At 61.3% G+C, this 57,671-nt stretch carries 47 protein-coding genes and 7 pseudogenes (1 of these 54 running past the window's edge); 26 read left to right on the forward strand and 28 right to left on the reverse strand.

Features of this window, described 5'->3' with window-relative positions; translation table 11 throughout:
* From E5P2_RS37285 to E5P2_RS37315, 7 genes are all read left to right on the forward strand, one after another.
* The coding region (locus E5P2_RS37285; RefSeq protein WP_162572150.1) for a ParA family protein at positions 1-774 on the forward strand (774 nt) is incomplete at its 5' end.
* A complete protein-coding gene (locus tag E5P2_RS37290) occupies positions 771-1,844 on the forward strand; it encodes a transcriptional repressor gene korB (protein ID WP_011171679.1) in 1,074 nt (357 codons plus the stop codon). The genes E5P2_RS37285 and E5P2_RS37290, both read left to right, overlap by 4 nt.
* Positions 1,845-2,038: 194 nt before the next feature.
* On the forward strand, positions 2,039-3,055 hold the full coding sequence (locus E5P2_RS37295; protein ID WP_011171678.1) for a DNA-binding protein: 1,017 nt from the start codon (positions 2,039-2,041) through the stop codon (positions 3,053-3,055).
* Between the two features lie 64 nt (positions 3,056-3,119).
* Entirely contained in the window at positions 3,120-3,308 is a 189-nt protein-coding gene (locus tag E5P2_RS37300) for an antitoxin VbhA family protein (RefSeq protein WP_011171677.1), read from the forward strand.
* Positions 3,305-3,913 carry a Fic/DOC family protein gene (locus tag E5P2_RS37305; RefSeq protein ID WP_011171676.1) on the forward strand — a complete coding sequence of 203 codons (609 nt, stop codon included), beginning with the start codon at positions 3,305-3,307 and terminating at the stop codon, positions 3,911-3,913. The genes E5P2_RS37300 and E5P2_RS37305 overlap by 4 nt, the downstream gene beginning before the upstream one ends.
* 16 nt (positions 3,914-3,929) lie before the next feature.
* Positions 3,930-4,274 carry a KfrB domain-containing protein gene (locus E5P2_RS37310; RefSeq protein WP_015063536.1) on the forward strand — a complete coding sequence of 115 codons (345 nt, stop codon included), beginning with the start codon at positions 3,930-3,932 and terminating at the stop codon, positions 4,272-4,274.
* Between the two features lie 30 nt (positions 4,275-4,304).
* Complete coding sequence (locus E5P2_RS37315) at positions 4,305-4,955, forward strand: IncP plasmid survival protein KfrC family protein (RefSeq protein ID WP_220812009.1); 651 nt, start codon at positions 4,305-4,307, stop codon at positions 4,953-4,955.
* 70 nt (positions 4,956-5,025) lie between these two features.
* Here E5P2_RS37315 and E5P2_RS37320 read toward each other — a convergent pair whose 3' ends face one another.
* From E5P2_RS37320 to E5P2_RS37330, 3 genes are read right to left on the reverse strand one after another with little or no spacing between them, the layout of a single operon-like run.
* Complete coding sequence (locus tag E5P2_RS37320; protein WP_011171734.1) at positions 5,026-5,463, reverse strand: conjugal transfer protein TraM; 438 nt, start codon at positions 5,461-5,463, stop codon at positions 5,026-5,028.
* Positions 5,463-6,188 (reverse strand): nucleotide-binding protein, encoded by a 726-nt coding sequence (locus tag E5P2_RS37325; protein WP_011171733.1) that lies wholly within the window; start codon positions 6,186-6,188, stop codon positions 5,463-5,465. Before E5P2_RS37325 ends, E5P2_RS37320 begins: the two co-directional genes overlap by 1 nt.
* Positions 6,188-6,586, reverse strand: a complete 399-nt coding sequence (locus tag E5P2_RS37330) for a TraK family protein (protein ID WP_011171732.1) — start codon at positions 6,584-6,586, stop codon at positions 6,188-6,190. Before E5P2_RS37330 ends, E5P2_RS37325 begins: the two co-directional genes overlap by 1 nt.
* A gap of 391 nt (positions 6,587-6,977) precedes the next feature.
* Here E5P2_RS37330 and traJ point away from each other — a divergent pair, with 391 nt between their 5' ends.
* From traJ to E5P2_RS37375, 9 genes are all read left to right on the forward strand, one after another.
* A complete protein-coding gene (gene traJ / locus E5P2_RS37335) occupies positions 6,978-7,367 on the forward strand; it encodes a conjugal transfer transcriptional regulator TraJ (protein ID WP_011171731.1) in 390 nt (129 codons plus the stop codon).
* 34 nt (positions 7,368-7,401) lie between these two features.
* On the forward strand, positions 7,402-9,594 hold the full coding sequence (traI, locus tag E5P2_RS37340; protein WP_015063533.1) for a TraI/MobA(P) family conjugative relaxase: 2,193 nt from the start codon (positions 7,402-7,404) through the stop codon (positions 9,592-9,594).
* A complete protein-coding gene (locus E5P2_RS37345; RefSeq protein WP_015063532.1) occupies positions 9,591-11,504 on the forward strand; it encodes a type IV secretory system conjugative DNA transfer family protein in 1,914 nt (637 codons plus the stop codon). The genes traI and E5P2_RS37345 overlap by 4 nt, the downstream gene beginning before the upstream one ends.
* A complete protein-coding gene (traF, locus tag E5P2_RS37350) occupies positions 11,501-12,037 on the forward strand; it encodes a conjugative transfer signal peptidase TraF (RefSeq protein ID WP_011171726.1) in 537 nt (178 codons plus the stop codon). The genes E5P2_RS37345 and traF overlap by 4 nt, the downstream gene beginning before the upstream one ends.
* An 8-nt stretch (positions 12,038-12,045) precedes the next feature.
* Positions 12,046-14,238: a DNA topoisomerase 3 gene (locus E5P2_RS37355; protein WP_011171725.1), complete on the forward strand. Its 2,193-nt coding sequence runs from the start codon at positions 12,046-12,048 to the stop codon at positions 14,236-14,238.
* A 4-nt stretch (positions 14,239-14,242) separates the two neighbouring features.
* Positions 14,243-14,620 carry a hypothetical protein gene (locus E5P2_RS37360; protein ID WP_011171724.1) on the forward strand — a complete coding sequence of 126 codons (378 nt, stop codon included), beginning with the start codon at positions 14,243-14,245 and terminating at the stop codon, positions 14,618-14,620.
* Positions 14,621-14,623: 3 nt separating this feature from the next.
* Entirely contained in the window at positions 14,624-18,802 is a 4,179-nt protein-coding gene (locus tag E5P2_RS37365; RefSeq protein WP_162572151.1) for a zincin-like metallopeptidase domain-containing protein, read from the forward strand.
* A gap of 338 nt (positions 18,803-19,140) precedes the next feature.
* Entirely contained in the window at positions 19,141-19,815 is a 675-nt protein-coding gene (locus E5P2_RS37370) for a recombinase family protein (RefSeq protein ID WP_162572167.1), read from the forward strand.
* Between the two features lie 146 nt (positions 19,816-19,961).
* Complete coding sequence (locus tag E5P2_RS37375; RefSeq protein ID WP_443083313.1) at positions 19,962-22,100, forward strand: AAA family ATPase; 2,139 nt, start codon at positions 19,962-19,964, stop codon at positions 22,098-22,100.
* Positions 22,101-22,211: 111 nt separating this feature from the next.
* On the opposite strand, the gene E5P2_RS38475 is transcribed toward E5P2_RS37375, so the two are convergent.
* Entirely contained in the window at positions 22,212-22,316 is a 105-nt protein-coding gene (locus tag E5P2_RS38475) for an antitoxin VbhA family protein (RefSeq protein WP_197894043.1), read from the reverse strand.
* A gap of 23 nt (positions 22,317-22,339) precedes the next feature.
* Here E5P2_RS38475 and E5P2_RS37385 point away from each other — a divergent pair.
* A pseudogene (locus tag E5P2_RS37385) lies at positions 22,340-22,621 on the forward strand (helix-turn-helix domain-containing protein); the annotation flags it as partial.
* Here E5P2_RS37385 and E5P2_RS37390 read toward each other — a convergent pair.
* From E5P2_RS37390 to E5P2_RS37480, 19 genes are all read right to left on the reverse strand, one after another.
* Entirely contained in the window at positions 22,578-22,985 is a 408-nt protein-coding gene (locus E5P2_RS37390; protein ID WP_031944013.1) for a hypothetical protein, read from the reverse strand. The pseudogene E5P2_RS37385 and the gene E5P2_RS37390 overlap by 44 nt on opposite strands.
* Positions 22,982-23,467, reverse strand: a complete 486-nt coding sequence (locus tag E5P2_RS37395; RefSeq protein ID WP_015063510.1) for a thermonuclease family protein — start codon at positions 23,465-23,467, stop codon at positions 22,982-22,984. Before E5P2_RS37395 ends, E5P2_RS37390 begins: the two co-directional genes overlap by 4 nt.
* Position 23,468: 1 nt before the next feature.
* A complete protein-coding gene (locus E5P2_RS37400; protein ID WP_053057113.1) occupies positions 23,469-23,894 on the reverse strand; it encodes an OmpA family protein in 426 nt (141 codons plus the stop codon).
* Positions 23,895-23,907: 13 nt separating this feature from the next.
* Complete coding sequence (locus tag E5P2_RS37405; protein WP_269474032.1) at positions 23,908-24,606, reverse strand: TraX family protein; 699 nt, start codon at positions 24,604-24,606, stop codon at positions 23,908-23,910.
* A gap of 2 nt (positions 24,607-24,608) precedes the next feature.
* Positions 24,609-24,872 (reverse strand): conjugal transfer protein TrbO, encoded by a 264-nt coding sequence (locus tag E5P2_RS37410; protein WP_162572153.1) that lies wholly within the window; start codon positions 24,870-24,872, stop codon positions 24,609-24,611.
* 25 nt (positions 24,873-24,897) lie between these two features.
* Entirely contained in the window at positions 24,898-25,503 is a 606-nt protein-coding gene (locus E5P2_RS37415) for a transglycosylase SLT domain-containing protein (RefSeq protein ID WP_162572154.1), read from the reverse strand.
* Positions 25,504-25,516: 13 nt separating this feature from the next.
* Positions 25,517-26,110: a TrbM/KikA/MpfK family conjugal transfer protein gene (locus E5P2_RS37420; RefSeq protein WP_015063527.1), complete on the reverse strand. Its 594-nt coding sequence runs from the start codon at positions 26,108-26,110 to the stop codon at positions 25,517-25,519.
* A gap of 19 nt (positions 26,111-26,129) precedes the next feature.
* Positions 26,130-27,863 carry a P-type conjugative transfer protein TrbL gene (trbL, locus tag E5P2_RS37425; RefSeq protein WP_174259956.1) on the reverse strand — a complete coding sequence of 578 codons (1,734 nt, stop codon included), beginning with the start codon at positions 27,861-27,863 and terminating at the stop codon, positions 26,130-26,132.
* Between the two features lie 10 nt (positions 27,864-27,873).
* Positions 27,874-28,113: an entry exclusion lipoprotein TrbK gene (gene trbK / locus E5P2_RS37430; RefSeq protein WP_031944010.1), complete on the reverse strand. Its 240-nt coding sequence runs from the start codon at positions 28,111-28,113 to the stop codon at positions 27,874-27,876.
* 10 nt (positions 28,114-28,123) lie between these two features.
* Entirely contained in the window at positions 28,124-28,897 is a 774-nt protein-coding gene (gene trbJ, locus E5P2_RS37435) for a P-type conjugative transfer protein TrbJ (protein WP_031944011.1), read from the reverse strand.
* 18 nt (positions 28,898-28,915) lie between these two features.
* Positions 28,916-30,310 (reverse strand): TrbI/VirB10 family protein, encoded by a 1,395-nt coding sequence (locus tag E5P2_RS37440; RefSeq protein WP_015063524.1) that lies wholly within the window; start codon positions 30,308-30,310, stop codon positions 28,916-28,918.
* Positions 30,311-30,315: 5 nt separating this feature from the next.
* Positions 30,316-30,783, reverse strand: coding sequence for a TrbH Mating pair formation protein (locus E5P2_RS37445; RefSeq protein ID WP_015063523.1), 468 nt, complete (start codon positions 30,781-30,783; stop codon positions 30,316-30,318).
* Between the two features lie 2 nt (positions 30,784-30,785).
* Positions 30,786-31,691, reverse strand: a complete 906-nt coding sequence (gene trbG, locus E5P2_RS37450) for a P-type conjugative transfer protein TrbG (RefSeq protein ID WP_015063522.1) — start codon at positions 31,689-31,691, stop codon at positions 30,786-30,788.
* A 12-nt stretch (positions 31,692-31,703) separates the two neighbouring features.
* On the reverse strand, positions 31,704-32,480 hold the full coding sequence (locus E5P2_RS37455; protein ID WP_015063521.1) for a conjugal transfer protein TrbF: 777 nt from the start codon (positions 32,478-32,480) through the stop codon (positions 31,704-31,706).
* Positions 32,477-35,014 carry a VirB4 family type IV secretion/conjugal transfer ATPase gene (locus tag E5P2_RS37460; RefSeq protein WP_015063520.1) on the reverse strand — a complete coding sequence of 846 codons (2,538 nt, stop codon included), beginning with the start codon at positions 35,012-35,014 and terminating at the stop codon, positions 32,477-32,479. Before E5P2_RS37460 ends, E5P2_RS37455 begins: the two co-directional genes overlap by 4 nt.
* On the reverse strand, positions 35,011-35,322 hold the full coding sequence (locus tag E5P2_RS37465; protein ID WP_011171720.1) for a conjugal transfer protein TrbD: 312 nt from the start codon (positions 35,320-35,322) through the stop codon (positions 35,011-35,013). Before E5P2_RS37465 ends, E5P2_RS37460 begins: the two co-directional genes overlap by 4 nt.
* Before the next feature lie 2 nt (positions 35,323-35,324).
* Positions 35,325-35,753, reverse strand: a complete 429-nt coding sequence (gene trbC, locus E5P2_RS37470; RefSeq protein WP_011171719.1) for an IncP-type conjugal transfer pilin TrbC — start codon at positions 35,751-35,753, stop codon at positions 35,325-35,327.
* Positions 35,754-35,764: 11 nt separating this feature from the next.
* Positions 35,765-36,727 carry a P-type conjugative transfer ATPase TrbB gene (gene trbB / locus E5P2_RS37475; protein ID WP_011171718.1) on the reverse strand — a complete coding sequence of 321 codons (963 nt, stop codon included), beginning with the start codon at positions 36,725-36,727 and terminating at the stop codon, positions 35,765-35,767.
* A gap of 252 nt (positions 36,728-36,979) precedes the next feature.
* A complete protein-coding gene (locus tag E5P2_RS37480) occupies positions 36,980-37,357 on the reverse strand; it encodes a transcriptional regulator (RefSeq protein ID WP_011171717.1) in 378 nt (125 codons plus the stop codon).
* 320 nt (positions 37,358-37,677) lie between these two features.
* Here E5P2_RS37480 and trfA point away from each other — a divergent pair, with 320 nt between their 5' ends.
* The 5 genes and pseudogenes from trfA to E5P2_RS37505 all read left to right on the forward strand — a co-directional run.
* Positions 37,678-38,547 (forward strand): plasmid replication initiator TrfA, encoded by an 870-nt coding sequence (gene trfA / locus E5P2_RS37485; RefSeq protein WP_015063508.1) that lies wholly within the window; start codon positions 37,678-37,680, stop codon positions 38,545-38,547.
* Between the two features lie 368 nt (positions 38,548-38,915).
* On the forward strand, positions 38,916-40,022 hold the full coding sequence (locus E5P2_RS37490; protein ID WP_162572156.1) for a NotI family restriction endonuclease: 1,107 nt from the start codon (positions 38,916-38,918) through the stop codon (positions 40,020-40,022).
* Positions 40,023-40,121: 99 nt separating this feature from the next.
* A complete protein-coding gene (locus E5P2_RS37495; RefSeq protein ID WP_162572157.1) occupies positions 40,122-41,150 on the forward strand; it encodes a DNA adenine methylase in 1,029 nt (342 codons plus the stop codon).
* Positions 41,151-41,363: 213 nt separating this feature from the next.
* Positions 41,364-44,212: pseudogene (locus tag E5P2_RS37500) on the forward strand (Tn3-like element IS1071 family transposase).
* A gap of 150 nt (positions 44,213-44,362) precedes the next feature.
* A pseudogene (locus E5P2_RS37505) lies at positions 44,363-45,456 on the forward strand (IS91 family transposase); the annotation flags it as partial.
* Positions 45,457-46,307: 851 nt separating this feature from the next.
* Here the strand turns inward: E5P2_RS37505 and E5P2_RS37510 are convergent.
* From E5P2_RS37510 to E5P2_RS37525, 4 genes and pseudogenes are all read right to left on the reverse strand, one after another.
* Positions 46,308-47,735: an amidase gene (locus E5P2_RS37510; RefSeq protein WP_162572158.1), complete on the reverse strand. Its 1,428-nt coding sequence runs from the start codon at positions 47,733-47,735 to the stop codon at positions 46,308-46,310.
* An 86-nt stretch (positions 47,736-47,821) separates the two neighbouring features.
* Positions 47,822-48,760, reverse strand: a complete 939-nt coding sequence (locus tag E5P2_RS37515; protein WP_162572159.1) for a helix-turn-helix transcriptional regulator — start codon at positions 48,758-48,760, stop codon at positions 47,822-47,824.
* Between the two features lie 866 nt (positions 48,761-49,626).
* Positions 49,627-50,706 (reverse strand): annotated as a pseudogene (locus E5P2_RS37520) (IS91 family transposase); the annotation flags it as partial.
* 150 nt (positions 50,707-50,856) lie between these two features.
* Positions 50,857-53,772: a Tn3-like element IS1071 family transposase gene (locus E5P2_RS37525; RefSeq protein ID WP_003158660.1), complete on the reverse strand. Its 2,916-nt coding sequence runs from the start codon at positions 53,770-53,772 to the stop codon at positions 50,857-50,859.
* A 151-nt stretch (positions 53,773-53,923) separates the two neighbouring features.
* On the opposite strand from E5P2_RS37525, the pseudogene istB reads away from it, so the two are divergent.
* A pseudogene (gene istB / locus E5P2_RS37530) lies at positions 53,924-54,436 on the forward strand (IS21-like element helper ATPase IstB); the annotation flags it as partial.
* A gap of 193 nt (positions 54,437-54,629) precedes the next feature.
* On the opposite strand, the pseudogene E5P2_RS37535 reads toward istB, so the two are convergent.
* Positions 54,630-54,914 (reverse strand): annotated as a pseudogene (locus tag E5P2_RS37535) (phage integrase N-terminal SAM-like domain-containing protein); the annotation flags it as partial.
* 217 nt (positions 54,915-55,131) lie between these two features.
* On the opposite strand from E5P2_RS37535, the gene qacG2 reads away from it, so the two are divergent.
* From qacG2 to E5P2_RS37550, 3 genes and pseudogenes are all read left to right on the forward strand, one after another.
* The gene (gene qacG2, locus E5P2_RS37540; protein ID WP_162572169.1) at positions 55,132-55,464 is read left to right on the forward strand and encodes a quaternary ammonium compound efflux SMR transporter QacG2; all 333 of its coding nucleotides are present in this window, start codon (positions 55,132-55,134) and stop codon (positions 55,462-55,464) included.
* A gap of 309 nt (positions 55,465-55,773) precedes the next feature.
* Positions 55,774-56,334: a recombinase family protein gene (locus E5P2_RS37545; RefSeq protein WP_108499742.1), complete on the forward strand. Its 561-nt coding sequence runs from the start codon at positions 55,774-55,776 to the stop codon at positions 56,332-56,334.
* A gap of 2 nt (positions 56,335-56,336) precedes the next feature.
* A pseudogene (locus E5P2_RS37550) lies at positions 56,337-57,671 on the forward strand (Tn3 family transposase) (it continues 1,635 nt past the right edge of the window).

The following is a 57,671-nucleotide window of genomic DNA, read 5'->3' on the forward strand; positions in this document are numbered from 1 at the left end:
ATGAAAACCCTGGTCGTCGCTCAACAGAAAGGCGGAGTCGGGAAGACTTCGAGTGTTGTTCACCTGGCGTTCGACTTCCTGGAGCGTGGCCTTCGCGTTGCCGTAATCGACCTGGACACGCAAGCCAATGCCTCCTTCACCCTGGCGCAGTACAAGATCGAGGCTCGGGCGAGCGGTTTCTTTGGTCCGGTGCCGGCCGATGGCTGGCGAGGCGCAGCCGCGGCCGATAGCGACGGCGCACGCCTGGCCCTGATCGAAGCAGATCCCGAGCTGGCCAATGCCGTTTTTCTGCCGCTGGACAAGGCCAAGCAGAACCTGAAAGCCAACCTCAAGGCGCTGGCTGGCCAAGGGTTCGACGTGTGCCTGATCGACACGGCACCCGGCCTTGGCGTTGCCCTGGTGGCCGCGCTCTACGCAGCCGATTGCGTGCTGTCCCCTATCGAGCTGGAGGCGTACAGCATTCAGGGCATCAAGATGATGCTGACCACGATCATGAACGTCCGCAAGGAGAACGCCGGCCTGCAGTTCCTGGGCATGGTGCCGTCCAAGGTAGACGCGAGGAACCCGCGCCATGTGCGCCACCAGGTCGAGCTACAGGCGGCCTATCCGAAGCTGATGGCGCCGGCCAGCATCGGCCTGCGCAGCAGCATTGCCGACGCCCTGGCGTCCGGGGTGCCCGTCTGGAAGATCAGGAAGACCGCCGCCCGCAAGGCCACGCACGAAGTTCGCGCTTTGGCCGCCTATGTTTTTGAAAAGATGGAGATCGCGCAATGAGCACCGCCGCAAACAAGAAGATTGCCCCCAAGTCGAAGACGCCTGCAAAGGCCGCTCCCGAGGCCGAGGCGAAGCCGCAAGCCGGTGGGCTGGGCCTGGAGGGCATGGGCGACCTGTCGGCGCTCCTGGCCGGCCCTACGGCCGCCGCGAACGGTGGCGGGCCGCTGGACCTGGACATGGGCCTGATTGATGAAGACCCGCACCAGCCGCGCACAGAGGACAACCCCGGTTTCTCCGACGAGAGCCTGGACGAGCTGGCCGCCTCGATCCGCCTCCGTGGCGTCAAGACCCCCATTTCCGTGCGCGACAACCCGGATGCGCCTGGTCGCTACCTCATCAACCACGGCGCGCGTCGCTTCCGTGGCTCGAAGCGAGCCGACAAGGCCACGATCCCCGGCTTCATCGACAACGACTACAACGAGGCCGACCAGGTGGTGGAGAACCTGCAGCGCAATGAACTGACGGCCCGCGAGATTGCCGACTACATCGGCCGCGAGCTGGCGAAGGGAGTCAAGAAGGGCGAGATTGCCAAGGCCATCAGCAAGTCGCCCGCCTTCGTGACGCAGCATGCCGCGCTGCTGGACTTGCCTGATCCCATTGCCGAGGCGTTCAACTCGGGCCGCGTCAAGGACGTTACCGTGGTCAACGAGCTGGTGACGGCGTTCAAGAAGAAGCCGCAGGAGGTCACGGACTGGCTGGAAGATGAGAACCAGGAAATCACGCGGGGTTCGGTCAAGCTGCTGCGCGAGTTTCTGGACGACAAGCGCAAGCACGAGGACGACGACCGCGATCCGAATACGGTAGACGTACTCACCGGAAAGACGGACGCCGAAGCTGGCGACGGCGAGCAGGGTTCAGGTTCTGACTCCAAGAAGGAAGAGAAGGAGCCCGACCCCGACAAGCTGAAAAAGGCCATCGTCCAGGTGCAGCACAACGAACGCCCTGCCCGGCTGATCCTCAACCGTCGCCCACCGGCCGAGGGCTTCGCCTGGTTGAAGTACGAGGATGACGGCCAAGAGTTTGAAGCCAACTTGAGCAGCGTCACTCTGGTGGCCCTGCTGGAAGGCTAAACCAAGCCCTGATTCCCCCGCAGGGCCGCGCCCAGGCCCACGCCGCACCCCACAAGCCCGCCCGCTCCCGGCGGGTTTTTTTTCGTCCCACGGTTTTAGCCGCTAAAAAAAGTTTAGCTAAACGCTTGACAGGTAAGAATAATAATAATAATATAACTCTTATTATCGTATTACTCAACCCGGAGCCGCGCACCATGGAACTTGCCAAAGACACCCGCGACCGCATCTTTGCCGCCGCTGATTCGCTCTACGAGCAGGCCGGCCGGGCCGCCTTTCCCACGGTCGATGCCGTGCGGAAGGTCGCCCGCGTCAACATGAACGACGCCAGCGCTGGCATGAAGGAATGGCGGCGTGCGCAGACCGCCCAGGCGGCCCCGGTGGCCGTCCAGGTGCCCGAGGCCGTTCAGCAGGCCAGCAGCGCCGCGCTGGCGTCCTTGTGGAAGGAGGCCCAGGAGCTGGCGAACGAGTCCCTTCGGGCTGCGCAAGCGGGCTGGGACGCGGAGCGCATCGAGGCCGAGACGCTGAACAAACAGATGGCCGACGCCTACGAGTCGCAGGCGGCCGAGCTGGAGGCGGCGCAGGGCCGCATTGCCGAGCTGGAGGCGGCGGCTCGCCAGGCGGCCGAGCTGGCCGAGGCGAGCCGGCAGCAGATCGAGGAAGGGCATACCGCCCTGCTGGGCATGCAGCAGCGGGCCGCCGTGGCCGAGGGCCGGGCCGAAGAAATTGAGCGTCGGGCGGGTGAGCTGCGCGCCGAACTCGATCACGCGCACGCCGAGGCCGAGACTGCCGCCGCCCAGGCCAAGGCCACGGCCGATAGCCTGCGCACCGAACGCGACAAGGTGCAGCAGCGCCAGGAGCTGGCCGAGGCCGAAGGCGTCAAGCTGGCCGACCAACTACGCCAGGCTCAGGTCCAGGTCGAGGCGTTGCGGAGCGAGCTGGCCGGCGTCAAGGCCCGTGCGGAGTCCCAGGCAGAGGCGCACCAGGAGCAGCGCAAGACGGCCGCCCAGGAAGCGGCGCGCATGGTCGAGCGCTTCACTGGTGCCCAGGCCGAGCGCGACCAGGCGCAGCGGGACGCGGCTGCGGCGCGGGAAGAGGCGGCAGGGCTGCGCGGCCAGCTCGAAGCCTTCAAGGAGCAGCACACGCAATTGATGGCCGCATTCCGAGACTCGGAAAAAGCCGATAAGGCCGTTTCACGTACCAAAAAGGACTGATATTTCGGGGGTTTTGCGCTAAAATGGCATGTTGTTTGGCAGCTACATCCGAGGGGCAAAAATCATGATCGCAGAGCAGGAACAGACCGAGCGCCGCGCCGTGGTGCAAAGCGCCCTTGCGAGCCAGCGCATCGAGGGCTTAGAGCCCGATGCGCAGGCCGTGGCCGACGCCGAGCGCTGGGCGCGTGGCGAGATGACCATCGGTGCCGCCGTGGACCAGTACAAGGCGCGCATGCGGCTAGAAATGGCATGAAATACGCCGGGGATCGCGGCGATCCTTACCTGGACAGCGAAACGGGTGTTCTCCGCAATCTCCTTGGAATCAAGGAACAGGGTGGACTCGATAAAGCCGAATCCACCCTTTCCTTTTTGCGGGCCAGCGAATTGCGCGAGCAGCCCGTTAAAGGCAAATTCGATTTAGCGCACCTGCAGCGAATTCACAAGCGCCTTTTTGGCGACGTGTACGACTGGGCGGGCCAAATCCGCCAGGTCGAAATCTCGAAAGGCAGCACCATGTTTGCCCGGCAGGTTGCGATCCAGAGCGCGGCGCAGCAGCTCTTTGGGCAGCTTGCCAAGGAACAGCTCTTGCGCGGCCTCGATGCCGACGAGTTCAGCAAGCGGGCCGGCCACTATCTCGGGGAAATCAACGTGCTTCATCCCTTCCGTGAAGGGAACGGCAGGACGCAGCGTGAGTTCATCGGGCAACTGGCCCAGCAGGCGGGCCACAGGATCGACTGGAGCGGGGTCAGTCAGGCCAGCATGACCCAGGCGTCAATCGAGGCCTACAACGGCGACTCAAGCGGTATGGCTGGCCTTATTCGCGCTGGCATGCCAGACCAGCTTTTTTTTAACCCATGAGTCTAGGAGTATTGGAATGAAACAGCGCCTTCTTGTGATGAACGGGCAGAGGCTCGTTCAGAGCGAGCAGGGAGGACAGTGGGCCACGGATAAGGTCGAAAAAGCCGGCCCGATCAAGCCGGGGATTTACAACATCCACCTATCCACCAAGGCCGACAAGAGCCAGAGCCACGATGGAGTGATCGTCCATGCCGACAAAGATCATGTGTATCAACAGGTCGGCAAACAGTTCGTCCAGCATGACCGGACGAATTTCGATAAAGTACCTGAAATCGGGAGCAATTCCAGCATCAAATACGATGGTGACAAGGCGCAAGTCGCCCCGTCATCCATCAAGCTGGGGCGAGGGTTGTCCCGATGAAGCTTTAGCCGCTAAAAAGGAGCCAAGGCCATGAGCATTCCCAGGGAGCGACTGCAGCAGCAGACGCAGCAAACCGCCCGCGCCACGCTTGCCGGTGCCCGCCAGGCCGGCGCAGACGCAGAGGTTCAAGCCGACGCCCTGCAGGATCGCGCCCTGGAGGCCCAGGCCGAGCAAGCGGCCTTGCTTGAAGCCTCCCCCTTGGAGTCTCAATACAGCGCCGCTTTCGCGGCGCAGGTCGAGGCGAAGCACGACCAGGCGGAAAGGATCGAGGACCGGCTTGAAGACCTGATCGAGCGGCAAGAATCCCGGATGCAGCAGGCGCAGGCCAAGCAGCCGGGCATGCTTGCTTTGCCCTCGACCCGTGCCAAGTGGCAACAGCAGATGCAGCAGCAGCAAGCCACCTTGCAGCGCCTGCATGGACGGCTAGAAACCGTCCGTGAAATCAAGGAGGGCATGGGCATCCATTCCCCCCGCATCGAAGAGCTTGCCGCTCGAAAGCTGCGTGCTCAAGAGCCAGAGCTTGCCAGCGAATGGGCCGACATGCGCGAAGCGCAGCGCCGGCACGAAGCCCTGCAGCGCAAGGAAGAGCAGGAGAAAAAGCAGGCTCAGGACCGCGAGCGTCGAGAGCAGATCGAACGAACCGGCCGAGGCGTGCGGCTAGGGCTTTCGCAGGCGCGCTAGCTGCGCCGCATCCCCAAAAAAAGAAGCCCGGCGATGCCGGGCTTTTTTATGCGCGCCTGCAGGCGCTGCGCTATCGCAGCGCTACCCACAACGCAACCGCCGCCGCCGCGAGCGTGATGCACGATGCAAGCACGTTCAGCAGGCCGATCCGCCGCGCATCCTTGACCTGGCCAGCGACACGGCCCAAGGCTGCATCGACCTCGGCGCGCACCGTGGCTGCCGTGCTCTTGGCGTTCTCCTGCATGGCCTTGTCCATCGCCCCTTTGCTTGCGGTCAGTGCCGCATTCAGGATGCGCTCGGCCTTGTCTTTGGCGTCCGTCCCCCAGCGGAGCGCCAGGGCCTCCAGCTCTTCCTTGTACTGATCGAGCTGGGCCTGTTGCGCCTTGGAGCTGTCCTGCATCAGCCGGTTGTTGATCGTCTGCAGGACCAGGATCGGATCATCACGCGAGACGGCTATGCCGTGCTTCGCGGCAATCTCCTTGATGAGTTCCTCTACCTGGTCGGCCATCACAGCACCGCTGCGCTATCGAGCTGGCCGAAGAGCTGGCCCTTCACGATCTTGAGCCGCTGCCTGGTCATGATCGTGAGGGAGTCCATCGCCAGGGCTTCATCGAACGTCAAACGTTCCTGCAGCATGTCGCTCAGATCGCGGCCGTAGGTTTCTTCCTTGAGGGCTGGAATCGACACGATGGCCGAAACGCGGGCCTTGTTGGCCGTGTATGCCTTCAACTGTTCAAAGCCCTTACCTTCGTGCTCAATCGGCCCCCAATACGGATTCAGCCACACCACGAAAATTGCTTCCGTGGGGAACTGGCTCACGAGCTGCGAAAAGCCGCTCACGGTGTCAAGAAGAGCCTGGCCGCCCGTGATGACCGTATGCACGACCAGTTCATGCCCCATGTCTGCCAGGAGTGCCGGCACCTGGTTGCTGATGAGGTAGTGCGAAAGCGGCACGAACGAGCTGGCCCCGTTGTCGATGATTACGTCATCCTTCGACGGCGCAACTAATTCGACCAAGGTATCGAAGTTGCGCGGGTTGATTTCGTCGCCTTCCATGATCTGGAGGCGCTTCACCCCGAGGGCTTTGTAGCCGGCGAACGTGGCGTTCACCGGGTCCGTGTCGATGCAGAGTGGCTTCTGACCCTTGCTTGCCTTGTACTGTGCCAAGGTGGCCGCGATGAACGACTTGCCCACCCCGCCCTTGCCTTGCAGAACCATGTGAATTTTCGCCATTACAGTAAATCCTCTTTTTTCGGTTGAGAGTCAAATTTGAAGCCGGCCGGAGCTGGCGCTGACTTCGTTGGTTGTTGCGGCCGTGGTGCAGCGGTCTTGCCTGCAGCGGGTGGACGTGGCGGGTCTGGTGGCGTCGATGGCTGGCCGTCTACCACCGCAGGAGGCCGGCCCTTGATGTGCCGGCGTACATGCTTCAAGAAGGTTTCGTAGCGATACGGGATCTTCCCCTTCTCGTGCAGATGCTCCCAGATCGTTAGAAGCGAATAGCCGGCCGCGATTGCGTCCTGCACGTCGCTCTTGAGGGCCAAGAACGCCACCACGTTCTTGTCCTGTCTCGGCCTGGTTGCTTCGCGTTTTTTCACCCATTCGGCCAGCTCTTCGGGGTAGCTCTTCGGCATCGTTCGTTTTCCATGTCGTTCCTATTGCGTACAACTCTAGCACTGCGTTAGATCGCAAAAAGATCGCTGTTACAGCGCTGTCAATGTGCTGACAGTGCGCTGAAACAAGGCGATTGAGGCTGATTATAGGCATCCTATGCGCTTTTTCGCTATATCGGTTAGCTTTCAGCGCAATAACAGCGGTTAAATGCGGCGCGGTGGTGTATGCTTTCCTTGGTGTTCATACCGCCGAAAGGCGGGCAGGATAGGTGAAGTTAGCTAACCGGAAAGCCGGTTATCTATCTTCACTATCCCCTTATTCGCACTTCGTGCTCAACGGGGAATCCTGCTCTGCGAGGCTGACGGCTACCGCCGTCTGAGGTGCGCGGCTTTAGCCGCTAAAGAGAGGCCAATGGCAAAGACAAGAAACAGCGACGATCCGCGAATGCCGACCCGCAAAGCGGGCCGGCATTTGCGCGTCCCCGTGCTTCCCGACGAGGAAGCCGAAATCAAACGACTGGCGGCTTCGGTCGGGCTTCCCGTGGCGGCGTACCTGCGGAACGTGGGTCTTGGCTACCAGGTGCCCGGCATCCTGGACAACAAGCGAGTTGAAGAACTTGCTCGCATCAATGGCGACCTTGGGCGGCTGGGTGGGCTGCTGAAGCTGTGGCTCACCGATGACGTGAGGACGCTCCAGTTTGGAGAGACGACCATCCTCGCCCTGTTGTCGAGGATCGAATCCACGCAGGACCGCATGCACGAGGTCATGCAGGAGGTTGTCACTCCAAGGGTGAAGCGATGAGCCCTTTAGCCGCTAAAAATTGCGGGGGGTGGCCGTGATCGCAAAGCACGTTTCCATGAAGACGGTGCAGAAGAGTGACTTCGCCGGTCTGGTGAAGTACATCACCGACGAACAGGCGAAGAACGAGCGCGTGGGCTACGTGGCTGTCACGAACTGCCACACAGACCGGCCCGAAGTGGCGATCACCGAAGTCCTCAACACCCAGGCGCAAAACACCCGGTCGGGGGCCGACAAGACGTATCACCTGATCGTCAGCTTCCGGCCAGGCGAGCAACCCGACGACGCGACCTTGAAGGCCATCGAGGCGCGGATATGCGAAGGGCTGGGGTTTGGCGAGCATCAGCGCGTCAGTGCCGTTCACCACGACACCGACAACCTGCACATTCACATCGCCATCAACAAGATTCACCCAACGCGCTACACGATCCTGGAGCCATTCAACGCTTATCACACGCTCGGGCAGCTCTGCGAAAAGCTCGAACGCGAATACGGCCTGGAGCGCGACAACCACCAGGGGAACAAGCTGGTATCGGAGGGCCGCGCCCAAGACATGGAGCGGCATGCAGGCGTCGAAAGCCTGCAGGGCTGGGTCAAGCGCGAATGCGCCGCAGACATGCAGGCCGCGCAGTCGTGGGAGGCTCTGCACCAGGTCATGCGGGACAACGGCCTGGAGCTGCGCGAGCGCGGCAATGGGTTCGTGATCCAAGCCGCTGACGGCCTTGCCGTCAAGGCCAGTTCCATCGGCCGCGAATTCTCCAAGGCCAAGCTGGAAGAAAGGCTGGGCACCTTCGAGCCATCGGCCGAGCACTTGGAGCGCGCAGCGCAGAAGCCGCGCAAACAGTACGACAAGAAGCCGGTGCGGTCCCGTGTCAACACGGTAGAGCTGCACGCGAAGTACAAGGCCGATCAACTCACCATCAGCGGATCGCGCACGGCCGAATGGGAGAAGGCGAGGGCGAAGAAAGACCGCCTCATTGAAGCCGCGAAGCGTAGCGGGCGGCTCAAGCGTTCGACCATCAAGCTGATTTCAGGGGCCGGCGTGGGCAAGAAGCTGATGTATTCGGCCACCAGCAAGACCATGAAATCCGAGATCGAGAAGATCAACAAGCAGTACCTCAAGGAACGGCAAGAGATACATGAGAAGTACCAGCGCCGTGCGTGGGCCGATTGGCTGCGCGCCAAGGCCGCAGAGGGCGACCAGGAGGCGCTAGGGGCGCTGCGCGCCCGCGATGCTGCCCAGGGCCTCAAGGGCAACACCGTGGCCGGCACGGGGCCGCTGCGGCCCCAGGCGGCCGCTGCAGAGCAGGACAGCGTGACGAAGAAGGGCACGATCATCTATCGCGTCGGCCCTACCGCCGTCCGCGACGATGGCGACCGCCTGAAAGTCTCGCGCGGGGCCGACCAGGACGGCATGCAGGCCGCGTTGCGCATGGCAATGGATCGCTACGGCGACCGCATCAGCGTCGGCGGCACGCCGGCATTCAAAGAGCAGATCGCCCAAGCGGCGGCGGCCTCGAAATTACCCATCACCTTTGACGACGACGCCCTGGAGCGCCGCCGTCAAGAACTATTGACCCAAGCAACCACGAAGGAGAACGACCATGACCGAACCGACCGAGGACGAGCTGCTGGAGGCGGCATTAGCGGCAGTGGACCAGCCATTGCCGCAATCCCCGGAGCCGCCCGAGCCGGACAGCCACGAGCCGCCGCAGCCGGACGGACCACCAAGCCCAACGTTGGCCGCGTTGGACGAAAGCCGCCGCCCCAAAGCCAAAACCGTCTGCGAAGACTGTCCCAACTCGGTGTGGTTCAGCTCGCCAGCGGAAGTGAAGTGCTATTGCCGCGTCATGTTCCTGGTGACGTGGAGCAACAAGGAGCCAAACCAGTTGACGGCCTGCGACGGGATATTTTTGGGCCAGGAAGACTAAGCCCGCAGGTTGCCGCTGCCGCCGACAAATACATAGCGGAGCGGGAGGGCAAGCGCCTTAAAGGATTCGATATACCGAAGCACTCCCGCTATACTGACGGGCAGGACGGGGCCGCGACTTTCGCCGGCATCCGCCAGGTCGAGGGGCAATCACTGGCCCTTCTGACACGCGGCGAGGAAGTCATGGTGCTGCCAGTTGATGAGCCGACCGCACGACGCCTCAAGCGCCTTGCCGTTGGTGATGCCATCACCGTGACCCCCCAGGGTTCCATCAAAACGACGAAAGGACGTAGCAGATGACAAAAGACAGGTTCAACAACGCGGTAGGGCCGCAGGTACGCGCCGAGAAGGAGGGGCCTGGCAAGGTCATCCCGGCGCTGGCCGTGCTGTCCCTTGGCGGCGGATTGCAGGCTGCTACGCAGTTCTTCGCCCATGACTTCAAGTACCAGGCCGCGCTTGGCGCGCACATCAACCACATTTACCCGCCGTGGGGAATCGTCCAGTGGGCCGGCAAGTGGTACGGCCAGTACCCCGACGCCTTCATGCGCGCCGGAAGCATCGGCGTCACGATTACCGGCGTTGGCCTCATCAGCCTGGTTGTCGCCAAGATGGTGCTGGCGAATTCATCGAAGGTGAACGAGTACCTGCACGGCTCGGCCCGCTGGGCGAACGTCAGGGACATTCAGGCGGCCGGCCTCATCCCGCGTGCGCGGTCGTTCTGGCAAACCATCACCGGCAAGGATGCGGCGGCCAGCTCAGGCGTCTACGTGGGCGCGTGGATCGACAAGAAGGGCAAGCAGCACTACTTGCGCCACAACGGGCCGGAGCATGTGCTTTGCTATGCGCCGACCCGTTCCGGCAAGGGCGTCGGCCTGGTGGTTCCTACGCTGCTGTCCTGGGGCCATAGCGCAGTCATCACCGACCTGAAAGGCGAGCTGTGGGCGCTGACGGCCGGATGGCGGCAGAAGCATGCGAAGAACAAGGTTCTGCGTTTCGAGCCGGCGACGGCCAGCGGTAGCGTTTGCTGGAACCCACTCGATGAAATCCGCCTTGGCACGGAAAACGAAGTGGGCGACGTGCAGAACCTCGCAACGCTGATCGTTGACCCGGACGGCAAGGGCCTCGAATCGCACTGGCAAAAGACCAGCCAGGCGCTGCTTGTCGGCGTGATCCTGCATGCGCTCTACAAGGCCAAGGCCGAAGGCACGCCGGCCACGCTGCCCGGCGTCGATGCCATGCTGGCCGACCCCAACCGCGACATTGGCGAGCTGTGGATGGAAATGACCACCTACAGCCACGTAGACGGCCAGGTCCACCCGGTTGTCGGCTCTGCCGCCCGCGACATGATGGACCGGCCCGACGAGGAAGCAGGATCGGTGCTGTCCACCGCCAAGTCCTACTTGGCCCTGTACCGCGATCCCATCGTGGCCCGCAACGTGAGCAAGTCCGAATTCAAGATCAAGGACTTGATGCACCACGACAACGCGGTGAGTCTCTACATCGTCACGCAGCCAAACGACAAGGCCCGCCTGCGGCCGTTGGTGCGGGTCATGGTGAACATGATCGTTCGCCTGCTGGCCGACAAGATGGACTTCGAGAACGGCCGTCCGGTGGCGCACTACAAGCACCGCATGCTGATGATGCTTGACGAGTTTCCCAGCCTGGGGAAGCTCGAAATCATGCAGGAGTCGCTGGCATTCGTGGCCGGCTACGGCATCAAGTGCTACCTGATTTGCCAGGACATTAACCAGCTCAAGAGCCGCGAAACCGGCTACGGCCACGACGAGAGCATCACGTCGAACTGCCACGTCCAGAACGCCTACCCACCGAACCGCGTTGAGACGGCCGAGCATCTTTCCAAGCTCACCGGCCAGACCACCGTAGCGAAGGAGCAGATCACCACCAGCGGCCGGCGCACGAGCGCTTTGCTGGGCCAGGTGTCGCGCACGATCCAGGAAGTTCAGCGCCCCTTGCTCACGCCCGATGAGTGCCTGCGCATGCCCGGCCCGGTGAAGACCGAGGGCGGCGACATTGCAAAGGCCGGCGACATGGTGGTGTACGTCGCGGGCTATCCCGCGATCTACGGCAAGCAGCCACTGTATTTCCAAGACCCGACCTTTCAGGCGCGGGCGGCGATTCCCGCACCGAAGAACAGCGACAAGCTGCGTAACAGCTTTGTCGCGCCCGCAGGGGAGGGGATCACGATATGAGCCGCTTGCTGAAACGGATCACCATCGGCACCGCCATCGGCGGCGCTGCCGTGCTCGCCTTGGGCGTTGCCTGCTATGCAGCCGGTGCCCGCGTCAACACCACGAAGAGCATTCCCGTCGGCCTCTATTGGGCAAGCAGCGCGCCGGTAGAGAAGGGCGCTTACGTCATGTTTTGCCCGCCGCAAGTCGGCGTGTTCGGTGACGCCAAGGAACGGGGCTACATCGGGGGCGGGTTCTGCCCTGGCGGCTACGGCTACCTCATGAAAAAGGTTTTAGCCGCTAAAGCCGATGCCGTCACCGTGGCCGATGACGGCGTGCGAGTGAATGGCGCACTGCTGCCACTGAGCGCACCGCTCAAGACCGACAAGGCTGGCCGGCCCTTGCCGCGCTACCAGACCAACAGCTACGAGCTGGGCAATTCCGAGGTGCTGCTTATGTCGGACGTGAGCGGCACATCGTTCGACGGCCGCTACTTCGGGCCGGTCAACGTTTCGCAAATCAAGACCGTGATCGTCCCGGTCATCACCTGGTAGGAGGCACCATGCGTTTGTTCATTGCAGAAAAGCCCGACCTGGCGAAAGCCATTGTCGAAGGCTTGGGAGGCGGAAGCCGCAAGGACGGGTACTACGACTGCGGCGGCGACTATGTGGCCTGGTGCTACGGCCACATGCTGCAACTGCTGGACCCCGAGGACTACGACGAGCGATACAGCAAATGGAACATGGACGACCTGCCCATGTCCCATATTCCTTGGAAGAAGAAGCCCAGCGGTGACAAGGGCGCGAAGGACCAGCTCAAGGTCATTCTCGGCCTGTTGAAGAAAGCCAGCAGCGTCGTCAACGCTGGCGACCCCGACGATGAAGGGCAGCTTCTTGTCGATGAAATCCTGGAGTACGCCGGCTGCACTCTTCCGGTGAAGCGGGTTCTCATCAACGACAACAACACCAAGGTTGTGCGCAAGGCGCTGGAGAGCATGCGCGACAACCGCGAGTTCGCCGGCCTGTCGGCCGCCGCCGAGGCCCGCAGCGTGGGCGACCAGCTCTACGGCTACAACATGACCCGCGCCTACACCCTGGCGGCCCGCCAGAAGGGCTACCAGGGCGTCATGAGCGTGGGCCGGGTGCAGACCCCCATCGTCGGCCTTGTCGTGCGCCGCACGCGGGCATTCAAGGCCCACAAGAAGGCGTACTACTACAACGTCACCGGACGGTTTGAGGTCGAAGGCGTTGCCTTCCCTGCGCGGTATCAGATCGTTGAAGCCGATCCAGTGGACGAGAAGGGCCGGCTGATCGAAGAGCAGCATGCCCAGGCCATCGCGGATGCCGTCAAGGGCAAGCCTGCGCGAATCGTCAGCGCCGACACCAAGCAGAAAGAACAGCATCCGCCCTTGCCTTACAACCTGTTGAAGCTGCAAACCGATGCCTCCCGCAAGTTCGGTTTCAAGCCCGACCAGACCAAGGACATAACGCAGTCGCTGCGCGAAAAGCACAAGCTCATCACGTACAACCGCAGCGACTGCGAATACCTCAGCGACGAGCAGCACGGGGACGCGCCGGGCGTGCTGGCGGCGATCACGCAGACCGCGCCCATGTTGGCCGCCGTTGCGCAGCGGGCCGATCCCTCGATCAAGAGCCGGGCCTTCAATTCGTCCAAGGTTTCCGCCCACCACGGGATCATTCCAACAGAGGCGACGGCGAACCTGGCGGCGTTGAGCGAGGGGGAACAGAAGATCTATTTGCTGATCGCCCGCGCCTACATCGCGCAGTTCTGGCCCAAGCACCAATACGACCAGACCGATGTGCTGGTGGAGTCCGAGGGGCACCGCTTCGCCGTGCGCTCCAACGTCACCACGCGCCAAGGCTGGCTTGTTCTCTACAAGAACGACGCGGGCAATGAAGACCTGGAAGGCGACGAGAACGACCTGTCCATCGACATACGCACGCTGCGCGACGGCCAGGCCGGCGTCTGCGTCGATGCCGAGGCCGCCAAGCAGGAAACGAAGCCGCAGCCGCTCTACACGATGGCGACCCTGCTAGGGGACTTGACCCGCGTTGCCAAGTACATCCGCGACGACCGCCTGCGCAAGCTGCTGCTGGAGAAGGACAAGGGCAAGGAAGGCGAGCATGGCGGCATCGGGACGCCGGCCACGCGAGACAGCATCATCGCCACGCTCTTCGAGCGCGCCTACCTGGTCGAGCAAGGCAAGAACATCGTGCCCACACCCACGGCCGAAGAGTTCTACGACGCCCTGCCCGACCAGGCCAAATTCCCCGACATGACCGCGCTCTGGCATGAGCAGCAGAAGGCCATCCAGGCCGGCCAGCGCGACACCGAATCATTCGTGCGCGAGCTGATGGACTACATCGCTGGCGAGGTGGCCGGCGTGAAGGAAAACGGGCTGGCAATCAAGGTTGACACGCACCCTTGCCCGCTCTGCGCCAAGCCGTTGCGCCGCATCAAGAAGAAGGAAAAGAACGAGTTCTTTTGGGGATGCACCGGCTTCGCCGATGGCTGCAAGTTCGTCTGCGAAGACAAGGCCGGCAAGCCCGTGCCGCGAGAGACGCCAAAGGTGTCGGAGCTGCACAAGTGCATGGCTTGCGGCAGCGGCTTGTCTAGGCGGGCCAGCACGAAGAAGAAAGGCATGTTCTGGTGGGGTTGCAGCAACTACCCGACATGCACACAGACCTATCCCGACATCAAGGGCAAGCCCGATTACAGCAAACCGAAGGAGTGATGACATGACCCAGCAAACCAACGACCAGGCCGCCGAAGTGATCCCGGCCATTGACGACGCCGCAGCCAGCGCGGAAGCCTTGCGCGAGAAGCTGACCGATGCACAGACGCCCGGCTACCAGGCCGAATTCGATCCCGACGAGGCCGACCGTGCCGGCGCGTTCGCAGAAGACGCCTTGAGCGAAGGCGATGCCCTCGCCAGCACCGACGACCTGGCCGACCTGGCCGGCGATGGGTCGCTGGAGCCGGCATTCCTTGACGATGACGGCCCGAGCGCAGACCTCCCGCGCATCGTCTCGACCACCAACGCCCGCAAGCTGTACGAGCTGCGCCCCGGCGAGTCGGTCGCCCAGGCCGCCGCACGCAAGGCCAAGGAGGGCTGATCCATGCCCATCACGAAAGCCGAGGCGCAGGAGGTGACGCGGGCCTTTGTCCGCGACTACCCCGGCGCGCTTGAGCTGGCCTACAAATTCCGCGAGGACGCCGCCGAGCTGTACGGGCCGCGAGCCGCCGAAGTGCCCCAGGACATGAAAGGCGGCTACGTCCCGAAGGAGACGCAGCACGCCGGCCGTGCCTACCGTGGCCGCGTGGACGTGCCCCTGGCGAACGTGGAGGATGCCGGCGACCTGCTGCTGACGCTGCGGCACGAGGTGTTGGGCCACTACGGAGCCAACACCTTCGCGCCGGCAGAGAAGCGTGCCTTGCTGGACGGCCTGGTGGCCGCCCGCGAGGAACCCAGCCTCAAACCGCTATGGGACGACATAGACCGGCGTTACGCCGGCTATCCCGTGGACGTGCGCGCCGAGGAAGTCTTTGCCCTGTACTGCGAGGGCATCGAGCCAAGCCATCACCAGGGCGCGGACCTCTTCGCCCAGGGCACAGACCAGGTGCGGCAGAAGGGCCAGCAGTCATTCGCGGAAACCTGCATCGCCCGCGTGCGGCCCATGCAGGCGGACGACTTGCACAACATCGTGTGCGTCGTCGCTCAGGGCCTGCACGACCGATCCAGGACGCAGCAGACCTTTCCGCAGATCAACGAGCTATTCAGAAGGGACGACAAGATGGAGCCGAAAAAGCCATTTCACGAGACAGTGGCCGAGAAGCTGATCGAGCAATTGAAAGAGGGCACCGCTCCATGGCAAAAGCCGTGGGAGCCTGGTCAACCTGGTGCTTTCATTCCGACGAACCCGACCACCGGCAAGCGCTACCGGGGCATCAACGCTATCCAGCTCATGAGCCAGGGCCACAGCGACCAGCGCTGGATGACCTACAAGCAGGCGGCTGCCGTTGGTGCCCAGGTGCGCAAGGGCGAGAAGGGAACGCCGATCCAATACTGGAAGTTCAGCGACGAGCAGATCAAGACCGACGCGGACGGCAAGCCCGTCCTTGATGCACAGGGCGAGCCGGTCAAGCAGTCGGTCAAGCTGGAGCGGCCGAGGGTGTTCTTTGCGACGGTGTTCAACGCCGAGCAGATCGACGGGCTTCCACCGCTGCAACCGCGCAAGCAACAGGATTGGACGGCCGTGGAGCGCGCCGAACACATCCTGCAGGCGTCCGGTGCCGTGATCCGCCACGGCGAGCAGAACCGGGCGTTCTACCGCCCGGCGACGGACAGCATCCACATGCCCGACAAGGGGCAGTTCCCCACGGCCGACAACTACTACGCGACCGCGCTCCACGAGCTGGGCCACTGGACCGGCCACGAGTCGCGCCTTGATCGAGACTTGTCCAATCCATTCGGGTCCGAGGGGTACGCCAAGGAAGAGCTGCGGGCGGAAATCGCCAGCATGATCTTGGGCGACGAGCTGGGCATCGGCCACGATCCCGGCCAGCACGTCGCCTATGTGGGTTCGTGGATCAAGGCGCTGCAGGACGATCCGCTGGAGATTTTCCGGGCCGCTGCAGATGCCGAGAAGATTCAAGACTATGTGCTGGGCCTGGAGCAGCAACAGGTGCAGGAGCAGGACCAGCAGCAGCAGCGCCAGGCGCTGCCGGAGACACAAGCTGAAAGTGTTGTGGCCGCGCTGGAGTCGGCCGGCTGGGTGCGCAGCGATGGCGCTGCCATCGCGTCCAAGTCGTTCGATACGGTGAACGGTAAGAACGATGCACATGCGTTCATCACGGCCGGCGATGGCATCAACCGCACTTTGCAATTCCAGTACCTCAGCGAAGGGCGCAACGTGGTGGCGGCAGATGGCGCGCTCATTCCAGTAGGTGCGACGGCCGAGCAGGCCGCCCGAATTGCGACAGCCGCCGCCGCACGGGCCGATAAGTCGATTCAGGATTCCTACGGCGTCCGCGTTGCCGCCATGTTGGACGAAGGGAAGCAGCAGGAGGCGAACATGCAAGCACAACAAGCCAAGCGGGCCGAGGCGGCCTACATCGAGCGCGTACTAGAAGCCGTCACGCGGGTGTCCGACCCGGCCGCCCTGCAGACGAGCGAGAAATTCGAGCTGGCCGAGCGGCGCAACGCCATCATCTTGACGGCCGACGCACGCACCATCAGCCCGGCATCGTTCCAGCAGAGCGCGAAGGAAGGCTTCGGCGTGGACATGCCGGCCGATTGGAACGGTCGAATCCATGTGCAGGGCAACGTGACGCAACAGATCGACGGCAAGCCTCACGTCGCCGCAGCACATTCCCTTGGCGTTGAACCGGAGTTCTTCGGGGTCTACGCGCAGCACGAGGACGGCACGCATCAGTGGCTGGCCGACTTCCCATCCGTCACCGAGGCCGACGAGCTGGCCGACCAGCTGCGCATGGTCGATGCCATTACCGAGCAGAACCCGCACGAGCAGGCGGCCAAGCTGGCCCGCGTGCTCGAAAACGCGGTGCGCCGCGACCCGAACAGCACGGACGAGCAAATTTCAGCCGCTAAAGAGGCCCGCAAGGATGCCGAGGGCGCGGCCATGCTCAACGATGCCGACATGCAGCGCCGAATCGCCGAGTTCGAGCGGGAACGGGGCCAGCAGCAGGCCGCAGCGCCGGCAGCGCAGTCCCCGAGCCAGATCAAGGCCGAGGCCCAGGCGCAAAAGACCTTCATCCAAGTGCCCTACCGCGAGAAAGACGAGGCGAAGGCGCTGGGTGCGAAGTGGGACCGGCAGGAACAGTCCTGGTACGTTCCGGCCGGTGTCGCTGCAGGCCCCTTCGCAAAATGGGCGCAGGGGGCCGCTACGGCCGCCGTAGACGCGCCGCAGGCCGTGCAGACGACCGAAGGCCCCACCGTGGGCCGCAAAGCGGCCCAGGAGCGGGAATACCTGGCTGTTCCCTACGGCGAGCGCATCGCGGCCAAGGCGGCCGGCGCCGAGTGGGACAAGGTAGCGAAGTCCTGGTATGCCGGCCCGAAGGCCGACATGGAGAAGCTGGCCCGCTGGAAGCCCGAGAACGTGCCCGACCAGCAGGGGCCGGCCATGACGCCGCAGGAAGAGTTTGCCGATGCGCTGCGCTCCATCGGCTGCGTGGTCAGCGGCGAGCATCCCATCATGGACGGCAAGAAACACCGCATCAGCGTGGAAGGCGAGAAGCCCAGCGAGAAAGCCGGCTCGGGTTTCTATGTCGGCCATCTTGACGGACACCCTGCCGGCTACATGAAGAACAACAAGACCGGCATCGACATGAAATGGAAGTCCAAGGGCTACACCCTCGATCCCGAAGAGAAGGCACGCATGGCGGCCGAGGCCGCCACCAAGCTGCAGGCCCGCGAAGCCGAGCAGGCTCAGGCCCACGAAGCGACCGCGCAACGTGTCGGCCGCCAGATGGCCGACCTGGTGCCGGTCGAGCAGCCGACGCCCTACATGCAGGCCAAGGGCATCGAGCCGCAGGCCGGCGTCTTCACCGACCGCGCAGGCCAGAAGACCTACATCCCCGCAACGGACGTGGACGGCAAGCAGTGGACGATGCAATACATCCAGGAGGACGGCACAAAGCGGTTTGCGAAGGACAGCCGCAAGGAAGGTTGCTTCCATGTCGTCGGCGGCATGGATGCGCTGGCCCAGGCCCCCGCCCTTGTGATCGGTGAAGGCTATGCGACTGCCGGCAGCTTGTCGCAATCGCTGGGCTTCGCCACCGTGGCCGCGTTCGACTCGGGGAACCTGCCGGCCGTTGCGAAGGCGCTGCACGAGAAATTCCCGGACAAGCCCGTCATCATCGCCGGCGACGATGACCGCCACCTGGAGCTGACGCAGGGCGTCAACCCAGGCAAGGCGAAGGCCCAGGAGGCCGCGAAGATCACCGGAGGCAAGGCAATGCTGCCGATCTTTGCGCCGGGCGAGAACAGCTATCCCGCTGGCCTTCCACCCGTCACCCCGGACAAGTTCAGGGAGCATCAGCGCACCGGGACGACACTCAGCGACCAGCAGCTTGCCGCGCTCGATCACATGAAGGGCAAGACCGACTTCAACGACCTGGCGAACAAGAGCGTGCTGGGCAAGGAAGGGATCGACCGCCAGGTGCGGGCCGCCGTCCATGACGTGATCGAGAAGCACCAGGCGCGTATCGAGCAGCAGCAACAGCGCGTGCAACGACAGGACCAACCGTTGCAGCCGCGCCGCGCTGCGAAAATCTGACAACGGATTTAACGAACCGCCCGCATAATGGCTGCACTGTGTGAGCGGGTTCCTCCCTCCCTCCCTACCGCTCCGCAGCCTCCCTTGCCGCCTCGCACCCCGAGGCGGCTTTTTTTTGCCCCTGCCGCGCATCGAGCATGCACGCGGCGGCCGTGGCCAACACCGAGTTGGCCAGGCTGGCCAACCTGGTCGAGATCTACTGCAGCAGATCCCGAACGAGATCCACGCCGGCCAATTTGGGTAGCCAAAATCGACCCGGCCAATTTGACCCGTGGCGCGAGTTCTTGGCCCCCTGTAGCATGACCAGCTCATTTGCGTATACCCTAAAAGGCCATGCCATGACGACAAAGAGGAAGACGACCAGCTCGGCCGCGCCGGTCAAGGTTGCCCGCATCTACATGCGAGTAAGCACCGAAGCGCAGGATTTGGAGCGACAGGAAGGTATCGCGCAGGCCGCAAGGGCGGCCGGGTACTACGTCGCCGGCATTTATCGGGAAAAGGCATCAGGGGCACGCGCTGACCGTCCCGAGCTGCTGCGCATGATTGACGATCTGCAACCCGGTGAAATCGTGGTGGCTGAGAAGATCGACCGCATCAGCCGCCTACCCTTGGCCGAAGCCGAAAGGCTTGTGGCCTCGATACGCGCCAAGGGTGCCCGGCTATCGGTGCCCGGCATCATCGACTTGGACGAACTGGCGGCCGAAGCACAGGGCGTGCCCCGCATCGTCTTGGAGTCCGTGCAGGACATGCTTTTGAAACTGGCCCTGCAAATGGCCCACGAGGACTACGAGGACAGGCGCGAACGCCAGCGCCAAGGCATTGAGCTGGCGAAGGCTGCGGGCCGCTATGCTGGCCGCACGCCCGATACCGCCACACATGCCCGCATCGTGGCCCTGCGCGAAGGCGGTAAGAGCATCGCGGAAACGGCAAGGCTGGCCGGATGCAGTCAAAGCCAAGTGAAGCGCATATGCGCGATGGCGTTACCAGCGGTTGGCGACATGAAGGAGCCCTAGGTCATAAACCTGTCACTATATAGGAAGGCTAAGCCCAACCGGACTGCGAAGCGGTACTAAACTCATTCTCGCATTTAAAGCATCAATTACTCTACTCGGCAGTGTTATTAATTCGGTGCACGGTTCACGCCCTCCTATAGGAGGGTATGAACAATATCAATATTTTGGCAAGTAACTTTCTGGGGTTGCAAGTGAATCAATTTAATATTTCTATTAGCAACTGCAACAGCGTTGACCGGGCCGATGTTGTTCTCACGAAAGGCACGCTAAATATAAAGTATGGCCCAAATGGTTTGGGTAAAAGTACCCTAGCAAAGGCAATCGTTAGCCAAATCCGCGGGGATGGCAGTCTCCAAGATCTCGTTCCATTTAAGAACCGTGGCAAAGCGGAAGCCATGCCTCCCCAAGTGGATGGCGTCGATGACTTGAAGTCTACTCTGGTATTTGATGAGGGCTACGTCCAGCAGTTCGTATTCCAAAAAGACGAAGTGCTCAAAAACAGTTTCGACATCTTTATAAAAACCCCGGAATATGTTGCAGCGATGGACGCGATCGATGCCCTGCTGTCGGGTGTAAAGAAGGCGCTCACTAACAACGCCGAAATAGAGAAAACCATTTCCGATTTGAAGGAATTACGTGATGCGTTCGGCAATTCCAAACCCGGCAATATCCCGAAGAATAGCAAAATTCATAAGGCGTTTGGCACTGGCAATAAAATTGAAAACATCCCAGCGGCTCTGAAACCTTTTGAGACGTTCATCAAGGGCCAAGAGCCATCTAAGTGGATCGCTTGGCAAATTAAGGGCAACGATTTTTTGAAGCTTGGCGATACCTGCCCATATTGCTCAACCGCATTGGCAGGCGAGGGCCAGAAAGACACTGCACTTGCTGTTGAGAAAGAGTATGACGCGACTGCGGTGGGTCATCTAAACACGCTTAAGGCCGTTATCGAACGACTCGGCAAGTACTTCAGCGTGAGGTGCCGCGAAAACCTTGAGAAGGTGACGAAAACCAAGGTTGAGCTGACCGCGCAGGAACTGAGCTTCCTGACTGGACTTAAGGCTGAAATAGATGGTTTGATCACGCAACTTGAAGGCCTGCGAGCTATTTCTTTCTTCTCATTGAGGGACGTAGAGCAAATCAACGCGCGGATCACCCCGCTGAAGATCGACCTTGCACTTATGGACAAGCTGGACTCCGGGGAAACCAGGAGCATCACTGATCCGGTCAATGCGCAACTGGAAGAGCTATTGTTGAAGATCGGTGAGCTAACCGGACAGGTCAATAAGCACAAAACAAAAATCAAGAAGGCCATTGAGGCCAATCAGACCAGCATCAATGCATTTCTGAAGTCAGCAGGTTACAAATACACTGTAGAGATCGTACCGGAGATCGAATCCTACAAAATGAAGCTGGTGCACCGCGACCTAATTGGGCACCTGGAAACTGCCTCAAAACACTTAAGCTACGGCGAGAAGAACGCCTTCGCCCTGGTTCTTTTCATGTATCAGGTGTTCAGTGAGAATCCTGACCTTGTGGTGTTGGATGACCCAATATCCTCGTTCGACAAGAATAAAAAATTCGCCATCCTCCACGAGTTGTTCCAAGGTAAAGCCAGTCTCAAGGGGCGAACCACCCTGATGCTCACTCACGACATTGAGCCTGCCATCGATATCATAAAGACAACCAAAGACGTTTTCCAGGCATCTAAGCCTTCAGCATCGTTCCTATCATCGCGTAATGGTGTGGTGAGGGAAGTGCCCATCGCAAAAGAAGACATCCAAACTTTTGCAATGATCTGTCGAGCAAACATTACCACCCTTCACGATCCAATTCTTAAAGCGGTTTATTTACGGCGCGACTATGAGCTGCGAGATGAAGTCGGTCTGGAATACAACCTATTGGCTAGCCTGTTCAAGGGTCGAGTCGTGCCGACGCTGCAATCAGCGACTGAGAATCGGGACATGACATCCGAGGAAAAGCAATCGGCTGAGGCCAATATTCAAACCGAACACTTTCCCGGTTTCAACTACGACTCCCTTGTCGCAGAAGTGAACAATGTGAACTGCATCCGAGTCAAATTTCTAGCGACCGATGTCGGTTACGAGAAAATCCAACTATTCCGAATTTTCAACATTGCGCACGATGACGATGTAATCCGGAAATTTATCAACGAGTCGTACCACATCGAAAACGAGTATGTTATGCAGCTCAACCCCCACAAATTTGAGAGTATCCCCGAGTATGTCATCGAAGAATGCGTGCGAATGTTACCTCTGGCTTAGGTGGCGGGCGAATTAGAAGACAGCTATTTGGCATTCAACCTGCGCTGTCCCTGGCTTTACGCTATTCCCGAAAATATGCGATTCCGGCGTAACCGCCCACGCAAGACAAATTCAGCGTACCGGCTTCACGAACTCGGCAAGGTCGATTTCACCGGCAACAAACCTGGCGGCCCGCTGTTCTTCGGCCTCGGATAGCTTGAACCCTTCAAGGCCCACGGATGCGCGGGCTTAGTTCACTGAAGATCGTGCTGGAGTCGCTGCAGGAGCTGCTATTGCGCCTTGCCCTGCAGATGGCCCGCGACGACTACGAAGACCGGCGCGAGCGGCAGCGCCAGGGCGTGGCGCTTGCAAAGGAAGCGGGACGGTACACCGGCCGCCAGGCCGACACAGCAACTCACGAGAGGATCATTGCGCTGCGCACTGCGGGGCACAGCATCCCCGATACGGCCAGGCTGGCCGGCTGCAGCGAAAGCCAGGTCAAGCGCGTTTGGTCAATGCGGGCGACGGCCTCACCAGCTTGACCGTGACGCCGGCAGGCCGCATGAGAGCCTTAACCACGGCGGCCGACACCTCATTGCGGGACTGCGCTTTCTCTTCGACGCTTTTGCGTGGGAGGTCATCCGTTGAATCTGGAACGCTCACGGTGAGCTGATCCCCGATCAATGAGGCTTCAAACATGCGCTTGCCGGCCGGCGTGATCCACATGCCTATCAGCTCGCGCTTGGAGTCGGCGACCAGGCGCTGCGCCGGCTTGTCCATGTGGGCCTTGATCTTCTCGCACATGGCCGTGGTGGCCGGCACCGAGGGAAGACGCTGCAGGTAGTCGAGAACGTTCTCGAGCACGGCCAGCGTTTCCTTGTGCTTCTGTTCGTCGGTGAATTTCACTTGGCGTCCCATCCCTTTCTTTTTTCTGCGCGCCACTCCCAGGGCGCGACCGCGTGCGGATCGGCCCACAGGCCGACCCGCCCAGCGCGTGCCGCTGCTTCGACGTCGAGCAGCGACCGATCCACCAGGTAGGCCCGATACACCCAGGCCATGCCCTGTTCCACCATCATGCGGTTGACACTGCGGCCGTCCACCAACAGCGTGCCGATCGCGCGGCCGTAGCGATCGACGGACGCCGATCGCACGTAGACCGACTTCTGGAACACCGCCGCAGCAAGCGCCTGCCTTGACCTGGTGCCGAAGGCTTGCGCCTTCTCGGGGGCGTCAATCTCAGCCAGGCGCGTGCGGATCGGCGTGCGATCCACCAACACATCCACCGTATCACCATCGAGAACGCCGACGACGCGGCCCGCGAAATCGGCGTGTGCCTGTCCTGCAGCGATGCACAGGACCAGCGCGACCAGGCGAGCCAAGCGCGCCATGTCAGTTGCCCACGAAGACAAGTTCGACTTCCACGCGCTGGTTCTCAAGCCGGCCTTCTGGCGTCGAGTTGTCCGCGATGAAGTCTGCAGCAGATGCGAAGTTGACGACGATCTTCAACGGCGAAACGCCGCGTGCGATGAGATAGGAGCGCGCCGACAGTGCCCGAGCAAGGGCCAGCGATTCATCCTGCGCGCTCGGCTTGAGTGTGCTGGTCCGTCCCTTGATCGTCACCAGGTCGGCATCCTTCGCGTTGAGCAATTCCGCTTCCTGCCGTGCCGTGGGCCGGAAGGCCGTGCCGCCATGGGGGAACGACACGAAGACACCCGACAGGACCGGCCTGCCGTATTCGGTCATCGGCTGGGCCGATGCGCTTTGCGCGGCCACCAGGAAGGCAGCAGAGAGGGCCAGCAGGCACGGTTTGAACATGAACACGCTCCAATCAGAAAAAGAGGTAGCCGGCCTTGCTCATCGGGATTCGGATGAGCCAAAGCGCGATCAGGTGCAGGGGGTAGTAGGCGTAAAACGCCCACCGCAGCCGGGGCAGGCGCACATCGACGTGCGCAGCCGCGGCGACCACGGGGAGCGCCGCCAACGCCCAAAAATTGCCGTTGATGAACCACAGCGCGGCGCAGGACGCCAGCAGCAGCGCGAGCGCCGGCACCGATGGCTTCCTGCAGTACCACCAGACAGCCAGGCAGATCGAGAGCGCCGGCCACCAGTATTCGACCGAGCTGCCGGCGACGAGGAACACGGCGGCAGCGGCAACCAGGCGCGGACGGCCTCCCTGGTCGATGAGGAAGAGCACGGCCGTTGCGGCCAGCAGCGTGAACATCACGTTCAGCGGCCACCAGCCGGCCCACAGGCCGCCCAAGGCGAGGAATGCAGGGGTGGCGGCAAGGCCGAAGAGGGCCAGGCGCTTCAAGGTGCGGCGATAGACGCCGCGCTGCAGCGTATCCGGCCGAGCCAGGTTGTACGCCAGGACAAAGCAGAAGATCGGCAGCGCCAGGCGACCCGCGTTGAACAGCAGCGGCACCGTGCCATTGAACAGGTACTTGTTGACGTGATCGCCGGTCATGAGCAGCAGCGCGAGCCACTTCAACGCTTCGACCGATCCATCAGCGACGACCAGGCGCGGCAACCTCACTTGCGGCCACCTCGCCGGCTGTAGTGCTGGAGGGCGACGAAGGCGAGATACAGCACAGGCGCGAGCAGGATCAGCGCAATGGTCTTGCCGATCCATGCCGGCAGCGACCAGAGCACCAGGCCGAGCAGGAGCAGCGGTCCGAAGGCAAGCAGCAGTAAATCGCCCTGGCTCTTGGCCTGCGACTCGGCCCAATCGCAATAGCTCTTGATGACACCGAAAAGGCCGAGGGTGTACCGCTTCATGAAGGCGTGAAAGTCCATGTTTTTATCCGCTAAAAAAACGGCCTCACTGGCCGTTGATGATGAGCTTTCGAGGCACGTAGCTGGCAGTGCTCCAAGGCCCTGCAGGCGCTGCCTGCGGGACCGCTGCAGGGGCCGGCTTCGATACCACTGGCGCGGTCTGAGCGACCGCTTGAACGGCTACCGGAGTCGAAGGGATTGCGCCGGGCTTTGTCACGTCGCGGGTGACGAACCGCGCATCGAGCCAGTCGGCCCACTTGACAGCCCTGCGCATCAAGTCGGCGCGATAGACCACGTTGAATTGGGGGGTGCGCGAGTGGTAGTTAGCCGCCCGCGTCCACAAGTCGCCCTTGTCCATGCGGATGTGTTGCCGCAGCCGCCAGGCCGCCAGGTCAAACGAGTAGCAGCCAGCCGCTGCCACGTCGTTTGCCGTAATGCCGTACTTCGCCAGGTCGCCCAGGTACAGGGTGTTGAACTGCATCGGGCCCACGTCATGCGTGCCGTTCGTGTTCTTCACCCACTGGCCCGGCTTGCCGCCTTCTTTCTCCGCGACCGCAAGAACGATGTTCGCCGGCACTTCGTATTTGACGGCGGCCGAAATCGAGCAGATGACGCGCTCTTGAAGCTGGGGCGGGAGATCGATGAAAGGCATGGTTCAGGCTCCCTTAGTTGCCACCGCCGCCCCAACTGGCGCGGCGGCGCTCTTCGTCTTCGGCCTTGATGCGGGCGTTGTATTCGGCCAGGGCGCGGTCATAGTCCCGCGCCTCGACCCAATACCCTCCCCGCTCAGGAATCCCCACATAGCGCGGCACCGTGCCCGAGAAGTCCGTGTAGGCGTGCGTCGTGTAGGCGGTGCAGTAGCTGGGCATCTGGTTGCTGACGTACACCATGCCATCGTCGGAACCCGTCCACGAACGCAGCACGGCATTCAGCGAAGCGGCATCACACCGGCCGGCACCATTGGCCTGCGCATTGACCAGGGCCGACATTTGCGGCGTCTGATTGGCGACGGGGCAGAGGTTCAGGAAGTTGACGCGGCCCCGGATCGTGTCCGACAGCTTGCGGTACGAAATGCTGAAATAGCGGCGCAGCGAAGGCGTGCATTCGCTGGGCTGGGTGCCAGTGGCAAGGCACAAGATCGCTTCGCAGGCCAGGCGGGTATCGCCCGTGAGGATTTCCTGCGCGCTGGCAGTGGCTGGAATCGCACCGAAGGCGGCCACCGCAAGAGCGGCCGAGGCGATGAGGTTTTTGCGTTGCATGGTTGATGCTCCTTTGCAGTTACGAGGTTTTGGAATTGCGATTCATGAAGTCGGCCACTTCGGGCGCGACGGGGGTTTCTGCCTGGCCCTTGCCTGCAGACAGTTCGTTGTCGTTGAAGGCCGTGGCGGCCGTCGAGGCCTGCGCGGCGCTGCTGGGTGCCGGTGCGGGAGTGGACAGGTCTGCCGGCGCTGCCGCGTCCTGCGCCCTGATCGCGGCTGCGATCTTTCCGCCCGTGGTTTCGCTGATGCGATCAAGAGCCGACTCGCGCATGCTCGCGGCCTTGGCTTTCGCCACGTCCCAGGAGCCTTGCGCCAGGTTGCCCGCAGTGCCCGCAGCAATGGCCGCCGCACGGCCCAACATGCTGCCGGTGGAGCGTTGTTCGCCAGGTGCCAGGCCAGTGTCCTGCCCCCCTCCCTTGGCGTCAGAACCTGCGGCCTTGCCGCCTGCGTCGGCCTTCCCTTCGGCACCAGGTGCCGCGCCACCGCCCGAGTCCTTGCCCTCGCCTGCCGGCGCGCTGCTCTTGCCGCCCGAGCTGCCGCCTTCGGAGGCACCACCACCGAAGCCACCGCCCGAGCCACTGGAGCCACTTGAGCCGCCGCCCGAGCTGCTGCCGGTGTCCATGCCCGCGAAGACGCTGCCACCGCCAGAGCTGCCGCCGCCAGGGCCTGCAGCGGCCATAGCGACGCCGCCCATCGTGTCGCCCATGCCACCACCGCCGCCGCCCTCGCTGGATGCCGCAGACGCTTTGCTGTAGGCCGCCATGAGGGCTTGCGCGCCACCTGCCGCGCTGGCCGCGCCGGCTGCAATCGCAGCGCCGCCCGTGGCGATGGCCGCGCCGGCCACCGCCGCCGCACCCATCGCTGCGCCGGCACCAAAGCCACCGCCGAGGGCGTGCGTTCCGCCGCCCATCGCCAAGCCGCCAACCATCGCCGGCAGCTTGTTGACCAGGGCCAGCAGCACGACCGCGACGATCATCATCACGCCTAATTCCTTGAGGCTGATGCCGGCGCTCATGGCGTTGTAATACTGATCGACAAACGACTTGCCGATGCCGACGAGCAGAACCATCGTGAAGAGCTGCGCGGCGATGTTCAGGACGGTCTTGTAATAGTTGATCGCCATGTCCGAAGTCCACCGCGATCCACCGAAGCCGAGAAAGAAAACGCCGGCATAGGCCAATATCCAGCCGCTCACCAGGAGCAGCAACATATTCACGCCGATCAACGCCAGGATGATGAGAATCGCCGCGCTGATGAGGATGCCGGCCGCGCTATCGACAGGCGACCACACCGAAGACTGATCGAGCACCTTAAAGAAAATGTCGAAACCAATATCAACGATCCCGGAGGGCGTCAGCGTCGAGCCGGTGCCGCTTGCACTGCCTGCGATGGTGCGCAGCGAACTCATGATGTCGGTGGCGAAATTCGGCCCGTTCGTGAGCAGCCACCAGAAGAAGCCGGTGAAGATGGTGAAGCGGATGAACTCCGCATAGAACTCGCCAATATCGGCCTTGCGCAAGGCCATGAAGCCAAACGTCCACACCATCGAAATCACTGCGAGCGTCCAAAACAACCAGGTGGCCCGGGCCGTGATGAAGCCGGCCCAACCACTGGCGGCGGCCGAATAGCGGTTGAGGACGTTATCTAAGACGCCGGCATTGTCGATAGCCGCTTGCGCCTCAATGGAAAAGAACGCCAGCCACAGCAAAACAAACAGCAGGCCGGCGTTCTTGAATACGGCTGGCATTCTCATAGTCACAACCTCACCATTCTTTCTTTTCGCTGGGTTTGAAACCGCCACCACGGCGCAGGCACAGCGACGAAAACGCTTGCTGCGCGCCCTTGTCTTCGATCTTGGCAACGCTCGCGGGCTTGCAGTTCTCATCGTTGACTTCGGGCATGGCTTGCTTGGCCGGTTGTTCTGCAGGCTTTTCGCCGCAGCCGGCGACCAAGGCCGCCACGAGGGCGGCCAGGGCCAAGGTAAGAACCTTGTTGGTCTTCATCGAGCAGCCCTTACCAAGTGCGCGCAGGGCTAGCGCGGTACTCGCCCTTGCGCAAGTTTTCGGCAGCAGCGGCCTCTTGCGCCTCTTTGTCTGCAATCACCTGGTTGCGCGTGGCGACCGCGTTCTGTTGCGCGATCAACAGGCCGCGAATCTGCAGGAGCTGGTTTGCCTGGTTGCTGGCGAGCTGGTTTGCAAAGCCGATGGCCTGCATCTGGCCGGTGGCTCCCTGCGCGGAAGATTGCAGGCGTTGCAATTGGCGCGCATCGGATTCCATTGCGTCCTGCTGCTTGTCCAAGCCTTTGAACAGCGCATCGTTGGCCTTCTTCTGAGCTTCCGAATTCAGCTTGTTGGAAGCCTGTTTCATGGCGTCGAATTCAGCCTTCGTGCAACCGATGTTGAAGCATGGGGACGAGCGGTAATAGGACACGTCCTGGAACTTCGACAGGTAGCCGTCGAGGCTGCCCGCCTGGTTCTTGTAGTAGTTCAACGTGTCGATGGCCCCGCGAAGCTGGTTCATCGTGGACGTGGCCTGATCCCAGATATACGCGGCCGGTGCGACCGTGTTCTGGATCATGTTTTCGTACTGCTGGAGCTGGGTGCGGTACTGCTCAATTTGCTTGAGCGTCTGCGCAACGTTCTCCACTGCCGACATGACGGTTTGCGTCAGGTTCGCACCGTCGATAACCGGGATGCCGGCCTGCGCCGGGGTCATCACGCCAGGGGCAGTAAGTGCAAAAACCAAAGCGACTTTAGCCGCTAAAACTTTCTTAGTGAGCATCTTCATTTCGCTTTCTCCTTTGGGTTAGTAGTCGAACGCCTGGTACGGCTTGGAAAACGTCATGTCCTTGGTGACGATGACGTTAAAACGGTAGCCCGGACGAATTTCGAGGGTCGGGGCAATGTTCATGTTTTTGGAAATCAACTGAGCGGTGACAAGGCCGAGCTGCTGGCCCAACGCTTCGCTAAGTGCGCCGCTGGCCGTCTGCCGATTGCCGTTGTTCTGCTGGTCCTGGTTCTGGCTCATGGTGATACCCGCCGTCACGCCAGACATGAGGAATGCCGATGCGAACAGCCGGAAATAGTGGTTGTTCACCTGGTCATTGAAGCCCGCATAACCGGCGCTGTCCGCACCAGGCATCGAACCAATATCCATTGCCTTGCCGTCCGGGAAGACGATGCGTTGCCAGGCAATCAGCACGCGGGATTGGCCGTATGCCACATCACTGGAGTACCGACCCACAAGGCGCGAGCCTTGAGGAATCAGCTTCCATTTGCCGGTGGGCGTGTCGAACACGTCCTGGCTCACCTGGGCCATGATCTGACCGGGCAAATCGGAGTTGATGCCTGAAATCAGCGTGGCGGGCACGACGAAACCGGCGCGCAGCTCATACGGCGAGCGTGGCGCTTCGGGCTTGGAATCGAGCTTCCAGCGGTCTTCCTGCCCGGAGTTGGCGAACTGCGAATAGTCCTTGCTCCCCGGCGAGCTGGAGCCGGCCGTTTGCAGGAGCCTAGGAGCCGCCGAAACGCCTCCCCCGGACATACCCCCTACCCCACCGGCTTGAAGCTGCTGCATGCGCGCTCTGTAGGCCGCCGTGGGGTCGTCGCGGGTCTGCGCGTCGATTTGCTGGCGCACGGCCGCCAGTCGGGCTAACGCTTCCTCGCGGGTGGCCGGCGCTGCGCCATCCGTCAGGCCGCCAGGCGTCGATCCCGAGCTGCGCGGAGCGATGCCCCGCACGCCCGTCTTTGCCTTGATGGCCTCTTCGAGCTGCTGCATCTTCGCCATGCGGACGCGCTGCATTTCGTCGTTGTTGACACGGTCATCCAGGCTTGCGCTGGTCGGTGGCGTCGGCGGCGCGTCCAGGTTGTCCGGGCGGGCAACGTCGATGGCCTGGCCTTGCGGCTGCGAGAGGTCGGGCACCGTGGGCGGTGCTGGCCGCTCGGCCTGAATGATCCCGTCCTTCTGGTTGCCGGCAATCTCGTTGGCGAACATGCTGGTGTTGCCAGCCTTTTCGTCCTTCGCACCGGCCGGCCGGTTCTGCTGGGCTGCGCGATCCGCAGCCACCAACACCATGACCAGCAGGAACACGCCCATCAGGCCGCCGATGATGTAGACCGGCAGATTGTTGACGCGGCGAACGCCGGTCTTCTTTGTCACTTCCCCAGGGGAAGCGTCAGGCGACATTTGGTCTTCGCTCATGTGCGTTACTCCTTCCGAACCCACGCGCCGGCCGGGTACAGAGTGCCGTTCTGTGCAGCCGAGTAAGCGCGGGTCAATGACTGGTTGCCCACCAGCAGGGTCACGCGGTACAGGTTCGATTCAGCTTGATCGAGGATGTACCGCAGCGGTTTGCCAGCGGTCGCCGTGGCGTCCGTGGCCGCCGATGCGGCCGAGGCCGGCGCGGCTGGTTTGAACTCCAAGAGGGCGTAGCCCTTGGCGCGCAGCGACTCGACCAGCGAAGAGCCGAAGGCATCCGGCGTGGCGTGCTGCAGATCGAACCGCGTGCTTGCGGGCGGGTACACGGCAACGAGCTGCTTCGCGGCGTCATCAGCCATCGTTTGATTGAAGGCTGCAGGCGCGCTTTGCGTGAAGTTGCCGTAGGTGGATGGCGCAGTGGTGGCGCAGCCGGCCAGGCCGACCACGAGCAGCGCGAGGAAAGCGGTCTTGCGCATGGTTATTTCCCCCTGGTGATGGTCACGCGGTCTTGGCTGCTGCCGACGCCGGCAATCAGCACGGCCTTGTCGAAAACCGTGTCCACGATGTAGCGGTCACCCTGCACGCGGTAATTGACCATCACGGTTTCTTCATCCGTGAAAACGCCGCCATCCTTGCGAACGACTAGGAGCGTCGGCGCTTCCGTCTGCTGCATCGTGCTGGGCATTTGGATGATGGTTTTGGTCCCATCGTTGTAGACGCGCACGGGCTTCCAGGCGGCCGATCCCGACACGTCATAGGCAAAGTTCAGATCGCCCAGGTACTCGCCGGTTTGCGGGATCGTGCGCGACTGCTTTTCCTTCACTTCGCGGGTCTTGATGGCGTCCCACTTCGCCATTGCGTCTTCCGTGTAGGTGAACGCCACACGGGGCATGAACTCCGTGCGATGCGAGCGCAGCCGCAGGTGATACGTGCGCCGGTTCGTGGTGACGATCAGCGACGTTTCCAGGCCCACGTCCATCGGCTTGATGATGAGGTGCTGCACTTCGGCCGGGCCGCTGCCCGTGATGGCCGGCTCGACCGTCCACCGGGCGGTGTCGCCCAGGTGGATCGAGTTGACCTGTTCACCGGGCTGCAGCTCCACATCGCAGACCTGCAGCACTGCGCACACGATGCTGGGCTGCTGCGCACCGAACAGGAAGCGGATCGAGCCATCGGCGCCGGCCACCGGCTTGATGCCCGTCGCGCTGTTGTCGCGCCACTTCTGAGCGATGGCGACGGCCGCTTTTTCCTGCGGCGTCAGCGTCGGGTTGTCTTTGGAGAAATAGAGGTCGGCCAGGTTCTTGTCAGCCGGGCCGGCCGGCCCTGCAGCGAGTGCGAATGCGGGCGCAGCGCCCAGGACCAAAGCGAGAAGATACTTGTTCATGAGTGTTGCCCCTTAAAGCTGTTTCGACCAAGAGAAGTCACGGACGTAGATGCCAAGCGGGTTGTTGCGCACTTGCTCTTCCGTGGTGTTTGGAGTGGTGGCGACGGTGTAGACCGTGACTAAGGCCCGCATGCGGACCGGCAGGCCCTTCACGACGCCCTGCCGGTCGCGTGTCGTCTCCATCCAGTCCACTTGCCAGGTGTCGGGCGTCTGCGGGATCACCGAGAGAATTTCGGTGCTGACCGTTTCTTTCGCGGCGCGCTTGAACGGGCTGCTGTCCTCGCTGCCGTTCAACCATTCATTGGTCTTGGCCGTGGCCGGATCGTTGGCCGAAAGCATCGAGTAGAGCCGGAACACGGCCTTGCGCTGCAAGGCCACGTCAGGCGTCACCAAGCGGGCATCGCTGACGAACGAGGCCACCGAGGCGTGCACCACGCGCTGATCGACTGCAGCGGCCCGCTGTGCCGGCGCGACGGCCACCGCCTGGCCGAGCTTGTCTACCTCGACCACGTAGGGCACGAACTTCGATTGACTGCCAATGTGGATCAACCCGCCCACGGCGGCCAGGACGATCAACAACGACAGAATGCCGACAACCTGCCAGGTCTGGCGCGACGAGACGACCGCGCCAACGTGTTCATTCCAGGTGCGGCGTGCCGCCAGGTACGGGTTTTCGACCTCGCCCCTGCGTCGGCCACCTTCCATCACCGAATCCGGTGCGCGCCGGGGATCAGCCGGCTGTGCGGGCTTCTTGAAAATCAAGCCCTTGATCGTGTCTGCAAAGCTCATGCTGCCACCCCATAGTCAGAAAGTTTCAAATTGCGGCCGGCGAGCCATTCATGCACCCAGGCATCGCCGAACTTGGCTTCGAGGCTCTTGATAGCCGCCACGGATTCCTTGTCGGACGCGCCGACGAACGCCAGGGCCAGCGGGCCTAGAGCCAGGTCGTAGAGTCGCCGGCCGTTCTCGGAAACGTAGTAGTACTGCCGCTTCGGAATGGCCGTAGCCAGAATCTCAATCTGGCGAGCGTTGAGGCCCATGCGGCGATAGAGCGCCGCCGTGTCCTCATCGCGGGCGTACACGTTGGGCAGGAAAATCTTGGTTGCGGTCGATTCCACGATCACGTCCAAGATGCCCGAGTTCGCCGCGTCGGAAAGGCTCTGCGTTGCCATGAGCACCAGGCAGTTCGCCTTGCGCAGCACCTTGAGCCATTCCCGAATCTTGGCGCGGAACGCCGGGTGTCCCAGCATCAGCCAGGCTTCGTCCAGGATGATGACGGCCGGCTGGCCTTTCAGGCTGCGCTCGATGCGGCGGAACAGGTAGAGCAGCGTCGGCAGGGCGTATTTCTCGCCCAGGTTCATCAGCTCTTCGATTTCAAAAACGGTGAAGTCGGTGAGCGACAAACCATCTTCTTCGGCATCGAGCAGATGGCCCATGTTGCCGTCCACCGTGTACTGCCGGATCGCCTCGCGGATCGCTTCATCCTGGATCGTCACGCTGAATTCGGACAGCGTGCGCGCTCCGCTGGCGTGCATGCTCATGATCGCGTTCCCGATCTCATTGCGTTGCGCCGGGGTGGTTTCCACGTTGTTCAGCGCAAGGATCGTGTCGATCCACTCCATCGCCCAAGCCCGATCACTCTTCGACTCCAGGAACTGCAGAGGGCAGAAGGCCAGCTTGTCGTCATCGGCCGCCACGGTGAAGTGCTTGCCGCCCGTGGCCTTGGCCAAGGGGTACATGGACATGCCTTTGTCGAAGGCGTAGATCGACATGCCTTGATAGCGACGGAGCTGCGCCGCGATCAACGCAAGGTGCGTTGACTTGCCGGCACCCGTGGGACCGAACATGAAGGTGTGGCCCAGGTCGCGCACATGCAGGTTGAGACGGAACGGCGTGGCACCGTGCGTCACGCAATGCATGAGTGCCGGCGACAGCGGCGGATACATCGGGCAAGGCGCTTTGTTGAGGCCCGTCCAGATCGTGCTTGTCGGCAGCAGATCGGCCAGGTTCATCGTGTTGATGAGCGGGCGGCGAACGTTCTCCACGCCGTGGCCCGGAAGGCTTCCCAGGTAGGCGTCCAGCGTGTTGATTGTCTCGATCCGCGCAGCGAAGCCCAGGCGGTTGATGGCCTTTTCTACCTGGCGTGCAGAGGTTTCCAGCTTTTCGCGGTCTTCGTCCATCAGGACGACGACGCTGGTGTAGTACCCCACCGCGACCAGGCCGCTATTGACCTCGGCAATCGCAGACTCGGCATCGTTCACCATGGACATGGCGTCCTGGTCCACCGAGCCGGTATTCGTGTTGAAAACCTGGTCGAAGAAGCCACGGATTTTTTGCTTCCACTTCTTGCGGAACTTGTCCAGGTGCTTCACGGCTTCATGCGAGTCCATGAAGATGAAGCGGCTCGACCAGCGGTATTCGACGGGCAGCTCGCCCAGGGCGGTCAAGACTCCCGGTGTTGACTCCAGAGGAAAGCCCTCGATGGCAACGACCTGGACGAACTTGCGGCCGATCTTGGGCACCACGCCGCCGAACAGTTCCTGGCCGCCGATCACGGCATCCAGGTACATCGGGTTGCTGGGCAGCAGCACGGGGTGATCCATGCCCGTGATGCAGAACTGCAGCCACCGCAGCAGATCGTCATGCGTGACCGTGGAGCCGTCTTCGTTCACCACCTTGTTCCCACGCAGGCGCTGCAGCTTGACGGCCGACGACAGGCGCGATTCGATGCTGGTGCATTCGCGCTTGAAGTAGTCGATCAAGCCTTGCGTGCGGGCCTTGTTGCCGGGTGTCTTCGCTTCGTCATCGAACATCAGTTCAACGAACTTGCTTTGCGCCAGAAGCGGCGGAAAGTAGGTCATCGTGACGATGAAATAGCCCTCGTACATCGTGCCCAGGCCCTCGAAGAGTCGGCGGCGCTCTTCGTCCATGGCGGCCGACACCGGATCGGGGAAATGCGACAGGCCCGTTTCGGTGTAGTTGGGTGCCGGCCGGCGCACGGCATCGACGTGGAGCATCCAGCCGTTACCCAGGCCCGCGAGCGCCTGATTGATGCGGAACGACACCATTTCCCGCTGTTCATCGGTGCTGCTTGCGTTGTCGTCGCCCTTGTAGAGCCAAGAGGCGATGAACGACCCGTTCTTACCCACGATCACGCCGTCATCGACCATGGCGGCGTAGTTGAGTAGATCGGCCAGGCCGGCGTCCTTGGAACGATGCTTTTTGAGCTTCAATTCCGCATCGACGGCTCGGATGCGAGCGAACAGGATGAGCAGCAGCAAGGCACCGAGCGCCGCGATGCCAATTGCGATTGCTTCGATCATTTGTATTGCTTCCCTTGGCTATTCGGGTTCAGTCGGAAAGGCGTGCTGCGCGCTGGGTAGTACCCCTTGTACTTACGGTGACGCAGGTACACGAAGCGCAGCTTGGGATCGGACTTCGCCATGAGCCGGCACGCGAAGAGCGCACCGAACCACAGCAGAAGCCCGATCACCGTTGCCCTCAGTTCTTGGGCGCTGAAAATCAGAGCGAAGGCCAGAAGACCCGAAAACATCACCAGTTCACGATCCCCACCCATGAACAGGTTGTCTCGGTTCCCGGCGCGACGAATGGGGATCGTGCGGAGGGCCATCGTTAGACCGTGCGGACGCTGTTGGTCAGAACCGATGCGGCCTTGAGCTGGTGCATCACGGCATCGCCCAGCGCAGCAATCTCAGCGCCACGGCCGAAGAAGGTGCTCATCACGTTCTGCGCGCCGACCAGGAGGGCCATCACCAGGACGAGGAAAATCAACGTGCGGAAGAAGCCATTCAGGTCGCCGCCGAAGATCAGCACGCCGCCCGCGATCACGATGCCGATGATCGACAGCGCGAAGGCCACGGGGCCGGTGACGGAATTGCGCAGGTTCGTCAACCAGCTTTCATAGGGCAGCGAGCCGCCCGTGCCTTCCGAGGCAAAGGCATGCTGTGGAGACAGCAGGAAAAGCACCATCAGCAGCGCCGCGCCGATGTAGAACATCGTCGTGCGGTTGATGGCGAAGGGACGGAGAAGAGACGCTTGCATTGGAAATACTCCTAGAGGGTTTTGGTGATGTAGCGGCCGTCCACGTACCCGGAAACCTCAAGGATTTCTTGGATGCGGCGACCGCCTTCAGGGGTGCGGGCGATATGAACAACGACATGAACCACCTCGCCTATCAGCGGTTCAATTTCGGCCGGTGCCGACTCATTACGGGTAATGAGCGACCTCAGACGAGCCAGGCCAGCGGCTGCGTTGTTGGCGTGGAGCGTTGCCGCCCCACCCTCGTGCCCGGTGTTCCAGGCATCGAGCAAATCCAACGCTTCCGCCCCACGCACTTCCCCGACCAGAATCCGGTCAGGGCGCATGCGCAGAGTCGCTTTCAGAAGCGCCGTCATCGGCACTTCCAAGGACGTGTGGTACTGAACGAAGTTTTCAGCGGCGCATTGAATTTCGCCGGTGTCTTCGATGATGAAAACGCGCTCCATGGGATCGCAAATCACCATCTCATTGATGATCGCGTTCACGAGCGTGGTCTTGCCCGAGCCAGTGCCGCCAATCACCAGGATGTTCCGGTGGTTCTTGACGGCGGCTTTCAGGGCCTCGTACTGGCCCTGCGTCATGGTGCCGGCCTCGACGTATTGCTCCAGCGTGAAGATGGCCACGGCCTTCTTGCGGATTGCAAACGTGGGCGCAGGCACCACCGGGGGGAGCTGGCCCGCGAAGCGCGAGCCATCAAGCGGCAACTCCCCTTCCAGGATGGGCTTGCCGCGTGTGACTTCCTTGCCGTGGTAGCCGGCAATGGTTTTGATGATCGCTTCGGACTGCGCCACGCGAAGCGACCCGATGCACTTCATCTTTTCGCCAAGCCGTTCCTGCCACAGCTTGCCGTCCGCGTTAAGCATGATTTCGACCGTGCGAGGGTCATTCAATGCACCCAAGAGCAGCGGCCCCATGTCGCGTTCCAATTTCTTCTTGGCCCGCTCTTTGAGCGTTGAGAAGTCTTCTGTGTCTGCCATGTCCGTCCTGTTCCATTTCGTTCGTCGTATTCTACACGGACAAACGATATACCGAACAGGAAAGCAAGGCAAGCCAAAGCCTTCAACGAACTGTTACCCCTGTTGACAAATGGGGTGCCCGGTTGAAGGCTGCGGGGTGAAAGGAGGCGCTGGCTGGCGAGTTGCGCGGCTGGCTGGCGGCTGGATTGCTACCCAGCGAAGCGGCAATCCCCGTGAATGGGGGCTTTAGCCGCTAAAAATTTCCCTCTGGCGTCAGGACTTTTTGCCTTTATTTTTGGCTATTTGCTTCCTGTTCGCCTCATCCCATTGCCGCACTGTGAATGCCTGGTACTCGTTGAGGATCGCCGCTATGCGTGCGAACCCGTCCGGGAGACTCTTGGGGGCCTTGCCCCCGGACAAGGCGTCCAGCGTTGCCTTGTCCAAGTCGGTCATTTCCAAAAGGGTCGGCAATGGGACGCTCAAGGCGTCCGCAATGGAACCCATGATCTTGAGGGAAGGATTGGCCTTCCCGTTGGTCAAGTCGGACAGGAATGATATGGACATTCCTGCCTTCTCGGCGAGGTCATGCTTCGTCATCCCTTGCTCTTCGAGCAGGCGTAAGACGTTCGTAAAGAATATCTGGTTGTACACGGTCGGCTATGCCTTGCGATCCGCAGCTCAAAATTTTAGCCGCTAAAGTTCTTGACGGGGAGACCGTGTTTAGCTAAACTTCGAGTTCTCTAGCGCAAGAAAATCAATGCATGAGCCTAAACAGGTTCCAATTTATCGGTAATCTTACCCGCGATGAAGGGGGGAGCGATACATCGAGCTGCAGAGCCGATGTGATCCCCGCCCCTGGCGTCCAATCGGCCGTTTTGATACCGATGCGTCGAGCGACGGCAGGAGTTACGTCGCCGAATCACCCGCCGTTGGCATTTGCCGTGGCGTAATTTTCATTCGGAGGAACCTCAATGTCCGCACCCGCCCCAGCGCCGAAACGAAAAACTGCCGTCGAGAAGACCGCCGACAAGGTGAGCGAAGTCAAGCAGGCCGCTTTGCTCAAGCACACGAAAGAGCAGATTAAGGCAATGCAGCTTTCGCTGTTCGACCTCGCGCCCTGGGGCGACGACATGCGGGCGATGCCGAACGACCTGGCGCGTGCTGCGCTCTTCACGACCAGGAACAAGAAGACCCCGCGTGAGGTGCGGCAGCAACACGTAATTTTTCACGTCAATAAGGACGTGCTCATCACCTATACCGGGATCGAGCTGCGGGCCGATGACGACGAGCTGGTTTGGCAGCAGGTTCTTGAATACGCGAAGCGTTCGCCGGTCGGTACGCCCGTTTCCTTCACGTTCTACGAGCTTTGCACAGACCTGGGCTGGGCGATCAACGGCCGGTACTACGACAAGGCCGAAGAGTGCCTGACGCGCCTGCAGGCGACCGCCATGCAGTTCAGTTCAGGCCGGATCGGCCGGCTTGAATCGGTGTCCCTGATCCATCGCTTCCGCGTGCTGGATCGCGGCAAGAAAACGTCGCGCTGCCAGGTCGAAATCGACGAGGAAATGGTAGTGCTTTTTGCCGGCGATCATTACTCGAAATTCGTGTGGGAAAAGTACCGCGAGCTGTCCCCTACTGCCCGGCGCATGTTCGATTACTTCGTCTCTCACAAGGAACCGTTCCCCTTGAAGCTGGAGACGTTCAGGCTGATGTGCGGGTCCGATTCCGCCAGGCTCAAGAAGTGGCGCGAGCAGACCGGCCAGGCGTGCGAAGAGTTGAGCCAGAGCGGGCTTATCAAGCTGTCATGGGTGCAGGGTGACTCGATCTACTGCCAGCGGTAGACCAGGTGGACATGCGACAGAGAACGGGGGCCTAGGCTCCCGTTTTTCATTGACAGATGAGGGGCGCAGCGGCGGCATGCAGACACTTGAGGGGCCAAGCCAGGGACGGGGAATTTTCGCGGGCGCGAAAACCGGCTATGTCGTGCTGCGCATCGAGCCACGTTCCGCGTCTCGACCCCTGCGGGCTTCCAGCGCCTTTCCGACGCTCACCGGGCCCATGCCCCTCGCCGCTGGGCTACAGGCCCGCCAGCGGGCCATACGACCGCCGCAAGCGGCCATCCAAGGCCGACCGATCCCTGCCCGGGGGCCAGGTGTGACTTCCAACGATCAACCCGACTGGCGCCGCACTTAAACGGCAGGTTTCCAGGTTGCCCTCGACTGCCGCACAAAACTGCGGACGACTGTTTGCTTTACCCCTCGGCACGCAACTGTCCAATGTGTTACGTTATAAGGTTATGGCAAAAAAACCAAAAGACATAACGCCACGATTCGGGATCGGGGAGTGGTTCGGCTTCAATCTGACGCAGCTTTCCGGGGAGGAACGCCGCCAGCTTGCCGCCGAAGTCCTCAAGCCGAAGAAAGAGCGAACCCCACAACCCTGCCCCTTTCAGGCGCGCAAAACAGGCGCTGTCTGCTCCAAGGATGGCGGGGTGTGTTCGCTCCGGCTCTACTCCTACAACACACACCCAGACAACGGCCGGGCGGTCGGTGTCCCTGTTGAGGGCAAGCAAGGCGACCTCCGCGCCACCTGCCCCTATCGCTTCCACGATGAACTCGACGTGTTCAAGTGGGTAGGCGAAACCATCCTTGGCGACCCTGACCCGCTGCTGGTCGGTGAAGTCGGCTTCCTCGAAGCCGGGGCATCGACCGACAGCGAAGGCGGCGATGACGTGGGCCGAATCGACATGGTTCTGGTCAGCTCCAAGACGCCCAAGGAAGCCCCGATGAATTGGGCTGCCCTTGAGATTCAGGCCGTCTATTTCAGCGGTAACGCCATGAAGGGCGAGTTTGAAGCCTTCAACGATGACGCCGTGGATTGGGTCATTTTCCCGGCCGGTCGTCGTCGCCCGGACTACCGCAGCAGCGGCCCCAAGCGCTTGATGCCGCAGCTTCAAATCAAAGTCCCCACGCTGCGCCGTTGGGGCAAGAAGATGGCCGTGGTCGTTGATCGCGCCTTCTTCGATTCCATCGGTGAGATGGACAACGTGGCCGACATATCCAATGCTGACATTGCATGGTTTATCGTCCGCTTTGAAGAGGTCGAAGGCCAGAAGCGCACGCGCATCGTGCGGGATGAAGTCCGCTACACCACGCTTGAGCGCTCGGTGGAAGGGCTGACGGGTGGCAAGCCGGTTCCTCTGCCGGTGTTTGAGACTCGCATCACTGACAAGATCGTTCACCCGGTGCCCATCACTGAGCCGGTCGAGGACGGTCTGCCGCTTGAGAACGGCAACGGCTCCGACGCCGCAAAATGACCACAAGTTGCTTGTTTGACAAGACCGTGAACATTCACGGGTCTTGACGCGCCTATACGTCCTTGTTACGCTCCGTGAATGTTCACGGAGAAAATAACAATGACAACCGACGCCACTGCATTACAACGGCAGAACCGCCGCATCGAACGCCTGAAAGAGCAAGGCGTCACCCGCGCCACGGTACTGGTTCACAGCGAATGCAAACCGGCCCTTGAAGGGCTGCGGCATCACTTCGTTGACCCCGACAAAGCGCAGGCGCTGGCCTCACTGGTTGAACAACTCCACGACAAGAAAGCCCCGACGAACGTTGCGCAGGTTCGCCAGCTCAGTCCGTTCCGCTATCCGGGCGGCAAGACGTGGCTTGTCCCAGAGGTGCGCAAGTGGCTGACGGCATCCAAGATCACGCCATCGGTGTTTGTGGAACCCTTCGCGGGTGGAGCAATGGCGGGCCTGTCGGCCGCCGCTGAGGGTTTGGCCGAACACGTCTTTCTGGGCGAACTGGACGACGATGTGGCCGCTGTCTGGCAAACCATCTTCCACGGCAAGCCCGCTGACGTGAAGTGGCTTTGCAAGCAGATCATCGACTTCGATGTGAACCTTGAGAACGTCCGGGAGATCCTCGACGGCAACCCCAAGAGCATTCGCGGCCGGGCCTTCCGAACCATCGTCAAAAACCGGATGCAGCGCGGCGGCATCATGGCCGCAGGCGCTGGCCTCGTTAAGACCGGAGAGGCCGGGCGCGGCCTCAATTCGCGCTGGTATCCCGAAACGCTGGCCCGTCGCATCGAAGCCTTGCAGGCCATGCGCGATCGGATCACCTTCGAGCAGGCCGACGCCTTCGAGGTGGTGCAGCGCTACGCTGATGATGCCAATGCGTTCTTCTTCGTTGATCCGCCGTACACCGCAGGCGGCAAGAAGGCCGGGGCACGGCTCTACACCCACAACGAAATCGACCATGAAGGGCTGTTCGCGCTCATGGCCTCGGTGCGTGGTTCAGTGATGCTGACCTATGACGACGCGCCCGAAGTGCGCTCGATGGCAGAGCGTCACGGCTTCCGCGTTGAGCCGGTGCCGATGAAGAACACCCACCATGAAGTCATCCGCGAGCTGTTGATCTTGAAGCCCTAGTTGGGGTCTCCTCGTTTTCAGTGCAATAAGTGACGGTACGCAAAGCTAGCACTGGCGCGGGGGTGGTCTGGGTAGACCGTTGATTTCATTGACTTTCCTGTTCGCTTTGTAAACGGGTATGGTGGCCTCCCACTTTTGAGGTTCACGATGCAGGGTTGGCACACAACGTTTTTGTGGATGCGTGGGCTCCCCCGCGATATCAGCGACTTCGAGATGAAGGCATTTTTCACCTTCGATGGTGCCGAGCGCGACGCAATCAATGCACGCCGAGGTGATTCCCACAAGCTTGGTCTGGCGCTCCATATTGGTTTCCTGCGCATGAGTGGGCGTTTGCTCGGTGCCTTTCGGGTAATTCCAGTAGCCTTGTGGCGCCACCTTGGCAACGAGCTTGGCATTGCAGCACCAGAAGTCGCCTCGCTGAGAGCCATGTATGAACGCGGGCGCACGCTATTCGATCACCAACAAGTAGCCTGCACGGTCCTTGGATTCCAGTGGATGAGCGAGCACCAGCGCCGCTCACTGGTACGTGAACTGCGCGACGAAGTGGCGCGCTGCGCCGACCGCGATCAGCTACTCGTGCGGGCGCGTCAATGGCTGTACAAGAACAAGCTGGTGATCGTGCACGAGCGGGCAATTCGGACACTGATTGCGGCGGCACTTGCCCAGCTTGAAGTTGAAACAGGCACCGCCATCGCCGCCAGCGTTGATCCAGCAACACTTGATCGCTGGCGAGCCTCAGTTTCAGAGCTGCGCCCAGATGGACAAACCCAGCAGAGTTGGCTATGGGCTGCACCGGCGAAACACTCAACCCGCCAAATCAGCGAGGTACTGGAGCGCATCGACCTGCTTTACACGCTGGACGTTCATAAGCACCTGGCAGACATCCCCGATCTCATCTTGCGCCGCTACGCGCGCCGACTTGTCTCCAGGCCGCCCTCAGCCGGAGCCAAGATCAAAGAGCCAGCGCGCACCGTGGAGGTCGCATGCTTTCTTCGGTATTGCCTGTTCACCACCACAGACCAGTTGATCCTTATGGTGCAGCGCCGGATCGCCGATCTGTGGCGTCAGGCTGCCGCCGATGTCCCCGCTACCGTCAATTGGGCCGCAATGTACAAAACGCTGCTCGGCGAACTTGTTGCCTTGAGCGCGCAAGGTGCGGTGCCAGATGCTGAGTTGCGTGCCCGTCTTGAAGCCTTGATCACCGAAACCCAGAAACGCAAACCACCGAGCAGGGCCTCCCTGGTCCGCGAGGGATTGATTGATGGAATTCGCCCCGTGCGGTCGTTGCTCGTCGCCATTGCAAAGCTGCCCTGGCAGGCCACCGGCGAGCATCCTGCCATCGAGTACCTTGCCAAGCTGCAAGCTTTATATCTCAAAGGATCCAGAAAGCTGCCAGTTGAAGTGGTGGCACCAAGTCTGGGAATGATCTGGCAGGTTTCGATCTCCAGCCCAGACCGGGAACGGGCGTTTCAGGCGTTGGAGGTGGCCACCCTGTTTGCCCTGCGCCGCGCGGTGCGCAATGGCTCGGTCTGGATTGAGCACAGCCTGAGCTTTCGGGGTCGTGCGCGCTTGTTCTTCACGGACGAGCGTTGGCAGGCAGAGTCCAAGAAACACTATGCCCGTCTATCGTTACCCAGCAAGGCTGCCACTTTCTTGAAGCCTTTGCTGGCCAGAGTAACTGCCGGTGTCGATGCGGTGGCCGCTGCAGCCCGCAGTGGCGTACTGCGCGTGGATGATGAACTCCATTTGTCGCCATTGCCCGCAGAGGACGAAGACCCAGAAGTGACCAAGCTGCGCGCGGCTTTGGATCACCGCATCGGTGAGGTTCAATTGCCGGAAGTGATTCTGGCCGTTGACGCCCAGGTGCGCTTTAGCTGGATCATGCTCGGACGTGAGCCGCGCTCTACCGACGAGCTGCTGATGGTCTATGCCGGCATCATGGCCCACGGCACCAGTCTGACTGCGGTCGAATGCGCGCGCATGATTCCGCAATTGTCTGCCACCAGCATTCGCCAGGCCATGCGCTGGGCGCGGGACGAACGGCGTCTGAGCCAGGCCTGCCAGGCTGTGCTGGAATTCATGCAGCGACACCCGATTGCCGCCACCTGGGGCGGTCCGATTTGGCATCTTCTGACATGATGACCATGGAGACCACCAAACGGGTGTGGCAAGCCCGGCTTGATCCTCGGCGCAACACACCTTCCATTGGAATCTACTCCCATGTAAAAGACCGGTGGGGCATCTTCCATGCGCAGCCCTTTGTGCTCAATGAGCGCCAGGCGGGCGTGGCCATTGAAGGTGTCATCCGCCAAGAAAAGCTGGAGACCAGCCAGCTTGCTGTGGATACCCATGGCTACACCGACTTTGCCATGTCACATGCCCGTTTGCTTGGTTTTGATCTTTGCCCGCGGTTGAAGGAACTCAAACAGCGCCACCTCTTTGTGCCACGCGGCACCAAAGTGCCCGCAGAAATCGCTGCGGTGTGCGAAGCCAATGTCGACGTCGCTTTGATCGAAAAGCATTGGGATAGTCTGGTGCACCTGGCAGCCTCGGTCATGAGCGGACATGCCAGTGCGGTGGCAGCTCTTGCGCGGTTCGGTTCTGCCGCCCAGGGCGATCCAATCTATGAGGCTGGCGTGCAATTGGGGCGGTTGCTGCGTACGGCGTTTTTGGCTGACTACTTTGTCAAGGACGCTTTCAGGAACGAGTTGCGCCGGGTGCTCAATCGGGGCGAGGCTGTTAACGCCCTCAAGCGCGCCATTTATACCGGCCGGATCAGCCCGGCGCAGGCCAAACGTGTCGATGAAATGCAGGCTGTGGCCGATGCGTTGAGCCTGATGGCCAACATCGTGATGGCGTGGAATACCTCACAGATGCAGGCGGTCCTGGATCGCTGGTCGAACCGCCGCCAGGTCATTCCACCGGAACTGATCGGGAAGATTGCGCCCACCAGGCTGGAGAGCATCAACTTGCGGGGTGTGTTTCGCTTCCCGGTTGACCGCTATGCTGACCAAATCCTGCCTTCGCGGCCAAATGCATCGATAACTGGCACCAATGGATGAAACCGACCACGGTTTGACGCCACGAATCGCAGATTTGAAAGTGAACAGGAAAGTCAATGAAATCAACGATCTACCAACACCACCTCCGCGCCAGTGCTAGCTTTTCGTACCGTCACTTATTGCACTGAAAACGAGGAGACCCCGATTAGCGCCATCGAGCGCTGCCGCACGTCCGCGCTGGGTGGTCACGTCGAGCAGTGCGACGCCTGCGGGCACCAGCGCATCGCTTTCAACAGTTGCCGCAACAGGCACTGTCCGAAGTGCCAGTCGCTGGTGCGCGCCCAGTGGCTGCAGGACCGGCAGGCCGAACTGCTGCCGGTCGAGTACTTTCACATCGTCTTCACCGTACCGCAGGAGATTGCCGCCATCGCGTACCAGAACAAGGCCGTGGTGTACGACATCCTGTTTCACGCCACCTCTGAGACGCTGCGCACCATCGCCGCCGACCCCAAACATCTCGGAGCCGAGATCGGCTTCATCACCATCCTGCATACCTGGGGCCAGAACTTGCTGCATCACCCGCATCTGCACTGCGTCGTGCCCGGCGGTGGGGTGGCCCCGGACGGCAAGCGCTGGATCGCCTGCCGAGCGGGCTTCTTCCTGCCGGTGCGGGTGCTGTCGCGGCTGTTTCGCCGCCTGTTCCTGACACAGTTGCGCAGCGCCTTCGACAACGGGGAACTGCGCTTCTTCAACGGCCTGGCTGCGCTACAGGATTGCGATGCCTTCGCCAGCTACCTGGCGCCCGCAACCCAGGCCGAGTGGGTGGTCTACGCCAAGCCACCTTTCGGCGGGCCCGAGCAGGTCCTGAACTACCTCGGGCGCTACACCCATCGCGTGGCGATCTCCAACAACCGCCTGGTCGACTTCGCCGATGGCGAGGTGGCCTTTGCGTGGAAGGACTACCGCCACGAATCGCGCCACAAGGTCATGCGCCTGGATGCCCAGGAGTTCGTCCGCCGCTTCCTGCTGCATGTCCTGCCCCTGGATTCCAGCGCATCCGCCACTATGGGCTCCTGGCCAACCGCTATCGCGAGACCAAGCTCGACCACTGTCGCCAGCTGCTGGCGGCACCCGCACCGGTCGTGGAGTTGCCCGATGCACCGCTGGACTATCGGGACCGCTATCAGCGCCTGACTGGCGTGTCTCTGCGCGACTGCCAGCATTGCGGTCGTGGCCAGATGGTGCGAATCGAATCCTTTCTGCCGGGAACCTTGCCGCGCGGTCCGCCGCCCATCCCCTCATGAACACAAGCCCGGCCTTCACCCCATGCGCTTCCAGATCCGTGTCGCGAAGCGATAGGTGTCCCTTTGCATGCTCACGCCCATCAATGGCGAGAGCCTCTCGCCACGCCCTCGTGGCAGCGCCAATGCACACGCCGCAGCCCCCCGTTCTTCGGTGCCAGCTCAACCCAGCGCTGCAATTTCCTCAGCCTTGCGCACCTGCGCCTCGCGCTTGGACAAGTCGGTGCTGATTCAATCCCCATAGCGCACCACCACCTGGACGGCGGTTTAGTTCAACGGGATCTTTAGCCTACCGGCTGCGGAACAGGCGTCGCGGGGTTGATCAGCGTCTGCGCGCCGCAGCCGCCAGGCTAAAGACTCTCTGCATTATGGAGAGCTTTCCATAAGCAGCGGTTGCTGCTGGTTGCGGGAGCGCCATGACTTCTCGCTCTTTGTACCCAAGCCGCCATCGGAGGGATACGCAGCCTCTGAGGCCCTATGTCCAGTTTTAGATACGGCCGACTTTGGGGAAATGTCGCTACTGCGCTTTGTCTCGAACGACGACGCCCCCAAGGCCCAACAGGTGCTATCGATCTCAAGGCATCCATGGACTATGAGTATCTTTGAACTGGAAGTTGAAAACTGTTTAGCGAAGCGGGTGAAGCCCACCTTCCAGAAGTCTACACCTGTCCTAGCGTCCGCACAGGAACCTTATGGGTAGCGCATATTGATTTCCTCAGGGTTCGCCACATTCAAAAATGCCAGTGCGAAGACCGAGAACGGATACCAACATCTGACCCCCGGTGTTTTAACTTTGTTTGAGGTTTCCCGGGAACGTCAAAGGCTTGAGTTGAGCAGGTTTGAAGAATCCACTTTTATTGAGCGAACACTTTGGGCCTGAATGCTCGCCAAGGCTGCAATCGTTCAAGGTCACGAGCGACCTGAAGCAAAACATCTTCACGCCCCATTCCCGCCACCATTTGAATGGGGACGGGCATCTCGTCATGCATGCCTGCTGGCAAGGTTAGCGCTGGCAGTCCGGTCATGTTGAACTGCGCCGTGAAAGGAATCGCATCGAAGAGCCGGTCGTACCAGCCATGAGCGTCGAGACTCGCATCGTTTTGATCCAGGTACCCAAGGGGCAGTGGCGTGCGTTTCAAGGCGGGCATCAAGATGATGTCGTAGCGCGTGAGAAATACGCCGAGACTTCGGGACATGGTGTTCATCACGGCAAACACATCCTCGATGTCCATCGCCGTCAATGCGTTGCCCGCCTGCGCGCAGGCCAGCGTCACTGCCTCAAGCACATCTGGCCCAGGTTCACGGCCCATAGCGGCTTTCAACCCATTGACCCCCACCGCAAGGAAAGACATCCACGCCGAAAAATTCGCGCGCATGAAAGCATCAACGTCATAGACAGGCGCCGTTTCCTCAATCACATGCCCCTGGGCCTCCAACAAGCGGGCGGTGCGCTGCAGCGCCTCGTCGATTTGCCGCTCCACCGCCGGCGCCTTGGGCCACTGCCGCACCAACGCTACTTTCAGTGGCCGGGTGTCGGAAGCAATCGCGCGCACGTAGGACTGGGTTGGCAAGGCGATGCCTTGGGTCGCGCCGATGTCGGGGCCTGCGACAGCATCGAGCAATGCCGCGCAATCGCGTACCGTTCGGGTCACGGCGAATTCGCAGGCCATACCGAGCACTGGCATCCCGTGGTAAGGGCCAAGAGGCGTTCGGCCCCGAGATGGTTTCAATCCGATCAGGCCGCAAGAGGCCGCTGGAATCCGTATGGAACCTGCGGCATCGTTGGCATGCGCCACGGGCACAATGCCAGCCGCTACAGCGGCCGCTGAACCCCCTGAAGAGCCGCCAGAAGAGCGATCGAGGTTGTAGGGGTTGCGGGTGGGCCCGTGAAGAACCGACTCGGTGGTGGCGTTGAAGCCGAACTCGGGCGTTGCTGTGATCCCGATGGTGTTGAGGCCCGCCTTGCGAAAGCGCGTGAACAGTTCACTGTCTGCCGGAGGAATGAACTCGCCCTTGGCCAGCATGCGGGTGCCCATCATTTGCGGCACGCCGCCTACCGCCAGAACCTGGTCCTTGACCAAAAATGGCACGCCAGCAAAAGCGCCCTCGCTGTCGCCCATCACTGGAGGGTCCAGCCTGCGGACAACGGCATTGATTGAACCGTTTACCGAATCGATTGCGCGGTTGGCACAGTCGGTGAGTTCTGCTCCGCTCACTTCTCCGGCTCTGACCAAATCGGCCAATCCAGTGGCGTCATGTGCGCTGTAGTCCTTCAAGTCCATGTCTCAAGCTCCTTATTTATGTCCTGTCACTTCAGGGCAAAGAGAGCTTGCAGCAAAGCGTCAATCTTTTGAATGATGCAAATGACCTATGGTGGCGAAGATCGGTCGGGGCTGGCCGAAGCAAGGACGGAGGCCAGCGTCGCTCGGTTGTGGACGCCCAGCTTGTCGTAGATTTGGCTCGTCTGATTGCGCACCGTAGCCGGGGAAATACCCAGATGGCGCGCGACGTGTTTATGGCTGAGGCCTTGGGTCAAGAGTGCTGCCACTTCCGCTTCGCGCGGGCTTAACCGACTGACCGGTGACAGGGGTCTGACGTGCACTCTCCGAAGTCCAGCGCCGTCGTCGACTTTGGCTGGCTTCGCGGTGATGACCAGTCCCAAATCATCAGCCACGAGTCGACCGGTGCGCGTCAGTGCCGTTCGGATGGCTGCCTGCAACTTATCGCGGACGGGGCCCTCAGCATCCATTCCCAAGGCAAGCAACCCGGCACCGCCAAAGACGCAGTGCCCGGCAGCGGAGACCAGCAGCTCAACACCCTCACCGCTAGTCGCGGCAGTCACGTCTGCCCGTTGGCGGATTTGTCGGTCCAACACCTCAACCGATGCGTACAGAAAATCGCGTTCTCCGTTGTGCCAGCGGCGCACGGACGATCCCCCATGGCGCAAACAGGCCAAGAACAATGAGCCTTGATGATCCGTTCGTATCTGGGTGGCTGTGGCGATGGACCCGATGCCATACCGATCCACCATCGCCATCATCCCGTCCGTCTGCACGGCTTGACTTCGCAGGTACGTGGCAACTCGTCTCGGGGCCTTGCGAATCTGATCAAGCAACAGATCTTCGTGGCTCATCGCCTGCCATGTTTGATAGAAGTCACCCGGCAGGTTCAGCGCAGCCGTGCCATGCATCACCGGGCCGGTATTGCTTGAGTTTGACGGCACGCCATTGCCCGCGCTTGAAGTCTCCCAGCCCAGGAACCCATACCAGGCCGAATCAAAGCCCAGCACCTTAGCCAGCCGCCTCACGCACCCATCCAGAGCAGAAAGCGGGGGCATTTCCTCTAGAAGTCGATCGACATCATTGAGGTAGGTCGAAAAGGTTCGAATGCTGCAGGTCAACAGCTGGCCCCCGTTGCTTAAGAATGGAAAGGAGTAGCACGCGTATCAATGTACTGGACTTCAACCGCTTCTGTAGACAATTATCATCTTCCAGTTCGAAGTTGTGACGTCTCCCCCATATCCGGACACTTTCAAACTGGAGTTGGACGGCTTCCGGCTTGTTGACCCGACCTCTTTTTGACGTACTCACTCGGGGTCAGGTCTGGGCGATGACAACATCTGACATTGGCAGGGCAACGCATGGCAGGCAATAGCCCATCGCTGATGAGTGGCCGCTGCCGAATTTACAGCGGTTGGGCGCCTCGCAGGATGACGAATGGCAGGTTTCGGCGGCGACTGTCATTGGGCTGCAAAACCTGACCGGCTGCAGTCAGCCTTTATGTACAGCTGTGCATAATGCAGAGAGTCTTTAGCCTGGCGGCTGCGGCGCGCAGACGCTGATCAACCCCGCGACGCCTGTTCCGCAGCCGGTAGGCTAAAGATCCCGTTGAACTAAACCGCCGTCCAGGTGGTGGTGCGCTATGGGGATTGAATCAGCACCGACTTGTCCAAGCGCGAGGCGCAGGTGCGCAAGGCTGAGGAAATTGCAGCGCTGGGTTGAGCTGGCACCGAAGAACGGGGGGCTGCGGCGTGTGCATTGGCGCTGCCACGAGGGCGTGGCGAGAGGCTCTCGCCATTGATGGGCGTGAGCATGCAAAGGGACACCTATCGCTTCGCGACACGGATCTGGAAGCGCATGGGGTGAAGGCCGGGCTTGTGTTCATGAGGGATGGCGGCGGACCGCGCGGCAAGGTTCCCGGCAGAAAGGATTCGATTCGCACCATCTGGCCACGACCGCAATGCTGGCAGTCGCGCAGAGACACGCCAGTCAGGCGCTGATAGCGGTCCCGATAGTCCAGCGGTGCATCGGGCAACTCCACGACCGGTGCGGGTGCCGCCAGCAGCTGGCGACAGTGGTCGAGCTTGGTCTCGCGATAGCGGTTGGCCAGGAGCCCATAGTGGCGGATGCGCTGGAATCCAGGGGGCAGGACATGCAGCAGGAAGCGGCGGACGAACTCCTGGGCATCCAGGCGCATGACCTTGTGGCGCGATTCGTGGCGGTAGTCCTTCCACGCAAAGGCCACCTCGCCATCGGCGAAGTCGACCAGGCGGTTGTTGGAGATCGCCACGCGATGGGTGTAGCGCCCGAGGTAGTTCAGGACCTGCTCGGGCCCGCCGAAAGGTGGCTTGGCGTAGACCACCCACTCGGCCTGGGTTGCGGGCGCCAGGTAGCTGGCGAAGGCATCGCAATCCTGTAGCGCAGCCAGGCCGTTGAAGAAGCGCAGTTCCCCGTTGTCGAAGGCGCTGCGCAACTGTGTCAGGAACAGGCGGCGAAACAGCCGCGACAGCACCCGCACCGGCAGGAAGAAGCCCGCTCGGCAGGCGATCCAGCGCTTGCCGTCCGGGGCCACCCCACCGCCGGGCACGACGCAGTGCAGATGCGGGTGATGCAGCAAGTTCTGGCCCCAGGTATGCAGGATGGTGATGAAGCCGATCTCGGCTCCGAGATGTTTGGGGTCGGCGGCGATGGTGCGCAGCGTCTCAGAGGTGGCGTGAAACAGGATGTCGTACACCACGGCCTTGTTCTGGTACGCGATGGCGGCAATCTCCTGCGGTACGGTGAAGACGATGTGAAAGTACTCGACCGGCAGCAGTTCGGCCTGCCGGTCCTGCAGCCACTGGGCGCGCACCAGCGACTGGCACTTCGGACAGTGCCTGTTGCGGCAACTGTTGAAAGCGATGCGCTGGTGCCCGCAGGCGTCGCACTGCTCGACGTGACCACCCAGCGCGGACGTGCGGCAGCGCTCGATGGCGCTAATCGGGGTCTCCTCGTTTTCAGTGCAATAAGTGACGGTACGAAAAGCTAGCACTGGCGCGGAGGTGGTGTTGGTAGATCGTTGATTTCATTGACTTTCCTGTTCACTTTCAAATCTGCGATTCGTGGCGTCAAACCGTGGTCGGTTTCATCCATTGGTGCCAGTTATCGATGCATTTGGCCGCGAAGGCAGGATTTGGTCAGCATAGCGGTCAACCGGGAAGCGAAACACACCCCGCAAGTTGATGCTCTCCAGCCTGGTGGGCGCAATCTTCCCGATCAGTTCCGGTGGAATGACCTGGCGGCGGTTCGACCAGCGATCCAGGACCGCCTGCATCTGTGAGGTATTCCACGCCATCACGATGTTGGCCATCAGGCTCAACGCATCGGCCACAGCCTGCATTTCATCGACACGTTTGGCCTGCGCCGGGCTGATCCGGCCGGTATAAATGGCGCGCTTGAGGGCGTTAACAGCCTCGCCCCGATTGAGCACCCGGCGCAACTCGTTCCTGAAAGCGTCCTTGACAAAGTAGTCAGCCAAAAACGCCGTACGCAGCAACCGCCCCAATTGCACGCCAGCCTCATAGATTGGATCGCCCTGGGCGGCAGAACCGAACCGCGCAAGAGCTGCCACCGCACTGGCATGTCCGCTCATGACCGAGGCTGCCAGGTGCACCAGACTATCCCAATGCTTTTCGATCAAAGCGACGTCGACATTGGCTTCGCACACCGCAGCGATTTCTGCGGGCACTTTGGTGCCGCGTGGCACAAAGAGGTGGCGCTGTTTGAGTTCCTTCAACCGCGGGCAAAGATCAAAACCAAGCAAACGGGCATGTGACATGGCAAAGTCGGTGTAGCCATGGGTATCCACAGCAAGCTGGCTGGTCTCCAGCTTTTCTTGGCGGATGACACCTTCAATGGCCACGCCCGCCTGGCGCTCATTGAGCACAAAGGGCTGCGCATGGAAGATGCCCCACCGGTCTTTTACATGGGAGTAGATTCCAATGGAAGGTGTGTTGCGCCGAGGATCAAGCCGGGCTTGCCACACCCGTTTGGTGGTCTCCATGGTCATCATGTCAGAAGATGCCAAATCGGACCGCCCCCAGGTGGCGGCAATCGGGTGTCGCTGCATGAATTCCAGCACAGCCTGGCAGGCCTGGCTCAGACGCCGTTCGTCCCGCGCCCAGCGCATGGCCTGGCGAATGCTGGTGGCAGACAATTGCGGAATCATGCGCGCGCATTCGACCGCAGTCAGACTGGTGCCGTGGGCCATGATGCCGGCATAGACCATCAGCAGCTCGTCGGTAGAGCGCGGCTCACGTCCGAGCATGATCCAGCTAAAGCGCACCTGGGCGTCAACGGCCAGAATCACTTCCGGCAATTGAACCTCACCGATGCGGTGATCCAAAGCCGCGCGCAGCTTGGTCACTTCTGGGTCTTCGTCCTCTGCGGGCAATGGCGACAAATGGAGTTCATCATCCACGCGCAGTACGCCACTGCGGGCTGCAGCGGCCACCGCATCGACACCGGCAGTTACTCTGGCCAGCAAAGGCTTCAAGAAAGTGGCAGCCTTGCTGGGTAACGATAGACGGGCATAGTGTTTCTTGGACTCTGCCTGCCAACGCTCGTCCGTGAAGAACAAGCGCGCACGACCCCGAAAGCTCAGGCTGTGCTCAATCCAGACCGAGCCATTGCGCACCGCGCGGCGCAGGGCAAACAGGGTGGCCACCTCCAACGCCTGAAACGCCCGTTCCCGGTCTGGGCTGGAGATCGAAACCTGCCAGATCATTCCCAGACTTGGTGCCACCACTTCAACTGGCAGCTTTCTGGATCCTTTGAGATATAAAGCTTGCAGCTTGGCAAGGTACTCGATGGCAGGATGCTCGCCGGTGGCCTGCCAGGGCAGCTTTGCAATGGCGACGAGCAACGACCGCACGGGGCGAATTCCATCAATCAATCCCTCGCGGACCAGGGAGGCCCTGCTCGGTGGTTTGCGTTTCTGGGTTTCGGTGATCAAGGCTTCAAGACGGGCACGCAACTCAGCATCTGGCACCGCACCTTGCGCGCTCAAGGCAACAAGTTCGCCGAGCAGCGTTTTGTACATTGCGGCCCAATTGACGGTAGCGGGGACATCGGCGGCAGCCTGACGCCACAGATCGGCGATCCGGCGCTGCACCATAAGGATCAACTGGTCTGTGGTGGTGAACAGGCAATACCGAAGAAAGCATGCGACCTCCACGGTGCGCGCTGGCTCTTTGATCTTGGCTCCGGCTGAGGGCGGCCTGGAGACAAGTCGGCGCGCGTAGCGGCGCAAGATGAGATCGGGGATGTCTGCCAGGTGCTTATGAACGTCCAGCGTGTAAAGCAGGTCGATGCGCTCCAGTACCTCGCTGATTTGGCGGGTTGAGTGTTTCGCCGGTGCAGCCCATAGCCAACTCTGCTGGGTTTGTCCATCTGGGCGCAGCTCTGAAACTGAGGCTCGCCAGCGATCAAGTGTTGCTGGATCAACGCTGGCGGCGATGGCGGTGCCTGTTTCAACTTCAAGCTGGGCAAGTGCCGCCGCAATCAGTGTCCGAATTGCCCGCTCGTGCACGATCACCAGCTTGTTCTTGTACAGCCATTGACGCGCCCGCACGAGTAGCTGATCGCGGTCGGCGCAGCGCGCCACTTCGTCGCGCAGTTCACGTACCAGTGAGCGGCGCTGGTGCTCGCTCATCCACTGGAATCCAAGGACCGTGCAGGCTACTTGTTGGTGATCGAATAGCGTGCGCCCGCGTTCATACATGGCTCTCAGCGAGGCGACTTCTGGTGCTGCAATGCCAAGCTCGTTGCCAAGGTGGCGCCACAAGGCTACTGGAATTACCCGAAAGGCACCGAGCAAACGCCCACTCATGCGCAGGAAACCAATATGGAGCGCCAGACCAAGCTTGTGGGAATCACCTCGGCGTGCATTGATTGCGTCGCGCTCGGCACCATCGAAGGTGAAAAATGCCTTCATCTCGAAGTCGCTGATATCGCGGGGGAGCCCACGCATCCCCAAAAACGTTGTGTGCCAACCCTGCATCGTGAACCTCAAAAGTGGGAGGCCACCATACCCGTTTACAAAGCGAACAGGAAAGTCAATGAAATCAACGGTCTACCCAGACCACCCCCGCGCCAGTGCTAGCTTTGCGTACCGTCACTTATTGCACTGAAAACGAGGAGACCCCAGCATGGCGTTCACCGAGCAGGCGCACAACGTGGTGCTGGTGGGTGGCCCCGGCACGGGCAAGACGCATCTGGCCACGGCCATCGGCGTGGCGGGCATCACGCGCCATGGCTCACGCGTGCGGTTTTACTCCACGGTGGACCTGGTCAACGCACTGGAGCAGGAGAAGGCCCAAGGCAAGGCAGGCCGCATCGCAGCGAGCTTGCAGCGCATGGACCTGGTCATCCTTGATGAGCTGGGCTACCTGCCCTTCAGCCAGGCAGGCGGCGCCTTGCTGTTCCACCTGCTGAGCAAGCTCTACGAGCAGACCAGCGTGATGATCACCACCAACCTGGACTTCAAGGAATGGTCCAGCGTGTTCGGCGATGCCAAGATGACCACGGCACTGCTGGATCGACTCACGCACCACTGCCACATCGTCGAGACGGGCAACGAGTCCCACAGGTTCATGCACAGCACAGCCGTGGCCAAGAAACGCATCAAGGCACGCGAACAGGCCAAGAAGGCTGAGCCGTTCTGAGCGGTTCAAGGGCAAGCCGCTACGGGCTTCGCCCTGCGCGGCTTACCCTCAACGGACGACCACCGAGCTCGATCACCAAGGAGACCAAAACCGACCCAAGGCACTACACTTATCCACAGCCGACCTTCACAGGTTGGCCATTAGCCCTGGCTCAAAATTCAATCGGCACGGTGGCTCAATTTTGAATCGGCGCCAACACGTTGAGCGCCTGCCGGTGGGTGGCCGGCGCCACTTGCTTCTCGGTGGCGAGCATGGTCAGAAAACCCTCGACTTCAGCTTGCCCCATTTCGCGCGGATGTCGAAACCCACCATGGCTGCGGGCCGTCCACAACACAAATGCCTTGGCCCAGTAGACATAAGCCTTCTCGGTCTGTAGGCTGTAATGCAGGTAGCGAACCCGTTCGCGCACCTGATCGAGCAGCTTGATGGATCGGGGAGGGACCCAGTCAGGTTTGTCATTTCTGTTATACCTGTTCATGCATCCAGTATGATGCTTTACAGAATTGATTTCAAACACTTTTTTTGGGTGCCGTGCGACATTGTTTAACGACCACGGTTGTGGGTATCCGGTGTTTGGTCAGATAAACCATAAGTTAGATGCTTTGCTGTGCGCACAAATTTCGGCCAGCAACAAGACTGTTTGTTTTCTTAAATCGAACCTAAAATTTCTTCGCGGAACTCCATGGAGAAATATTTTGAAAAATTGGTTATTTCTGGCTACGGCCATTATTTCTGAGGTCATTGCAACCTCTGCGCTCAAGTCTAGTGAGGGCTTTACTAGGTTAGTACCGTCTTTTATCGTCGTAGCGGGATACGCTGCTGCTTTTTATTTCCTGTCGCTGACACTCAAATCGATTCCTGTTGGAATCGCCTACGCAGTTTGGTCGGGCCTCGGGATCGTCTTGGTCACTGCGATTGCATGGGTTTTGCATGGTCAAAAACTAGATATGTGGGGATTTGTTGGTGTCGGCTTCATTATCAGCGGCGTTGCTGTGCTCAACTTGCTATCTAAGGCAAGTGTTCACTAAAACGGTCGCATCTAACCATTCCGTCGAGAGGGACCGCCCACAAGCTGCGCTTGCGGGTTCCCTTCGCGGCTTCGCCGCTACGGCGGCCCCTCACGTCAAACGTTGAGCGACTGCTTACCCGTTTGACGGTCGGCCGCTCCTGGCCGGGAGCCGAAACCCAGAGTTGGGGCGTCAACCTGATCTATACCCTATCCTGATGTCAGGAGAAGCCACCCAGCAACGTCAGAATAGAGTTAACTTTTGTGTTTCTTGACACCTGCGGCGAAAGGTCATAGATTTCTTCCTGACACTTTCGTATTTGGAGGTATCTTGCAGGGTCAACGCATCGGCTACGTCCGGGTCAGCAGCTTCGACCAGAACCCGGAGCGGCAACTGGAGCATGTCGAAGTCGGCAGGGTGTTCACCGACAAGGCGTCGGGCAAGGACACCCAGCGGCCCGAGCTTGATTCGCTGCTGGCCTTCGTGCGCGAAGGCGACACCGTGGTGGTTCACAGCATGGATCGCTTGGCGCGCAACCTCGATGACTTGCGCCGCCTCGTACAAAAGCTGACCAAGCGCGGCGTGCGCATCGAGTTCGTCAAGGAAAGCCTGACCTTCACCGGCGAGGATTCACCGATGGCGAACCTGATGCTGTCGGTCATGGGGGCGTTCGCCGAATTCGAGCGGGCCTTGATCCGCGAGCGGCAGAGGGAAGGCATCGCGCTCGCCAGACAGCGCGGAGCCTACCGGGGCCGCAAGAAAGCGCTGTCGCCAGAACAGGTAGCCGAGCTGCGGCAGCGGGCCGCCGCCGGCGAACAAAAAGCGAAGCTGGCACGTGAATTTGGTGTCAGCCGGGAGACCCTGTATCAATACTTGAGATTGGATCAATAAATATGCCTCGTCGTTCCATACTGTCCGCCGCCGAGCGGGAAAGCCTGCTGGCGTTGCCGGACACCAAGGACGACCTAATTCGACATTACACGTTCAGCGATACCGATCTCTCCATTATCCGGCAGCGGCGCGGGCCTGCGAATCGCTTGGGCTTTGCCGTCCAGCTCTGCTACCTGCGCTTTCCCGGAATCTTCCTTGGTGTCGATCAGGCGCCGTCTTTGCCCCTACTGAAACTGGTCGCCGACCAGCTCAAGGTCGGCGTCGAAAGCTGGGACGACTACGGGCAGCGGGAGCAGACCCGGCGCGAGCACCTGGTCGAACTGCAAACGGTGTTCGGCTTCCAGCCGTTCACGATGAGCCACTACCGGCAGGCCGTGCACACGCTGACCGAGCTGGCCATGCAAACCGACAAAGGCATCGTGCTGGCCAGTGCACTGATTGAGCATCTGCGGCGGCAGTCGATCATCCTGCCCGCACTCAACGCCATTGAGCGCGCCAGTGCCGAGGCCATTACCCGCGCCAACCGGCGTATCTACGAAGCGCTGTCCGAACCATTGTCGAACGGGCACAGGCATCGCCTCGACGATTTGCTGAAACGCCGCGACAACGGCAAGACGACCTGGCTGGCCTGGCTGCGCCAGTCGCCCGCCAAACCGAACTCGCGCCACATGCTCGAACACATTGAGCGCCTCAAAGCCTGGTAGGCGCTCGATCTGCCGCCCGGCAGCGAGCGGTTGGTTCACCAGAATCGCTTGCTCAAGATCGCCCGTGAGGGCGGCCAGATGACGCCTGCCGACCTGTCCAAGTTCGAGCCGCAACGGCGCTACGCCACTCTCGTGGCGCTGGCCATCGAGGGCATGGCTACGGTCACCGACGAAATCATCGACCTGCACGACCGCATCCTGGGCAAGCTGTTCAACGCCGCCAAAAACAAACATCAGCAGCAGTTCCAGGCATCCGGCAAGGCTATCAACGCCAAGGTGCGCCTGTACGGGCGCATTGGGCAGGCGCTGATCGACGCCAAGCAGTCGGGCCGCGACCCGTTCGCTGCCATCGAGGCCGTCATGTCCTGGGATGCCTTCGCCGAGAGCGTCACTGAGGCGCAAAAGCTCGCGCAGCCCGATGACTTCGATTTCCTGCACCGTATCGGCGAGAGCTACGCCACCTTGCGCCGCTACGCGCCGGAATTCCTCGACGTGCTCAAGCTGCGAGCCGCGCCCGCCGCCAAGGACGTGCTGGACGCCATCGAGGTGCTGCGCGGCATGAACACCGACAACGCCCGCAAAGTGCCTGCCGATGCCCCGACCGACTTCATCAAGCCGCGCTGGCAGAAGCTG

The sequence above is a fragment of the Variovorax sp. SRS16 genome (assembly GCF_901827165.1).
GTDB lineage: Bacteria > Pseudomonadota > Gammaproteobacteria > Burkholderiales > Burkholderiaceae_C > Variovorax.

What these genes read in the sequence shown, in the direction of transcription:
- traF (WP_011171726.1), top strand. Translation starts at nt 11,501, where the DNA reads ATGAGCCGCTTGCTGAAACGGATCACCATCGGCACCGCCATCGGCGGC.
- trbK (WP_031944010.1), bottom strand. Translation starts at nt 28,113, where the DNA reads ATGAAGACCAACAAGGTTCTTACCTTGGCCCTGGCCGCCCTCGTGGCG.
- E5P2_RS37400 (WP_053057113.1), bottom strand. Translation starts at nt 23,894, where the DNA reads ATGTTCAAACCGTGCCTGCTGGCCCTCTCTGCTGCCTTCCTGGTGGCC.
- E5P2_RS37415 (WP_162572154.1), bottom strand. Translation starts at nt 25,503, where the DNA reads ATGCCTTTCATCGATCTCCCGCCCCAGCTTCAAGAGCGCGTCATCTGC.
- traJ (WP_011171731.1), top strand. Translation starts at nt 6,978, where the DNA reads ATGGCAAAGACAAGAAACAGCGACGATCCGCGAATGCCGACCCGCAAA.
- E5P2_RS37355 (WP_011171725.1), top strand. Translation starts at nt 12,046, where the DNA reads ATGCGTTTGTTCATTGCAGAAAAGCCCGACCTGGCGAAAGCCATTGTC.
- E5P2_RS37315 (WP_220812009.1), top strand. Translation starts at nt 4,305, where the DNA reads ATGAGCATTCCCAGGGAGCGACTGCAGCAGCAGACGCAGCAAACCGCC.
- E5P2_RS37420 (WP_015063527.1), bottom strand. Translation starts at nt 26,110, where the DNA reads ATGCAACGCAAAAACCTCATCGCCTCGGCCGCTCTTGCGGTGGCCGCC.
- E5P2_RS37325 (WP_011171733.1), bottom strand. Translation starts at nt 6,188, where the DNA reads ATGGCGAAAATTCACATGGTTCTGCAAGGCAAGGGCGGGGTGGGCAAG.
- E5P2_RS37460 (WP_015063520.1), bottom strand. Translation starts at nt 35,014, where the DNA reads ATGATCGAAGCAATCGCAATTGGCATCGCGGCGCTCGGTGCCTTGCTG.
- trbL (WP_174259956.1), bottom strand. Translation starts at nt 27,863, where the DNA reads ATGAGAATGCCAGCCGTATTCAAGAACGCCGGCCTGCTGTTTGTTTTG.
- E5P2_RS37365 (WP_162572151.1), top strand. Translation starts at nt 14,624, where the DNA reads ATGCCCATCACGAAAGCCGAGGCGCAGGAGGTGACGCGGGCCTTTGTC.
- E5P2_RS37440 (WP_015063524.1), bottom strand. Translation starts at nt 30,310, where the DNA reads ATGAGCGAAGACCAAATGTCGCCTGACGCTTCCCCTGGGGAAGTGACA.
- E5P2_RS37345 (WP_015063532.1), top strand. Translation starts at nt 9,591, where the DNA reads ATGACAAAAGACAGGTTCAACAACGCGGTAGGGCCGCAGGTACGCGCC.
- trbC (WP_011171719.1), bottom strand. Translation starts at nt 35,753, where the DNA reads ATGCAAGCGTCTCTTCTCCGTCCCTTCGCCATCAACCGCACGACGATG.
- E5P2_RS37455 (WP_015063521.1), bottom strand. Translation starts at nt 32,480, where the DNA reads ATGAGCTTTGCAGACACGATCAAGGGCTTGATTTTCAAGAAGCCCGCA.
- trfA (WP_015063508.1), top strand. Translation starts at nt 37,678, where the DNA reads ATGTCCGCACCCGCCCCAGCGCCGAAACGAAAAACTGCCGTCGAGAAG.
- E5P2_RS37310 (WP_015063536.1), top strand. Translation starts at nt 3,930, where the DNA reads ATGAAACAGCGCCTTCTTGTGATGAACGGGCAGAGGCTCGTTCAGAGC.
- E5P2_RS37375 (WP_443083313.1), top strand. Translation starts at nt 19,962, where the DNA reads ATGAACAATATCAATATTTTGGCAAGTAACTTTCTGGGGTTGCAAGTG.
- E5P2_RS37410 (WP_162572153.1), bottom strand. Translation starts at nt 24,872, where the DNA reads ATGGACTTTCACGCCTTCATGAAGCGGTACACCCTCGGCCTTTTCGGT.
- trbG (WP_015063522.1), bottom strand. Translation starts at nt 31,691, where the DNA reads ATGAACAAGTATCTTCTCGCTTTGGTCCTGGGCGCTGCGCCCGCATTC.
- E5P2_RS37445 (WP_015063523.1), bottom strand. Translation starts at nt 30,783, where the DNA reads ATGCGCAAGACCGCTTTCCTCGCGCTGCTCGTGGTCGGCCTGGCCGGC.
- trbB (WP_011171718.1), bottom strand. Translation starts at nt 36,727, where the DNA reads ATGGCAGACACAGAAGACTTCTCAACGCTCAAAGAGCGGGCCAAGAAG.
- E5P2_RS37370 (WP_162572167.1), top strand. Translation starts at nt 19,141, where the DNA reads ATGACGACAAAGAGGAAGACGACCAGCTCGGCCGCGCCGGTCAAGGTT.
- E5P2_RS37295 (WP_011171678.1), top strand. Translation starts at nt 2,039, where the DNA reads ATGGAACTTGCCAAAGACACCCGCGACCGCATCTTTGCCGCCGCTGAT.
- E5P2_RS37330 (WP_011171732.1), bottom strand. Translation starts at nt 6,586, where the DNA reads ATGCCGAAGAGCTACCCCGAAGAGCTGGCCGAATGGGTGAAAAAACGC.
- E5P2_RS37395 (WP_015063510.1), bottom strand. Translation starts at nt 23,467, where the DNA reads ATGGCGCGCTTGGCTCGCCTGGTCGCGCTGGTCCTGTGCATCGCTGCA.
- E5P2_RS37525 (WP_003158660.1), bottom strand. Translation starts at nt 53,772, where the DNA reads ATGCAGGGTTGGCACACAACGTTTTTGGGGATGCGTGGGCTCCCCCGC.
- E5P2_RS37495 (WP_162572157.1), top strand. Translation starts at nt 40,122, where the DNA reads ATGACAACCGACGCCACTGCATTACAACGGCAGAACCGCCGCATCGAA.
- trbJ (WP_031944011.1), bottom strand. Translation starts at nt 28,897, where the DNA reads ATGAAGATGCTCACTAAGAAAGTTTTAGCGGCTAAAGTCGCTTTGGTT.
- E5P2_RS37300 (WP_011171677.1), top strand. Translation starts at nt 3,120, where the DNA reads ATGATCGCAGAGCAGGAACAGACCGAGCGCCGCGCCGTGGTGCAAAGC.
- E5P2_RS37510 (WP_162572158.1), bottom strand. Translation starts at nt 47,735, where the DNA reads ATGGACTTGAAGGACTACAGCGCACATGACGCCACTGGATTGGCCGAT.
- E5P2_RS37290 (WP_011171679.1), top strand. Translation starts at nt 771, where the DNA reads ATGAGCACCGCCGCAAACAAGAAGATTGCCCCCAAGTCGAAGACGCCT.
- E5P2_RS37465 (WP_011171720.1), bottom strand. Translation starts at nt 35,322, where the DNA reads ATGGCCCTCCGCACGATCCCCATTCGTCGCGCCGGGAACCGAGACAAC.
- E5P2_RS37305 (WP_011171676.1), top strand. Translation starts at nt 3,305, where the DNA reads ATGAAATACGCCGGGGATCGCGGCGATCCTTACCTGGACAGCGAAACG.
- E5P2_RS37320 (WP_011171734.1), bottom strand. Translation starts at nt 5,463, where the DNA reads ATGGCCGACCAGGTAGAGGAACTCATCAAGGAGATTGCCGCGAAGCAC.
- E5P2_RS37360 (WP_011171724.1), top strand. Translation starts at nt 14,243, where the DNA reads ATGACCCAGCAAACCAACGACCAGGCCGCCGAAGTGATCCCGGCCATT.